Raw genomic sequence first — 54,930 nt, 5'->3', positions numbered from 1 at the left:
ACCAGGCGAATTGGCCGTGAGGGATAGGTTTCGGCCAGTACCGGCCCCGCCGTGTGCAGGGCGAGCGCGGCCGCGACCGCACAGATCAGTCTGTGAAGCATGGGATGTCTCCGTTGTCGTTGTGATTGCCAGCGGCATGCTCCGGACGGAGCCGCGCCAGGCTTACTGCGCTTCGCCTGGCCTGCCGCTCAGGGATCCACACGTGGCCTCGCCCGTAAAGTCGGCGCCAGGGGGGGCGGCGAGAGGGCGCGAAGGACGGTCTTGCTGCATGGGATAGTTTGGCGCTGTCTGGGTTAGGTGAGCGGAAATGTGAAAACGATTTCCGTTTGTGCTAACTTAGCAGGCAACAAATTTGGCGTCCAACTGTGGAACGTTTTCATTAGGGAAGACCATGACGCAAAGGATTTCCGTCAGGGATGTGGCTGAGGCGGCGGGGGTTTCCATTGGCAGCGTGTCGCGGGTGCTGAACGGCACCGGCTATGCCAGCCAGGCGCTGCGAGCCCGGGTGCATGCGGCTGTGGAGGCACTGAACTATGAACCCAGCTTTGCCGCCCGCCACCTGCGCACCGGGCGTAGCAAGACGGTCGGCTACCTGGTTTCGAACATCGGCAACCCGCTGCTGGCGGCGCATTTCAGCGAAGTCGAGAAGCATATGCAGGCCGCCGGGTACTCCATGTTGGTCGGCAATACACTGGACCAGCCACGGCGCGACCGCGAACTGGTTGCGCTGTTCGAGACCCGCCGGCTAGAGGGCATCATTGCCGCGCCGAGCCTGGAGAGCGCGGACCCCGCCGACAGCCTGTTCAGCGGCTGCAGCTTACCGGTGGTGATTCTGGATCGGGAAACGCCGCTACCAATGGACGCGGTCTATTTGGACCATCGTAGCGGTGTGAAGCAGGCAATGGCGTATCTGATTTCATTGGGTCACCGCCGTATCGCGTTGTTCGGGCCCGGCGAGCACATTCGTCCAGGGCGCGAAAAGCTGCTCGGCTACCGGGATGCCCTTGCGGAGGCAGGTTTGGTGTTCGACCCGGCACTAGTCTGTATGTCACGCTCGGCGATCGATTCGTCACGCACCCAAATGGCGACCATGCTCGCTCTTTCCGCACCCCCCACTGCAATCATCGGCCTAGGAACGCGCCTGCTCTCCGGAGCCATTTATGTTGCGCGCAAGGCGGGGCTGGATATTCCCAGAGACCTTTCGGTGATCGGCATCGGTACGCCGGAGACGCTAGAGTTGATGTATCCCCCGCTAACCACGCTACGCTTTGACATCGAGCGTGCCGCGCAGGCCGCCGCACATCTGATGCTTGACCGCTTGGCCGGGGAGGGGGGGAGGCAACCGCGTAGCGTGAATGTGCCGCTTGACCTGGTTCTGGGTGAGTCGTGCGCCCCGGCAGCGCCCAGGTAGGCCAGTGGGCTGCACATGCGCCAGTTCGACGCTCGGGGCACCTTCCTGCAGGTTCACGATGGCCTGCTCAGGGCCACGGACGTTGGCCGCCGGCTGATGCGCCGGCGTATTGGCAAGGTGTTGCTATTTCTTGGATTCGTATGCCATCCGCACCGCCAGACCTGTCAGAACGCTTCCCATCAGCCAGCGCTGCACCAATAGCCACTGCGGGCGTCCTGACAGGAAGGTAGATATCGATCCGGCCGTCACGATGATCAGTGCATTCACAGCGAGGCTGATCGAAATCTGAACGCCGCCGAGCGCCAGCGACTGGGTAAGAACGCTGCCGTGTCCTTCCGTAATAAATTGGGGAAGCAGAGACAGATACATGACGGCGATTTTTGGATTCGCCAGGTTGGTGATAAACCCCATGCTGAAGAGCTTCCTTGGGGTATCGACCGGCAGGTCGCGCACTGCAAATGCGGACCGTCCGCCCGGTTTGACCGCTTGCCAGGCAAGATATAGAAGGTACAAAGCGCCGCCAAAGCGAAGCGTATCGTAGGCGTAAGGTACCGCAAATACGAAGGCCGTAATTCCGAATGCCGCGCAGAGCATGTAGAACACAAAGCCCAGAGCAACGCCGCCCAATGAAATGAGGCCTGCGCGTCTACCTTGGCAAATTGAGCGGGAAATTAGATAAATCATGTTCGGCCCCGGCGTTAAAACCATTCCCAACGCCACAAGAGCAAACATGAGCAACTGTGCAAAATCAGGCATAACCCATCTCCAAGGATAGTAGGTAATGCCCAGGCGCGCGGCGGCTAGCAACCTCACGCTCCCCGATAGTGCCCTATCTGTATGCGCCAGTCACATGAGTGCAGAAATCATAGCACAGGAGAAAATACTTTAGGCTCGGAGGCGCCGTGGTCTTGCGCTGACAGACAACCAGCCAACCTGGGACGATCACTGGCGTCCGTCGGACTGAGATCGGCCATCGAAGAAAGAGGAAATTACCTTCTGCGGTGCCCGGATGATTCCCCATCCACAGACGTCTCTGCGCTCCACTGCGCCGCGGTGAGTCTGGAGATGAAGAAATCGGCCAACGCACTCACCTTCGCTGGCCGCGCGCGGGCAGTGGGCGTGACGAAATACAAACCACCTTCAGGCAAGCGCCAATCGGTCAAAACGGGCTCGAGCTGTTTGTCCCGGAAATACTGCGTCGCGACAAACTCAGGAAGCTCGGTGATGGCAAGTCCAGCGAGGACCGTGGGCAGCAATGCCTCCACGCTCGTTCCTCGCAACGCTCCGGCTGGTGTGACGGTGCATTCCTCGCCACTTTCATGGGTAAATCGCCAGACGTCGCGCTTACTCCTGTTGGTGTAGGTAAGGCACTGGTGGGCGCCAAGGTCTTGCGGGTGCTGAGGATGGTCATGGTGAGACAGATAGGCTGGAGATGCCACGACAAATCGCCGCACAGGTGCAATGAGACGTGCGACGAGTGACGAGTCTTCCATGATGGCGATGCGCAGGGCGGCGTCAAAGCCATCGCCAATCAGATCAGTCTGTGCGTCCGTGAGATGAAGTTCGACGGAAATATCCGGATAGGTCCGAAAGAACTCGGGCAACAGCGGAGCCACCCAGCGAGCACCAAAGGAGAGCGGCGCCGCGAGCTTTACGAGACCACGTGGCCGGCTTGACGTCTCACGTGCGAAATCCTCCGCTTCCTCAGCCTCCGCGTAGATTCTCGCCGCTCGCTCGGCAAGCGTGTGGCCATAGTCCGTGAGTGCAAGTCGTCGGGAGGTGCGGTTGAACAGTCGACCTCCCAGCCGTTCTTCAAGACGGGTAACGGCCCTGGAGACCGTGGCGACCGAGACCCCCATGGCAGTTGCCGCCGCAGCGAACGAGCCTTCTTCGGCAACTTTCGCGAACATCGCGAGCCCTTCGAAATCCGGTAGTTTTGACATCGACAATCCTGCAACGATGGTTTTCATTCATTTCTATTTCGAAAATTAGCATGACGTCATAGATTTGTCTCGTCGCACCACTCGTCGCACTTACTCGTCGCACCACGCCACCCAGGAGATAGATCATGGTACGCAGACTCGAAGGACAGTTAGCCGTCATCACCGCCGTCACGAAGACCTTGGCCCTCGCTCAGTAGCGCGGCACCACATCCCGCATCTTCCTGAAGCAGCTGCTACAGGAAATGGACATGCAAGAGACTTAAGAGATTTCCACCCCATGCGACCGCAAAGGTCCACAGTCATCGATTAAGGAGTGTGTTATGAATGACCGTACCCATGAACTGCTTGATCGCAACCTCCAGGAGGTCTTCGGCGAAGGCGACGCAGCGCGTCGTCGCGCTGCGATCGAGGCGCTCTATACCGAGGACTGCGTGCTCTACGTGCCTACGGGTGTATTCGTTGGGCACGACGCTCTCGACAAATTCGCGGGGGATCTTCGCGCGACGCACCCGCACTATGCTTACACACCGCACGGTAAGCCTCAGGCTCTCCACAACGCCGGTCGTCTGGCTTGGGGTTCTGGCCCGCGCGGCGAAGCCCCCGACTACACGGGCTGGGATGTGATCCTCGTTCGTGACGAGAAAATCGCGGCGCTCTATGTCTTCCTCGATTCCGTTCCCAACGTGCCGGCACTTCCGGAGGTAACCGTGCCATGATCGCGTTCGCGTCGCCCACAAGGGCGACGCCGGGGACACGCTCCGTCAACTTGCGGATAGGTTTTGGCCCAGCCGTGCCGCTTCTATCGCGGCGATATTGATCTTTCTCATGGTCATCATCGCGTCAAACGCGCGCCTGGCCGCAGCGGGATCGGGGTCGGATATTGCCGCGGTGAGAGCGCGCGGGGTGATCTGCCATGACAAGCCCCACCGGTCCTTGCACCAGCCGCATGCGCTTTCCTGGCCGCCGTTGCCGATGATCGCGTTCCACAAGCGGTCGGTTTCGGCCTGGTCGTCCGTCGCGATCTGAAAAGAGAATGCCTCGTTGTGCTTGAAATACGGGCCGCCGTTCAGCCCAAGGCAGGGGATGCCGGCGACGGTGAACTCAACCGTCAGGACATCGCCCTGCTTGCCGCCAGGATAGTCGCCCGGTGCGCGGTGGACAGCGCCGACAGCGCTGTCGGGGAACGTCTGCGCATAGAAGTTTGCGGCGTCAACGGCGCCACCTTCGTACCACAGACAGATCGTGTTCTTGCTGGTCATTTCGCATCTCCTGACAAGTTGGCCACCTGCATCCGCGCAGCAGTCGCAGCTACGTCGTGCGTGACTATTTTGTGGGGGTTGTGTGATCTTCGAACGCGGCGACGATGCCGTCAATCATTGCTGTGATGCGCGCGGTATGCCGAAGGTCTTGATGCGTGACGAGCCAGATTTCGTAGACCGCCCCACGTGCGGGTTCCGGCCCTATCTGCACGAGGCCGTCGTGTTCAGCCAGATGGATCGGAAGCTCACCGATGCCGAGGCCGGCCTTTACCGCGGTACGCAGCATGAGGCTGGAATTGAAGGTCGATACGATGCGCCCCGCGTGTATCGGTTCGCCAGCAAGCGTCGGTGATCGATTCCCGGTCCAGTTTCCCTGATAGGCAACGAGATCGTGGCCCGCGAAGGCGGAGCCCGCGGCGGGCTTGCCGTGCTGGTCGAGATATGCCTTCGATGCAAAGAGCGCCATGGGCCAGCGAGCCAGGCGCCGCGCGACAAGATCGGGATTATCCGGCCTGACTGAGCGGACCGCGATATCCGCTTCACGCTTTGCCAGACTTAGCATGCGCGTCGACGTGTCCAGCAGGACGCGCACTTCGGGATGCGCAGCATGCAGGCGTTCGATGGCCGGAAGCAGGAATTCGAGCGCAATCAAGTCGGTGCTGGTGACTCTTACGTCCCCCGCAAGCCGTGTATCCGTGCCTTGCGTTCGTCTGACGAGTTCGTGTGCGGCGTGTTCCATTTTTTCCGCCGATCTCAGCGCGGCCTCGCCTGCGGCGGTCAACGCGTAACCGTCAGAGGTGCGCAGGAAGAGCGTTGCACGTAGGGCGTGCTCTAGTGCCGCAATCCGTCTGCCGACCGTCGCCTGATCAAGGTTGAGCGTCCTGGCCGCGCCACGGAGCGTTTTTTCGCGCTCCACCGCGAGAAACACTCGCGCGCCATCCCAGTTCATCGTGCCGCCCTCCTGATGCAAATTTGCATCTGACAACACGAATAATGCTGCACATATTCATCAGCGTCGAGGCCTAGACTGAACGCCAGAGTTCCTCGTTCCATGATCCGCCCGGATCAATCGAGGCTCATCTATACAAGGAGTGCCATCCATGCCTGCTTCAACTTATCGTGTGCCGTCGTCCATGACGGCCATTGAGATCAAACAGCCCGGCGGTCCTGAGGTGCTGGTGCCGACTACGCGCGCGGTGCCGGTGCCGGCCACCGATCAGGTCCTGATCCGCATCCACGCGGCTGCCGTGAACGGTCCAGACGTTTTCCAGCGCAAAGGGCTCTATGATCCGCCCCCCGGCGCTTCGGACATTCCGGGGCTGGAAGTGGCAGGTCAAGTGGTTGCCGTTGGCGCCGACGTGTCCCAATTCCGGATCGGCGAACTGGTGTGTGCATTGATTCCTGGTGGTGGCTACGCAGAATATGCGGTCGCGCACGCCTGCAACACGATGCATATCCCCAAAGGGCTGACGTTGGTGGAGGCGGGGGCCATGCCCGAAACGTTGATGACGGTATGGCTGAACCTGTTCCAGCGCGGCAAGCTGGTTGCCGGCGAATCGGTGTTGATCCATGGCGGCGCGTCAGGTATCGGTACCACGGCGACCATGCTGGCGAAGGCATTCGGCGCTGCGAAAATCATCACGACGGTTGGCTCGCAGGCACATCGCGAGGCCAGCCTGGCGCTAGGCGCAGACCTCGCGATAGATTACCGCGAGGACGATTTCGTCGCCGAGGCGCAGCGGTTTACCGATGGAAGAGGCGTCGACGTGATCCTCGACATCATTGCCGGCGACTACGTGGCTAGAAACTATGACGCCGCAGCCATGGACGGACGGATCCTCCAGGTGGGCGTGATCAAGGGGCCGGCGAAGGATCTCAACGTCTTGCCGATGTTGACGAAACGTCTGACGCATATGGGTTCGACATTGCGATCGCGCACATCCGCGGACAAGGCGGCCATCATCGATGAACTCGAGCGGCAGGTCTGGCCGCACATCGAGAGCGGCAGGATCAAGCCGGTTGTCTACAAGACCTTTGCGCTTGTCGACGCTCGCGGCGCTCACGAGCTGATCGATTCCGGCACACACTTTGGAAAGATTGTCCTTACGACAGGTGCCGATCTCATTGGCTGAAGCCTGGCTTGCCGGTTTCGTGATCGACGTAGCAGCACTTCTAAAGGTCACGGACGTCTCACGATCTGCTCGGCGATCGGCCGGAGCCTGTTCGAGAACGCACGGAGGTGGGTCGCGCCACTTGCAAGCGCTAGCGCCTGTTCATCGCAAATCGTCGAAGTCTCCTGGCGCCAGCGTGAGGGCTGCTGCGCGCACGTTTTCCTCGAGGTGATCGATGGATCGAGTGCCGGGGATGGGCAGCATGACCGGCGATTTCGCGAGCAGCCATGCAATAGACAGGGCCGCATGCGTGAGGCCGTGACGCGTGGCGACCTGCTTCCCCTTGAGCGCCCGCAGGCCGCACCGACACGATGGGCGTGATGCTGCGTGCCAGATCGCGAGCTGCGCGACCGTCACGTTCGAGATGCCGATATGGCGGATCTTTCCTACGCGCTGCAAGTCAGCCAGGGCTCCGACCGACTCGGCAAATGGCACGTTCGGGTCAGGCGCATGGAGTTGATACAAATCGATGCGCTCCAGCCGCAAGCGCTGCAAACTGCCTTCGACCGCGGCCCGCAAATGGTCGGGGCGGCCATCCCGAACCCAGGAGCGGCGATCTGGCCGCACCAAGCCGCCTTTCGTGGCAATGACCAGGTCCGAAGGATAGGGATACAACGCCTGCGAGATCAAAGATCAAACTGCCGGCAGCCACCCCGAGGCGGGATGCCAGGCACCGAAGTCCGGTGATGTTCGACATCACGCCAGGCGGCTGGCCTCGATGCGCGGGAACACCCGCGCCAGCGTGACGCCACGCGCGGCCATGAACAGCAGCAGCGCCGCCCATAAGCCATCGTTGCCGAACGGGCCGGCCAGCGCAAGCGCCGCCACCATGAACGCCGCGAACGACAAGGCCATCGAGTGCATCAGGTCGCGCGTGCTGGTGGCGCCGATAAACACGCCATCAAGCAAGAAGCCCCACACGGAAACCAGCGGCAGGGCAACCGCCCACGGCAGGTAGCGTACCGCCGCGTCGTGGACTGTCCGCTGGTCGGTCAGGCGGGCGATGATCCATTCTCCGGCGCAGGCATACACCAGGGAGAAGCACAGCGCCCCCACCGCGCCCCAGATCATCGTGACCCGGACCGCGCGGCGCAAGGCGTGCCGGTCCCGGGTGCCGATGGCGGCGCCCACCAGTGCCTCGGCCGCATGCGCGAAGCCATCGAGCGCGTACGCCATGAAGGTCTGGAAGTTGAGCAGCAGGGCGTTGGCCGCCAGGATCACGTCGCCTTGCCGGGCGCCCGCATGGGCGAACCAGCCGAAGCTGGCCACCAGGCAGAGCGTGCGGATGAAGATGTCGCGGTTGAGGGCGACCAGCCGCTTCAGTTCGTGCGCGTCGGCGACCACCGCCCAGCGCAGGGGCGGCAAGCCGTGCGGGCGCAGCCGCCAGAGCAGCGCGGCGCCCAGCACGAAGCCGCACGCATCGGCGGTGGAGGTGGCGGCGCCGATCCCCGCGATGCCCCAGTCGAACACATAAACGTAGAGCAGCACCGAGGCAATGTTCACCGCATTGATGAAGAGCTGGATGAGCAGGCCCAGGCGCACGCGCTGGCAGCCCAGCAGGTAGCCGAGCACCACGTAATTGCACAACGCAAAAGGCGCCGCCCAGATCCGCGCATGGCTGTAGACCCGCGCGTGATGCTGGAGTGTGTCGCTGCCGCCGATCAGGCCCAGCGCGCCGTGGATCAAGGGCATCTGCACGGCCAGCACGCCGAGCCCGATGACGGTGGCCAGCATCAGGGCGCGTGCCAGGGTGGCGCGCAGCGCCGCGCCGTCCTGGGCGCCATACGCTTGCGCGACGAGCCCGGTGGTACCCATGCGCAGGAAGCCGAAGCCCCAGAACACAAAGCTGAAGAACAGGCCGCCGGCGGCTACGCCGCCCAGGTAGGCCGGGTCCGGCAGGTGGCCGGCAACGGCGGTATCGACCGCACCCAGGATCGGCTGGGTCAGGTTGGCCAGGATGATCGGGAACGCCAGCGCCAGCACGCGGCGGCGCCAGTGCGAAGCGGGGAGGGCCGGCGGTGCGCTGGAAGCGCTGCCGCTGGCGGGTGACGCGACTGAAGCGGATGAAGCGGCTGAGAGGGGACTATCGGCGTCTGGCACGTTGTGCAGCAAGGGCTGGGTGTTTGGGGTCGACCGACATTATGGTCGATCCACTGCCTTGCTGCCTCGCCGGTGAACAGGAACGATGCCGCTCACCCACGCCGTACGTGCCGGGGATCAGGCGTTCACGGTGCTTCCACGGCCGAAGCCTTATTGCTGGTTGGGGGCGACAATGCCGTAGCGCTCCATTTGACGGTAGACCGTGGCGCGCGCGATACCCAGGTCAACGGCAACCTGCGTAATACGCCACTTGTTACGCCGCAGGGCAGCCAGCAAGGCCTCGCGTTCGTTGCCGGGCAGCGGCGCCGCCTCCGGGCGCGTATCCGGCCGGTTTTCCTGCGTGCTATCGAGGATCTCCGGCGGAAGCGCCTCAGTGTCGATCAATCCGTGGTCGCTCATGGCCAGCGCAAAGCGCAGCACATTGCGCAGTTGCCGCACATTGCCCTGCCAGGAATAGGCCCGCAGCAGGGCCAGCGCGGCGGGCGCCAGCACGGCCTGCATATCCAGCTGCCGGCCCTCTTCCTCGGCGATGCGCGCGATCAGGTAGTCCTTGTCGCGCCGCTCGCGCAGCGCCGGCAGGTGCAAGGTGGCTCCACACAGGCGGTAGTAGAGGTCTTCGCGGAAGCACTGCTCGGCGATCAACTGGCGCAGGTCGCGGTGCGAAGCGGCGACTACGCGCAGGTCCACCGGGACGGGTTTCTCCGCGCCCAGCGGCATCACCTCGCGCTCGGACAGCACGCGCAGCAGCCGGCTCTGCAGGTGCAGCGGCATGTCGCCGATCTCGTCGAGGAAGAGGGTGCCGCCGTCCGACTGCGCGATCAGGCCACGCATGCCTTTGCTGCGTGCGCCGGTGAAGGTGCCGGCCGTGTAGCCGAACAGCTCGCTCTCGATCAGCGATTCGGGAATGGCCGCGCAGTTGACCGCGATGAAGGCTTTGCCGCGGCGCTCGCTGGCGGCGTGCAGCGCCTTGGCCAGGACTTCCTTGCCGGTGCCGGTCTCGCCGTGCACCAGGATATTGAGCGGCTTGTTGGCAAGGCGCTTGGCCTGCAGGATCAGGCGCTGCATCTGCGGGTCGCCCGCGCCGAGCGCGTCCAGCGCGGCGCTGGCTTGCGCGCTCGGCAGCGCGGGCTGGGCGCCGGGAGAGCAGGGCCGGCCCGGTGCCCCGCGCGGGGCGATCGCGGTGGCGTAGTACAGGCCGTGGTCATGGGTGCGCACGGCGGTGCGCTCGGACGACATGCCGGCGCGCGCGATGCGCCAGAGCTCGCTCATGTCCTCGCGCAAGACTTCGGTCAGCAGGTGGCCGCGCACATCCTGGGGCTTGCCGCCGCAGTGCCCTTCGGCGGCGTCGGCCAGCCGCAGCCTGCGCCGGCCGCCGCTGTTGATGCCCCGGATGACGCCGTCGGCGTCGAAGGCGACCATGATCTCGCTGTCCACGTCCACCAGCGACCAGGTCGAGCCCAGCCGCAGGATCCATTGGTCGCGGAAGTAGCGCAGGAAATTGGCATCCTCGATCATCTGCGCGTACATGGTGGTCATCTGCAGCGCCAGGTGCTGTCCCTCGCGCGGTGCCGGGGCGCTTAGCGCGGAGACGTCGAGCACGCCCAGGAAGCCGCCGGTGGGATCGAACAGCGGTGCGCTGTTGCACGTGAGCGAGATGTGGGACACGTCGAAGTGGTCGGTCTGGTGGCAGGTCACCGGCGCCTGCTCGACGATGCAGGTGCCGACCGCGCAGGTGCCGGCGCGCGGCTCGCTCCAGTCCGCGCCGAGGTAGAGCCCGGCGTGCTTGAGCTCCTGCTCCCAGTGGTCGTTGCCGATGAAGTCCACGGTCACGCCATGGGCGTCGGTGAGCAGCAGCACGCAGTCCAGGGCGGACACACGCTTGTAGAGCTGCTCCATGCCGGTACGCGCCACGCCGAGAAAGTCCTCGATCTGGTCCTTGTGTTCGCGCAGGCGCTGCGCTTCCACGATATAGGCGGGCACCGGCCGGCTCGGGTCGAGGCCATAGTCATTGAAGCAGCGCAGCCAGGAGCGCTCGATGGTGCCGTCGGCCGCGCCGGGCTGCCGCGAAAAGGCAAGCAGGCGCTCGATATGTGCCCGGTGTGCTTGTTGCAGCACGGTTGTCTCCTTGGCCGGTTCATGTGGTGGGCTGGCCGGGGCGATCGGATGCCCGGCGCAGCGCTGGCTCTACGCTAATCGATTTGGCCGCCCCCCGCAACGCGGCGGGCGGCCATCCGGCCGGCTCAGAGTTCGCGCCGTTGCAGCGCGCCGGCAATGTACCCAGCCTGGCGGATCGCCAGCGCCACGATGGTCAGGGTGGGGTTGGACGCCGAACTGGAGGCGAACTGGCTGCCGTCGGAGACGAACAGGTTGGGGATATCGTGGCTCTGGCCCCAGCGGTTGACCACGCCGTCGCTGGCTTTGGCGCTCATGCGGTTGGTGCCCATGTTGTGGCTGGCGGGATAGGGCGGCATGTCGATCACGCGCGTGGCGCCGACCGCTTCCGACATCTTGCGGAACTGGGCCAGCCCGTGGGCGCGGATGGCGGCGTCGTTGGCGTGGTCGGTCTTGCTCACGATCGGCACCGGCAGGCCGTACTGGTCCTTCTGCGTGGCATGCAGGGTAATGCTGTTGCGTTCCTGCGCCAGATCTTCGCCGCAGACCCAGACGCAGCTCATGTGGTCGTACATTTCCAGCGCCGAGCAGACGTCGCGGCCCCAGCCGCCCGGCTTCATGAACGCGGCGGTGAAGGGCAGGCCAAGCGCCAGCCCTTCCAGGTGATAGCCGCCGAAGAAGCCGCGTTGGGTGTTGAGCCGGGCTTCGTCCGAGACCACCGCCGCCAGCGCGGTGCCGCGGTACATATAAACCGGCTTGCGGTGGATCGCCACGGCCGCCGCGGTGGTGTGGTTGAGGTAGTTGCGGCCAACCTGGCCGGAGGAATTGGCGAGACCCTGCGGGAACTTGCTGCTGGCCGAATTCAGCAGCAGGCGCGGCGATTCGATCGAGTTGCCGGCCACGCAGACGATGCGCGCGCGCTGGAACTGGCGCCGGCCGCGCTCGTCCACGTAGAGCACGCCGGTGACCTTGCCGGCGGCGTCGTGCTCGATCTGCAGCACCATGGATTGCGGCCGCAATTCTGCTTTGCCGGTGGCCACGGCGCGCGGCACCTCGGTGTAGAGCGTGGACCATTTGGCGCCGATCTTGCATCCCTGCATGCAGAAGCCGATCTGCATGCAACCCGGGCGCCCATCGTAGGGCTGCGAGTTGACCGCCATGGGCCGCACGATTTCCTTGTAGCCGATCTTGCGCGCGCCCGCCGCCAGCACCTTGTAGTGGTTGTTCTCGGGCAGGGCCGGCAGGCCGGAGGCGGCGGTGGTGGTCACGCCCATCTTCTTTTCGGCGAGGTCATAGAACGGCGCGAGCTCGTCGTAGGTGATGGGCCAGTCGATCAGGTTGGCGTCCTTCACGGCGCCATAGGTGCTGCGGTTGTGGAAGTCGTGCGGCATGAAGCGCAGCGCCACCCCGGACCAGTGCACCGTGGAGCCGCCCACACCCTTGACGATCCAGGCCGGCAGGTTGGGGTAGGTCTTGGTGTGATGCCAGCCGCCGGCCGAGATGCGCTTGTCCAGCCACGAGATCTTGTTGAACATTTCCCACTCGTCATTCTCGAAATCGGCTTGCGTAAAGTGCTTGCCGGCTTCGAGGATCACGCTGCGTACGCCGCGCTGGGCCAGTTCGTTGGCGAGCGTGCCGCCGCCCGCGCCGGAACCGATGATGACGACCACGCTGTCGTCTTTGAGGTCGAACTTCGTTGCCATGCTTGTCTCCATGCGCCGCTCCGGGGGGCTTGCCGTAGCCCGGGCGGCCTCTTGTCGGGGGAATGCCGGTGCCGGCGGCTCAGAGCCAGTCGATATCGTCGAAGCCGCGGTGCAGGTAGCCGCCTTTCTCCCAGGACGAACCCTCGTAGCCCAGGAGGGGCCAGACCGCTTTGTTGTTGTAGAGGCCCGTGACCAGTTCGCCGCGCACTTTCTCGAAGAAGGGCGTGGCCTCGATGGCCTGCAGCAGTGTCACGCGATCGGTCTCCTTGGCGACTTCGCCATAAGGGCGGCCGAAGCGCTCGCGCGCCGAGGCATCCAGCGCGGCAACGCCCTGCTGCAGCAGAGTGCGCGTTGCCTTGTTGCCGGCGGCGGACTTCTCCAGCGGGACGATGGCGTCGACGTAGTAGCGGTCGGACAGTTTGTCGTGGGGAAAGATATCGCGTGACATGGCCACCAGCGTGCGCGCGGTGGCCGGGCCGAGCGCGCGCAAGGAGGCCGTCATGGCTTCGCGCGGCGGCTGGGCCAGCGCCGCCGGTACCACCGCCACGCCGATGGCGGCAAGGCCGCCGCCGCGCAGGAAGCCCCGGCGTGAAACGGTGGGCTGCTTGGGCAGGGTACGCATGGTGGTGCCGGCGCCAGGGCCGGCAGGCTGTGGGGATTTCATTGGTTTTGTCTCCAGTTTTTTGTGGGAGCGCGGTGCGGGCGTTGTCCGCCCCCCCGGCTCGGTGCATGGCATTGCTTGTCGCCGGTCGCCGCCGCCTCCCGCTGCTTTGTCGCGGCTTGTCGGGGCGGCGCCGCTCAGCACGGGCTGGGCACGGCGCGCAGCGCGCCGCAGGCCGGTGCCGGGCGCGCCCTGGGGCGGGGTTGGCCGGGTTCGGCGCGCTCGCCAAGCACGTCGATCAGCATGTGGTGCAGCCGTTCGGCCAGCACCGTGGCCATGAGCGGCGCGCCCAGTTGCTCTGCACAGGACGTGGTGCAGGCGCGCAGGCGGTCGGCATCGGCGGGATCGCCGCCGAGCGCGCCGCACAGCAGCGGCCATTCGGGCGGTGCGATCAGCGTGCCCGAGGTCAGCAGCACGCCGGTACGCCGGCGCACCTGCGCCAGGCCGACGATCTTGCGCTGGCCCACCACGACTTCCCAGGGCGAGAGCCCGCCGAAGCAGGCCCACTTCAGCGCATCCGCCGGCGGGGCCAGCCGCGCTTCCTCCGGCGGCACCGCATAGGCCGCGATGCCGAGGTCCCGCAGCAGCCCGGCGTGCAGCACGCCCAGCCAGCGGTAGCTCGACACCGTACCGGTGCCGACCAGGGCGTGGCCGGCCGGGAGCACGATCGAGGCCGACAGCATCCACGGGCCGGTCAGCACGGCGCCACCGCCCGAATCCCGCTGCGCAAACGGGGTGGTGCAGCCTGCCAGGCGCTCGCGCAGGGACGCCTGCGCGCAACCCAGCACGATGCCCGGCGCGGCGTAGGTCCACAGGCGCACGGCCGGGCGCAGCACCGGCTCCGCCAGGCGGGCCCGGTTCCAGGCTTGCTCTTCGGCGCAGTTCGCGCCGCTGGCGAGGAAGGCGGGGGCGAGCATCACAGGCCTTCCACGGTTTCCAGCCGCGTCTTGAGGTCGGTCAGGAAGCGCGCTGCCGGATAGCCGTCCACCGCGCGGTGGTCGAAGACCAGGTGCAGGCCCATCATTGGCGCCACCGCGATCCAGTCGTCCTTGACCACGGCCCGCTTGGCCACCCGCGTCACGCCGAGGATGGCGGCCTGCGGCACATTGAGGATGGGGGTGAAGCTGTCGATGCCGGTCGAGCCCAGGTTGGTCACGGTGAAGGTGCCGCGCTGGTAGGCGCCGGCCGGCAGCGTGCCGGCGCGCGCGCCGGCGGCCAGGGCGCGGCTCTCGGCAGCGATCTGCGCCACCGACCTGGTGTCCACGTCGCGCAGCACCGGCACCATCAGGCCTTCGTCAAGGCTGACCGCGAGGCCGAGGTTGATGTTCGGCATCAGCTCGATCTCCTTTTCCAGCACGCGCGCGTTCAGGCGCGGGTGCTGGCGCAGGGTCAGCGCCACGGCGCGCAGCACGAAGGCTGTGAGCGTGATCTTGCATTCGGGCCCCAGGTTCTGCTGCATGGTGTGGCGCGCCAGTTCCAGCAGGGTCACGTCCACCTCGACCGAGTGCGCCACGCGCGGCACGGCCCAGCCCGCGCTCATATTGCGCGCGATGGCGCCACGCATGCCCGTCAGCGGCACCGTGACGCGCTCGGCGGCGCTGGCCGCCGCCGTAGCCGGCGGGCCGCTCAGGACGCAAGCAAGGCTGTGACTCATGATCTCGGCTCCAGCCGGGCCAGCACGGCGCCGCGCCCGAAGGTGTCCTGCGCCGCCACTGCCAGTGCGGCGACGATGCCGTCGGCGGGCGCGACGATCTCATGCGTGGTCTTGACCAGCTCGGCCACGCCCAGCGGCTGGCCCGCGCTGACCGCGTCGCCGGGCTTGACCAGCCACTCCTGCAACAGGGCTTCGGTGCCGTCTTCCACGTCCTGCCAGACGGTGTCGGCCATCGTTACGTCGGTCATGCTGCTTCTCGGTTCAATTGATAGGAAAGAGGACGGTCCTGCACCAGGGCGCGCACCTGCGCGGCAATGGTGTCGACCTGCGGAATCACGTATTGCTCGAGCGGGCGCGAGAAGGGGATGGGCACGTCGGGCACGGCCAGGCGCCGCACCGGCGCGCGCAGCGCCACGCTATCGAGGTTCTCCGCCACGATCGCGGCGATCTCGCCGGACAGGCCGAAGCTCAGGTAATCCTCGTCCGCCACCAGCAGGCGGCCGGTCTTGGCGACCGAGCGCAGTACCGTCTCGCGGTCGAGCGGGACGATGGTGCGCAGGTCGATCACTTCCACGTCGATGCCCTCGGCCGCCAGCTGCTCGGCCGCCAGCAGCGATTTCTGCACCATCTGCGAGAGCGTGACGATGGTCGCGTCGCGGCCGCTGCGCGCCACCCGCGCCTGGCCGAAGGGAATGGCGTAGGCCTCCTCGGGGACGGCATTGGTGCTGCCCTCGAAGTAGGACATCCACGACAAGCCCATGATGCCCTTGTGGTAGCAGAACACCACCGGGTTGTCGTCGCGGATGGCCTGGATCATCAGGCCCTTGGCGTCGTAGGCGTTGGACGGCACCACCACCTTCATGCCCGGCATGTGGGCAAAGCTGGCGTACAGGCATTGCGAATGCTGGGCGGCATCGTTGTAGCCGCCGCCGATGCCGGTCATCACCACCGCCGGCAGGCCCACGCGCCCGCCGGACATATAGGTGTTCTTGGCGAGATGGTTGTAGATCTGGTCGAAGCACACCCCGAAGAAATCCACGAACATCAGTTCCGCGATCGGGCGCAGCCCTTGCGCGGCGGCGCCGATGGCCGCGCCCATGAAGGCGGTTTCCGAGATCGGCGTATCCATGATGCGATCGGGCCCGAAGCGGTCCAGCAAGCCGGTGGTGGCGCTGAAGATGCCGCCGTACTTGCCGATATCCTCGCCCATCACGAAGACGCGCGAGTCGCGCTCCAATTCCTGGCCGATGGCTTCGGCGATGGCCTGGGCCATGGTGAGCGTGCGCGTGCCCTGGGGCGCGCTTTGTGTGGTTTGCATGCGGGTCTCCTGTTTATGCTGGTGCGAGGTCTTGCTGGACGAAGACGTGTTGCAGCGCTTCTGCGGGCGCGGGGTAGGGGCTGTTGCGGCCAAATTCATAAGCGGCCTCGATGCGGGCCGAGATGGTCTGGCGCAAGGCGGCTTCGGCGGCGTCGTCGAGCAGGCCGCTGGCGCGCAGCGTGGCGCCCAGGGCGTGGATCGGATCGGCGCTGCGCAGGGTCTTGGCTTCGTCGCGCGGGCGGTAGGTTTCCGGGTCGCCCTGGAAGTGGCCGAGATAGCGGTCGGTCTTGACTTCGATCAGCGTGGGGCCTTCGCCGCGCCGCGCCCGCGCCACGGCCTCGCCGGCGGCGTGGTACACCGCGACGGCGTCGTTGTGATCCACCAGCACGCCCGGCATGCCATAGCCGGCGGCGCGCACGTCATTGGAAGGCACCGAGGTGGAGGCGGACTTCTCCACCGAGATGCCGTACTTGTTGTCCTCGCAGACGAACACCACCGGCAGCTTCCACAGCGCTGCCAGGTTGAGCGATTCATGGAACGAGCCCTGGTTGGCCGCGCCTTCGCCGAAGAAGGACACGGCTACCCAGTCCTTGCCCAGCTTGCGCGCCGCCAGCGCGGCGCCGCAGGCCTGCGGCGAACTCGCGCCGACGATGCCGCTGCAGGAGAACTTGGTTTCGGGATGGAACAGGTGCATATGGCCGCCCTTGCCGCGCCCGAGCCCGGTGGCCTTGCCGAACATCTCGGCGGTCATGGCATCGAGCGGCACGCCCTTGGCGATGGCGAAGTGGTGCGAGCGGTGCGCGCCGACCACGGTGTCCTCCGGCCGCAAGTGCGCGCATACGCCCACCGCCACCGGCTCCTGCCCGGCTGCGAGATGCATCTCGCCGGGCACGGGGCCGGCGCCGATGTCGAAGGCCAGGCCTTTCTGGATCTTCGGCGGCAGCTTGCCTTCGAGGTAGACCTTGGCCATGGTCTCTTCGTATTGCCGGATCTCGATCATCTTCTCGTACATCCACAGAAGATGGCTTGGGGTGGGTTCCATTCGGGGTCTCCTCTTGCTTTCGTTTCAGCGGCCGGCTGCGGTGCCGGACCAGCCTGAATTGCAAGAGTGGTGCCAGCGCGGGCGGGAAGCCCCGCGCCCGGCCCGCGGCTTCCCGCCAGGCCTTGCCGCAGGCCGGATACGCGTGGGGAGGGCCGGCCTGGCGCCAGGCCCGCGGCAGGCATCTGTCGCGCCGGGCGGCGAGACAGATGTCGCATCGGGCGGGACATCTGTCGCCGTCGGAGGCGGCTTTTCCGCAGGCAAGGCGCGCGAGGGGGGCGGAGTGCCGGCCAAGCCTTGCGGCAGGCAGATCAGCCGTTCTTCTTCGAAAGACCGTAGAACTCGAAATAGACGGCGTAGATCAGCATGACGTAGTTGAGCAGGTCGACCCAGGTAAGCGGATCGCCGCCAAAGCCGGGGACGATCTCCGCTTCATGCAGCACGGCGCCGGCAAACCATCGCGTATAGGCAAAAAAGGAGATCAGTCCAAGGCCCCAGCAGGATGCCGCGCGTATGGCCCGGTTCGTGCCGGCACCGAACCGGGTCGGCCAGTTGCCGGCAACGTTGGCCCAGAAGATCAGCCAGAAGGCAATCCATACGCCTAGCTGCGCGGGCCAGCTTGGAAGCATCGCGCCGATTTTTTCAACGGCGCCGGGCGGGATGAGGACCCATCTGAGCAACGCCAGATGCACGGCATAGAGCGCAGTGCCCAGCAAGAAGTTGCCGGCCAGCGCGGCGAGCGCCATATGGCTTTTCCGGGCCAGCCTGTTCCACGGCCAGTTGTGGAAGATCAGGAATGTCGTCAGCCACGCCACGATGACGGAATAGAACCAGCCGATCGCCACCGGCAACGGCAGCAGGGTCGCATGCGGCGCGGTGGTGGCCGACACGCTGGGATAGATAAGCAGGAAATAGCCCAGGCCCGTGAGGCAACAGCCGGCGGCGATTTGAGCAAGGCCGTTAGCCGCGGGGCTCAGGCCGCTGTCGGACCATGGCCATCCGGCCATGCCTGTCGCCAGTATGCCGAAGCCGTAGAAGCCGATCAGCACGATCAGGCCGGCCGCGCCGTAGCCGGCGCCGTTGATGGCGCTGAATGCCGGATCCAGTGCGCCGTAGCCATGGACCAGCGCGGCGGGCACGGCGAAGGAGAGCGCCAGCGTCACGACCGTGGCGGCGCAGCCGCGCACTGGCTGCTTCAGCGCCGAGAATCCCGCCATGCCGAAGTTGAAGCCGATGAAGACCAGCACCAGGATGCCCCAGAAGAGGTACATGCCAAATGGCTGGGGGGCGTATTTCCAGACGGCCTGGGCGGGGTCGGCGAACAGGCGCCATACGCCAAGGCTGATGCCGTGCACGATCAGGAAGACGGCCACGGAGAATGCCAATGGCCGCAGCGCTAATCCGGCAGGCGCGAGCGCTGGTGTGTCTTGAGCTTCGATATGGGGGCTGAGGGGTTCCATGACCGGCATGTCCAGTACGATGATGGCCCGGCACGCGAGGCGCGCGCTGGCCGCTGCGCGACGCTGCATCGCGCGAGGCCCGCATGCCGGTGGGATGGGAGGGTGGCCGCGTTGGTCAACGCGGCGCGTTGGAATGAGCGGCCGTCAAGCCGTCAAGCCGTTAAGTCGTCAAGCTGTCCGGCGCTCAGGCCGCCAGGCTGGCAACCGGCTGGACGATGATCTTGACGTTGCCATCCTTGTTGTTGACGAGTTCTTCGAAGCCGTGCGACACAATGTCGGCGAGGGAGATCCGCCCGGTGATGAGCGGCTGCACGTCGATGCGGCCATCGGCGATAAAGCGGATCACGTCGGCGAATTCGCCGTTATAGGCGAGCGATCCGATGATTTCCTTCTCCGTCGATACGATCTCGAAGAAATTGAACGCGCTGGGCTCTTCGAAGATGCCCACCATCACGCATTTCCCGGCCTTGCGGATCACGTCGATGGCAAGCTTCGCCGTGGCCTTGTTGCCGATGCACTCGAAGGACACATCCGCGCCATAGCCGCCGGTCAGCGCCTTGACCTCCGCGATCGCGTCGCATTCCTTGGGATCGATGACGACGTTGGCGCCAACCTCCAGCGCCTTCTTCTTGCGCGCCGACGACATTTCGAGCGCGATGATGCGGCCTGCGCCCGCCGCCTTCGCACACATGATCGTGCACAGGCCGATGGTGCCGGCGCCGACCACCACAACCGTCTGGCCGACGATGTTGCCGGCTTTCTTCACGGCATGCAGCCCTACCGCCAGCGGTTCGATCAGTGCCCCCGCCTCGGTGGGGAAGTTCTCCGGCAGCTTGTAGAGCAGCTCCGCCGGCACGTTGACGTATTCCGCGAATGCGCCGTTGTTCATCAGACCGGTGAATGCGAGACTCTCGCAGATGTTGTACAGGCCATGGGTGCAGTAATAGCATTTTCCGCAATGCTGGCAGGCATCCGCGGTGACGCGTTCGCCGACCTTGAAACCGGTCACGCCTGCGCCCAGTTCCGCGATCTCGCCACTGAACTCGTGGCCCAGAATGCACTGCCCCTTCAGTCCGGTGAGCGGGTGGGGATGGTCCACCGGGATAAAGACCGGGCCCGCGACATATTCATGCAGGTCCGACCCGCAGATGCCGCACCAATGCACGCGGATCTTTACCCATCCTTCGGCGGGCTTGTCCGGAACGCGTACCTCCTCGACGCGGACATCGTGGCGACCCCGCCATACGGCGGCCTTCATGCTGGGCTGATGCACCGAACCTTCGTTGCTCACGGTTGTGTCTCCATCGTAGTTGTGGGGAATCGACGAAGGACCATGCGGGTGCCGCGGATCAGTGTGTGGCGTGGCCTTCGTGCAGGAAGGAAATCGCATGAACCATGCCAGAGAGGACGGCGGACGAGGGCGGATGCCGAAGGTGCTGCGCGCGCTGCGGCGCAGCGTGGGCAGGGCGCAGGCGCAGGCAGGGTGAAGCGTGGGCCGCGCGGGGTTATTGCTGCGATACAGCACGACGCCGGCGAGGGCCCGGCAAGCTACGGCGCGGCCCGCGTGAGACGGCCCGGCTCGATCCGGTGAGACACCGTGCCTCAGTCCGCCTCGTCCGCCTGAGACCAGGGCACCGACGCCGGCAAGGACGCCGAACCCGGGTAGACAATGCCGTATCTGGCCATCTTGCGGTAGATGGTCGCGCGGCTCATGCCCAGTGCCTTGGCGGTTTCCTTGACGCGCCAGTGGTGGCAGGCGAGCATCTGCGCGATGTGCTCCCGTTCGAGAAGCTCGCCGGGGCGCAGGCCGGCACTATCGGATGCCTGCGCGGTGACTGGCGGGCTCGCGGGCTGCGGCGCCGCTGGTGCGGCATCGGCCGGGCAGCGCAGATAGTCGGGAAGATCTTCGGCAACAATGACGCCTTGGGCCGCGGCCAGCGCGCATGCGTACCGTAATGCCATGCGCAGTTGCCGTACGTTGCCGGGCCAGCGATAGCGGCGGATGCATGCCATTGCCTCCTCGGACAGCGCGGACCGGGTGCCGTGCGCCTGGGCTTCATCCGCCAGGAAGAAGTCGACGAGCTCGCCAAGGTCGGTGCGATCGCGCAGGGGAGGCAGCCGGAACACGGCGCCAGTCAGGCGATAGTAGAGGTCTTCCCGGAAGGTGCCTTCGGAGACCATGCGCGCAAGGTCCCTGTGGGTGGCGCAGATCAGGTTGATATCGACCCGCACCGATTGCTCGGAGCCCAGCGGCACCAGCTCGTTCTCAGCCAGCACGCGGAGTAGCCGAGTCTGCAGCGGCAAAGCCATGTCGCCGATCTCGTCCAGGAACAAAGTGCCTGCGTGCGCCTGGAGTATCTTTCCCTTGAGCCCCTTGCGCTTTGCGCCGGTGAACGCGCCTTCCGCGTAGCCGAACAGCTCGCTTTCGATCAGCGTATCCGGGATGGCCGCACAGTTGACGGCGACAAACGGCTGCGACGCGCGCAGCGAACCACGATGCACGGCGAGCGCGAACGCCTCCTTGCCTGTTCCCGTCTCGCCTTGCAGCAGCACGGGAATACGCCGGTCGATGATCTGGAGCGCGCGGGCGAGATGCGACGAGACCTGTGGGTCGCCGGTGACCAGACGATCGCTGGCGATGGCACGGGCCGCGGGCTCGGCGTGGCCGGTGGCCGGGTGTCCCGGCGACAGCGATAGCGTGCGCAAGGCTTGGCGTGGCGGGCGAAGTCTCGCGAAAAAGCGGTCCCCGCCACGGGTCAGGCGCAACGGGAACATCTCCAGGCCGCTGTTCAGGTCGATGACCTGTCCGGCATTGAGATCGAACAGATGCTGGACGTTCGCCGGAATCGCGGTGTATAGCGTGCTCAGCATGCTCCTTGTCTGCCGGTTCATCGATGCAATGTTTCCGGCATCGTCGAACGCAATCAGCAGTTCGGGGTGCAGGCTCAGGTAGTCCTGGCTGCGGTGCAGGTACAGGGTCCACAGGTGGCCGGTATCGTGGAGCAGGTAAGCGTTCTCGATCATCTCCGCCGCCTGGCATACCCAGGCGTAGATCAGTTCCTGCGAATCCCGGTTTTCACTGTTTCGCACGGCCGATACGTCCAGCACGCCGGTGAGTTCGCCGGCTGGCGAGATAATGGGTGCGGCGGTACAGGTCAGGCAGGTGAACGCTGCCCTGAAGTGATCCTCGGTGTGGACGGTGATGGGTTCCTTGTCGGCCAGCACGCAGGCCACCCCGCTGGTTCCCTCGGCGTCCTCCGTGAAATAGCGGCCGTGATACAGGCCGTGCTGCCGGTATTCCTTGCGGCGGTCTTCCTGCCCACGAAAATCGATCAGGGCGCCGTCGGCGTCGGCCACCAGCACGCAATAGCCCGCCTTGCCGACGACGCCGTGCAAGCGCTCCACCACCGGGCTCGAGAAGCGCAGCAGGGCCTCGGCGCGATTGCGCCTGTCTTTCAGCTCCGTCGCACTGATGACGCGCGGGCCGGACGTATTTCCCGGATCCAGCTGAAAGGTATTGAGCGAGCGGGTCCAGGAGCGAAACAGGCGCGCCTGCGCCGCCGCTTCATGGAATGACGCATTGTCGACCACGGATGAAACGCGTCGTGCGTGTTGCAGTGCATATGATTGCGTCATGCCAGCTTCCTCAACATGCGTCACTCCAATGGCAAGGTGCGTCAGCGTTCGATAGGTCGACGTGGCTGCGTTGTATGCCACTATCTCGCGGCACCGGTCAGCGTGCCGCGTCTTTTTAGCACATCCCGAACCGGCGCTCACATTGCAGTGCAGCACGGGAGGCGCGCCAGACGCGATTCGTACCTTGCGCAAGGCGGGACCCGAATCTCTCCCAGCGCCTTCCTTGGCGCCGACGAATCCGGCAACCAGATCCCGCTTGCGCGTTACGCCTTGCAGGGCAATGTCGTCGTTGCCGTCTCGCCCGGCCCGATGCCGCCGTGGTCCCGCGACCATCGGGCCGGGTCGGCCAGAAAGCGCTGCAGTTCGTCAATGCCGCGGCTGTCCACGTTGCCGCTGTCACGCGCGGCTTGCAGGATGTCCTGCCAGTTCGCGAGGGAATGGATCCTGGCCTGCCACGGGGCGAGGATGCGCTCGGTGGGGAACGTGCCGTAGTCGAACACCACGAAGATGTCTGTCACCACGGCGCCGGCGGCTGCCAGCGCCTCGCAAAAGATCCGCTTGGAGCGCGCGGCGGCCATCATGTCGTCCACCAGCAGCACGCGGTCGCCGGCGTTGACGGCCCCCTCGATCTGCGAGGCGGGCCCCAGCCCCTTGGCTTCCTTGCGCACATAGAGCAGCGGGAGCGCCAGGGCATCGGCCATCCAGGCGCCAAATGCGATGCCGCTCGATTCGGCGCCGACCACGGCATCGATGCCGTCGATCCGGTTGCGTTCCCGCAGCAGCGTCAAGCCGCGCTGGATCAGCGCCTTGCGCAGTGCCGGAAACGAGATCAGCCGGCGGCAGTCGATATAGACCGGGCTGGCCCAGCCGGAGGGCAGCCGGAACGGCTCGTCCGTGCGGAATTTCACGCAGCCGGCATCCAGCAGGGCCTGGCCTACCGACAAGGACAGGTCGGGTTGAGGGCGTAGTTGAGACATGCAGGGCTCCAGTGCTTCAGTGCTTTTGTGCTTCAGTGCTTCAGTGTTTGTGCTCGGCCGCGGCTCAGAGGCTCGCGATGGTGTCGTCCAGCACCTGCACGCCAAGCAGGAAATCATCGATGTCCATGGCCTCGTGCGGGTTGTGCGAGCCGTGCTCGTTGCGCACGAAGAGCATGCCGGTGGGGATGCCGGCGTTGGCGAACAGCGATGCATCGTGCCCGGCGCCGCTCGGCACCTGCTCAACCGGGAGGTCACGTTGCCGGCATGCCTGCGTGAGCCGTTCGGAGACCCTGCCGTCCATGGTGGCCGGGGCCGATTCGATGCGGCGGTCGAACTCGAACCGCACGCCGCGGTCGCGCGAGATGGCCTTGCATTCCGTGCGCAGCAGTTGATAGAAGCCTTCCAGCGTTTCCACGCTCTTGCTGCGCGCCTCGAAGCTGAAATTCACCATGCCGGGGATGCGGGAGATCGAATGCGCCTCCGGGCTGGTGCTGACCACGCCAGTGGTGACGACCAGGTCGATGCCGCGCTCCAGCAGCACGCGCCAGTGCTCGTCCAGCCGCGTGATCAGGTCGGCCACGGCAAACATGGCGTCCTTGCGCAGCCACCGTGGCACCGCGCCGGAGTGGCCTGCCTCGCCGATGCACTGGATCCGGTTGTGCCGCACATTGCCGCGGATGCCGGGCACCACCGCCACCGGCAAGCCGCGCGCGACCATCACCGGGCCTTGCTCGATATGCAGTTCCAGGTAGGCATGGACCTTGGCTTTGTCGAGCAGCGGCGCCTGCGCGCGGATCGCCTCGACATCGGCGCCGGCGGCTGTCATGCAGGCCGCCAGCGACTCGCCGGAATGACGGTGCGCCAGCGCCAGGTCGTCGGCGCTGAGCTTGCCCAGCAGCGCGCCCGAACCCATGTACGCCTTGCCGAACCAGGCACTTTCCTCGCCCCGGAAGCCCACTACCTGCAGCGGCACGCGCGAGTGCCGGCCGGTGCGCTTTTGCCGGAGCTGGCAGAGCAGGCCAGCGACGATTCCCGCCAGCCCGTCGAAGTTGCCGCCTTGCGGGACGGAGTCCAGGTGGGAGCCGACCCACGTAGCGGGCACTCCCGCGTCGGCTTGCGGCAGGCGGAAGACGAGATTGGCGGCGCGGTCGGCCTGCGCTTGCAGGCCGTGGCGCAGCGCGAAGTCCCGCAGGTAGGCCGCCGCCGCGGTCTCGCCCGCGCCGTAGCTGTCGCGGGTCACGCCAACGCCATCGGACGACAGCTCGCGTATGTCCTTGAAGAGCTGTTCGGCGACCGGCTTGAATTCCAGAATTTCCATGACACGTTTGTTGATCGTTGCAGTGACGCGCCAGCGGCATGCGCCGGCGCGAGCGGTCTTTTGCGGATGGCGCTCAGCCGGATTGCTGCGCGAAGCGCAGCCAGCGGTCGCTTAAGTGCGGGTCGAGCCGGACCTGGCCCACCAGGTCGCGCAGCGCCTCGGTGCCGGTTTCCTGGCAATAGTCCTGCAGCCCGTCGATGATCTTTTGCATGACGCCGGGGTCCCGGAAGGACGCCGTGCCGACCTGGACGGCGGCGGCGCCAGCGAGCATGAACTCGACGGCATCCTCGGCGTTCTGGATGCCGCCGCAGCCGATGATGGGGATGCGCACGGCGCGATGGCACTGGTGCACCAGCCGCAGGGCAATCGGCTTGATGGCCGGGCCGGACAGGCCGCCCATGACATTGCCCAGCTTGGGCTTGCGGGTACGCACGTCGATGGCCATGCCCAGCACCGTGTTGCCCATGACGATGGCGTCGGCGCCGGCGTCTTCCGCCGCCCGGGCCACGGCCGCGATGTGGCTGGCGTTGGGCGTGAGCTTGACCCAGACGGGGTGGCGCGTGCGCCGGCGGATGGCGCAGACTGCCTTGTAGGTGGTCTCGGGCAGCATGGCGAAGGCCATGCCGTCGGCTTCCAGGTTGGGGCACGAGATGTTGGCCTCGATGGCGGCAACCTCGGGCAAGGACATCTGCTCGCACGCCAGGGCGAACGCCTCGGCGGTATCGGCGGAGATCGACACCACCACCGGCGTGTTGTAGCGGGTGTAGGGCGGCAGCACGCATTCGCGGTAATAGTCGAGCCCCTTGCTCGGGATGCCGATGGCGTTCAGCATGCCGCCACAGGCCTCGGCTACCCGTGGCGTGGGGTTGCCGGCCCGGGAGCTGGGGGAGACGCTCTTGATCACCAGCGCGCCAAGCTGGTTGAGGTCCAGCGCTTCGCGGTACTCGATGGCGAAGCAGCCTGAGGCGGGCATGACCGGGTTGCGCAGCGTCAAGTCGCCAACCCGAACGGTGAGATCAGCCAAACTCCACCTCCCCGACCACTTCACGAATGGAAAACACCGGGCCTTCCCGGCAGACCCGCAGGAATTGCTTGTCACCATCGCAATCGAACAGCCGCACGCAGGACAGGCACACGCCCATGCCGCAGGCCATGCGCTGCTCCATGGCGACTTCGCCCACCACCTCGGGATGGCCGGCCAGCACGCGCTGCAGCAGCATCAGCAGGCGGTGCGAGCCGCAGGTGTAGACCGCATCCGGGCGCTGCTGCCCGATCAGGCCGCGCATGAGTACCTCCGTGGCCTCCACCGACGAGGAGCCATCGGCATCGAACACGCTATGCAATTGGGCGTTGGCCCCGCGCAGGAATTCGTGCTCCATCAGGTCGTCGCGGGTGCGGGCCGACATCACCGCGGTAATGGCGGCGCCAGCTTCGGCTGCCTGCTGGATCAGCGGCGCCATGGTGGCCAGGCCCACGCCGCGCGCCACCACCAGGATCCGCTTGAAATCCGGCCTGAAGGTGAAGGTGTTGCCGAGCGGGCCGACGATCTCCATGTGGCCATCCACCGGCAGGCTGGCCATGGCGCGCGTGCCCACGCCGGTCACGTTGTAGAGGAACTCGATGCGGCCCGCTTCCGGCCCCGCGCCATAGACGCTCATGGGGCGCAGCAGGAACGGCTGTTCCGTGTCGGTGGTAGGGCAGCGCAGCTGGTAGAACTGCCCGGGCTTCGTGATCCTGGCAATGGGCGCATCCGCTTCGAGGCGGATGTGCTTGTAGCGCTGGTTGACCCACGAATGTTCGACCACGCGGCAGCGATAGGACGCTACCGTGGCGGTGCTGTCCGGGCTGCACAAGGTTGCAGGCATGATGACTCCTGAGTCCTGACTAATGCGGTACGGGGCGATGCAATGCGCGCCGCTTATTCCAGCTCGACGCCCTTGAGCTCGGGGATGAGGAAGATCGTGGCGATCATGTCCAGCACGTAGATGCTGGCCAGGAGGGCAATGGCCACCTGGAAGGAATAGGCTGCGGCAAGGGCCCCGACCACGATGGGCCCGAAGCCGCCCACGCCACGCCCGATGTTGAACAGGACGTTTTGCGCGGTGGCGCGCGCCGCGGTGGGATAGGCTTCCGAGATCAGCGCGCCGTAGCCGCCGATCATGCCGTTGACGAACAGGCCCATGACCGCGCCGGCCCAGAGCATGGTGACGGGGTCGGACATCTGCGCATACGCGATCACCATCGCCACCGCGCCAGCCTGGAAGATCAGGAAGCTGGGCTTGCGCCCGATGCGGTCGGCCAGCTGGCCAAACACGTAGACGCCGACCATCATCCCCACGATGGTGACCGAGGTCCACATGGCGGACTTGGTCAGCGAGAAGCCCAGGGCTTTGGACAAATAGGTCGGCAGCCAGATCATGATGCCGTAGTAGCCAAAGTTCTGGACCGAGCACAGGATCACGATGCCGAGGCTGGTTCGCGTGGTGCGGCCATCGGCCACCAGCAGCTTGAACGCGCTCGGCTTGTTCTTGTCCTGGGCCTCGGCATGGCGCACGAACACTTCCGGCTCATGCAGCCGGTTGCGCACGAACCAGGCCACCAGCGCCGGCACCACGCCCAGCAGGAACATGCCGCGCCAGCCGATATGCGGCAGCAGCAGCGGCGTCAGCAAGGACGCCAGCAGCACGCCGCTCTGCCAGCCCAGCGCCACGTACGACGACACCCGCGCACGCTTGCTGGCGGGCCAGGCTTCCGCGGCCAGCGCCATGCCGATGCCGAACTCGCCACCCAGGCCGATGCCGGCGATGGTGCGGTAGGCCAGCAAATCCCAGAAGCCCTGTGCGAACGCACACAGGCCGGTGAAGACCGCAAACAGCACAATGGTCCAGGTGAGCATGCGCACGCGCCCGTAACGATCGCTCAGCGCGCCGAAGAGGATGCCGCCGGCAACCGCGCCGATCAGCGTCCACGTCACCAGGGCACCGGACTGTCCGGTGCTCAGGCTCAAGGCCACGCTGATGGCGGGCAGCATGAAACCGAGGATGAGCAGGTCGAACCCATCCATCGCGTAACCGATGGCCGAGCCGGCCAGCGCCTTCCAGGCGTAGGGCGAGGCCCGGTCGGTTCGTAGGGGCGGGGCGTCGGACGCGGGGACCGATGCGCGAGCGTTGGCTTCCATGGGGCGTTCCTCTGTGCCTTTGTTGAGCATGTGCGCCGGCCGGCGGGCTGTGTCGTCGACGGGTAGCGCCTTCTGGTTCACTTGTTGCGCGGGTTAGCGCTGCTGCCGGCTGGCCCGGGTTGCGGGACACCGCAGGCAAGCCAAAATCTGTCTCAATTTGTAGACTGCATGGAGAAAAAATAACCGGATGGATCGGGCTGCAGGCACTACGCTGCAAATAGCCTTTGCCATTCGGCATCTGTCTTATTTTTTAGATTACACGTGAGAAATCGTGTTTGCAAGGGGTTTTTAGGGGCCCGGCGGCACGCGGGATTGTGGCCAGTGGGCACCTCGCGCTGGTCCGCAGCAGGCGTGACGGCACATTTGTCTAATTATTGAGAAAACCGTGGGCATTCATGCCGCGGTGCAGGCATTTGATAAACTCCGCTTCCATGAAAAAACCAGCAACAGCACGCGGCGACGCCCCGGTAAAGCAGGGCCAGTCCCAGGGTGGAACCACCAAGCCGGAAGGGCAATGGCACCATGGCGACCTGCGCGCTTCGCTGATCGCGTGGGGCACCCATCTGCTCGATACCGAGGGGATCGCGGGCATGAGCATGCGCACGGCAGCCAAGCTGGCTGGGGTCTCGCCGGGCGCGCCGGCCTATCACTTCAAGGACAGGAACGGGCTGCTGGCCGCCATCGCGGCCCAGGCGTTTCGCGACCTGGTGGCGTATCGCCGGCAGAGCGTGGAGAACATCGACCCTGCCGATGCGGCAGGGCGGCTGCGGGCGATCATGCTCGCCTACGTGGCGTTCGCCCAGGCGCATCCCGCGCGGTTTCACCTGATGTTCGGGCCGGAGATCGCGGACCGGGAGCAGTATCCGGAGCTGGCGGAGGCGGGCGCTGCCTCGTTCCAGGTGCTGCGCAGCGCCATCGGGCCCGTACTGCAGGCGCCAGGCGTCGGCGAGCTCAGCGAGGAACAACTGGCATTCTCCGTGTGGGCCGCCACCCACGGCCTGGCCACGCTGACCATCGACCGCCGCCGCCTGCCTGTGGCCTCCACGCACAAGCCCACGGCCGAGCAGATGGCCGATGTTGTCGTGCAGTTCTGCCTGGCGGCGTTGCGGGGATCGGCAACGCCGGGCTAGGCCGGGGGCCTTGCCCGGTCAGTCCACCAGCACCTTGCGCTGCGTGCATCGCAGCATGCATCCGCCTCAGTCGGCGGGACGCCAGTTGCCATGGAAGCCGGCGGGCACGCGATGCGACAGGTGCACCAGCGCCACCGGCCCCTGCGCCAGCGCCTGCGCGTTGAAGATGGCCATATCGCTGCGGTTCTCCGCGGCGCGCCAGATCACGGACAGCAGCCAGCCGTCGCCCTCGTCGGCATCCGCATGGCGCGGGACAAACACGGGTTCGCCGCATTTGTCGCCGGCCGGCGGCTGGTACTGCGCGACCTGCCCGGTGGCCAAGTCGATATGCGCCAGGCCGCTGCGCAGGCTGTCGCCTTTGGTGGAGGCGGAGATATCGCCGCTGCAGTAATAGCCGTGCCGGTAGGGCAGCATGGCAAAGCGCTCGTCCAGGCGCGGAAACTCGCCCGGCGTATCGCATAGCGGCTGCTCGCGATACGCGCCGGATTTCCCCGCCAGGTCGAAGGTCCAGCGCACCAGGCTGGCCACGGGTGCGCCGTTGGAGAGCGGGCGTCCGTCCGGGCCGGGGAACAGCGGCGGCACGTCGTACTTCATCATGTCGCAGACGATGCCGCCGTGCGGCGCGTCGAAGGCGTTCATCGGATGGAAGACGTAGCACGGATCGCCGGTGAACCAGCGCACGTCCGCCGCGGTGCCGTCGCGCGGCAGGATGCCGATGTGCGTGCCTTTGTCCGGTTCCCACGCATAGGCCGGCTGGGCGTTGGTGGCGCGCTCCATCGACCCCGTCAGCGGGAAGATGGGAAACAGGATGTGGGTGCGCGTCACCATGAAGTCATGGACCATGCTCGGGAACGGCGCGACGATATGCACGGAGCGCAGCAGCTTGCCCTGGCTGTCTGCCACATGCAGCATCAGGTCCGGTGTGAACGGGCCGCGGGCCCCATAGCCGAAGAAGACCATTTCGCCGTTGACCGGGTCGATCTTGGGGTGCGCGGTCATCGGCCCGGAAAATTTCTCATCGAAGGTCTGGTAGCCGCGCGGCGCCAGCGATACCGGGTCCACTTCGAATGGCATATGCGCTTCTTCCAGCGCCAGCAGGCGTCCGCCATGCCAGACCACGTTGGTATTGGCCACGGTGGAGTTCAGCTCAAGCAGCCTGGGGTCCGTCAGGTGCCGGCTTGCCAGCGAGCCCGACAAGCCTTCGCCGTTCTCGTTTTCCATGACCCATTTCGGTGTGCGGATCCAGCGGTTGCGGTAGGACACGCGGCCCTTCTCGAAATGAAACGCGTGCAGCATGCCATCGCCCGAGAACCAATGATATTTGCCGCGCGGCGCAAACTGCGGATTCGGCCCGTTGCGGTAATAGGTGCCGCGCAGCCCGGCGGGCACTTCGCCGGTGACCGGCAGGTTGGGCGCGTCGCACTCGGCGTGCAGCGGCGCGAAGTAGCCGGACAAATAGGGCTCATTGGTGGGGAAGGCGATGGCCATGGGTGCTGTCTCCGATCTGTTGGTTTTGCGTCGCGCCTGCCAGGCGGCGCGATCGATCCTTTTTTAACTATGCAGTGATCAGTTGTGGACTCTAGCAGGCGAACCATGACGCTGCAAGGAGGTTTTACGCGAGTGGAGGGGGACGGCAGTTGGCGGCACGCGGCGGCCGCGTGGTGGGGAGCAAGGGGGCGAGACGGCCACCGCGACCCCGAGGTTTTCCGATGTCCTGTGTTTTGCGGTCTATCGCGCAAACAAGGCTTTCGGCGAGGCATACGCAAGGTACAACGCTCTATAAGCCCCAACGAGGTCATCGAGGCTGAACGAGCGGTTCAACCCGCTCGGATTTGGAAGGATCCACACAGTCGACCCACCCAACATCGCGTTCTGGCGTCCCCATAAGACCTGCCGCTGACCTGAAATGGCTGCGTATGCGGCCTTCCCCAGGAAGGCGATACAGGTGGGGCGGTGAAGTTCGATTCTCTTCAGCAACGCCGATGTCGATGCATGAAATTCATGCGGTGAAAGCTGATCGGCCCGCGCGGTAGGCCGGGCAACGGCCGTTGTCAATCCGCATCGATGGACGAGCAGGTCCCGGTCGTTTTCGGGGCGTATCAGCACTGGCGTGAAACCCGCCAGATGCAAGACTCGCCAAAAGCGGTTGCCATGGCCTTCAAAGTGGTGGCCGCTTGCCGCCGCTCTCATGCAGGGATTGATGCCACAAAAAACGACTGCCAAACCTTCCGATATCACGTCCGGTAGCGGTGGCGGTGGCGGTGGCGGTGGCGACGGCGCACCGCCTGTCGGGTCGGAGAATATGCGCGGGTCCTGAACTTCGGTCATGTCGGTTGCCGTTTCAACCGCCGAGCAGCTTACCGTTCAGGAGGATGTGCAGCGTTTTGACAAAGAGAACCCCAATCGCGAGGGTCAGCATGGCGAGCAGGATGATGGCAATCGCCTTCACGGGCCAGGCCTGGACGAACATCGCGTATTTCAGCGACGCAATCGCCAGCGCTGCCATTGGAAAGCTGATTGCCCACCAACCCGAAGCGAACGGCATTCCCCTGCGAAACACCTTGGGTGCGAGCGTGAGGAATACAAAGAGACCGAAGTAGAACAGCAACCCGGAGAAGGTGTCGACCTGCTGCGTAAAGTTCGTGTAGGCAAGAAAGCCCACTTCGAACGGCGCCATCAGGATCAGCAGGGAAGGGACCATGCTGGCGGGCAGCGGCTCGTGGTGAATCATGCGCGACATGATCATCGTAAAGAACAAGAGGGCAATCATCGTTCCCACGGCCAGCGCGAACAAGTTGACTTCATGCGCCCACGGCATTGGCATGGTCCCGCCGGCAACGGCGATATCCAATGTGGCCACACCCGGGATGAACCAGGCGGGAACCGCGTGCGCAGCGTCAATCTTTCCCCGCAGCAGCCGGCCCGCAATCGCGAAGCAGAGCGCAAGCGTGAAAATGGTACCCACCGTCCACATGACTTCGGCAAGCGTCTGGCTCAGTGGCGCAACGACCGAGGAAAGCAGCAGGATGGCGATCGTGATCGTGCCGAAGAAATTGCCGGCGACGGGATGCCGGTACTCGGCGACGACCGCCTCAGGATGTTTGACTGCCTTGACGAGATAGCCCACGCCCAGCACGACGAACACCACCAGGGCGAGGATGCCGGCTGCATCGGAGATCAGCGGACTTACCCCGAACTCGTGGCTGGCCTGGCGCCACGCAATGGACAGTCCGGCAATGCCCATGACCGACGCAAACAGGTTGACGGGCAAATTTCTGATGGAAGCGGTTGTCCGCAAGGACTGCGGATGGGGACTCGAAAGCGTTGACACAGCACATTCTCCAGATTCTTGGGGACCTGACACGTGGCGGCCCAGAGCAGCCAATCGAGCAGCCTCAAATCGTTCGCCGCCTCGTTTGTCGGGGAGGTGCGGCCGATACTATGCTCTTCCACGCATAAAGATAATCTGCCATTATTGAGAATCATCCTCCCAAAAACTGAGAACATGGCCGATCGCTTCGAATCCATGTCGATCCTGGTGGCCGTGGTCGAAGCAGGCAGTTTTTCTGCTGCGGCGCGCCAACTCAAGATGCCGCTCGCAACGGTGAGCCGCAAGGTCGCAGACCTGGAGTCGCATCTGAATACGCGACTCCTGCATCGCTCCACCCGACAGCTTTCCCTCACCGAAGCCGGGCAAGCATATGTTGCCGCATGCCGGCGCATTCTCGAGGAAGTGGGGGAGGCGGAGCGTGCAGCTTCGGGGGAGTATGCGGCGCCCAAAGGCGAGATCGTCATCACCGCACCCCTGGTCTTCGGACGCCTGCACGTTTTGCCCGTGGTCGCGGATTTCCTTAAGACTTATCCGGACATCGATGTGCGGATGGTGCTGACCGACCGCGTGGTGCCGCTTCTTGAAGAGCACGTCGATGTCGCATTGCGGGTTGCCGAACTGCCCGACAGCAGTTTCGTCGCGGCACGGATTGGCACGGTGCGCCGGGTGGTGTGCGCAAGCCCGGCCTACTTCGCCGAACACGGCATGCCGACGAACCCCATCGAGCTCACCGCGCATGCATGCATCACGTTCGAACGGATGACATCCCGGCAGGTTTGGACCTTCATGTCGGGCAAGTCGGAGATCGCGGTGCCCGTCCGTTCGCGGCTTGCCGTCAGCACTGCCGAAGCCGCGGTCGATGCGGCAGTGGCCGGCGTCGGGATCACGCGCGTGGTGTCTTATCAGATGGCGAGCGCGTTGCGCGCCGGCGCGCTCAAGATCGTGCTCGCACCGTTCGAGCCGGCGCCGTGGCCCATCAGCCTTGTTCACACCGGACAGGGCATCCTGCCGCTGAAGCTGCGCGCTTTCCTTGATTTCGCCGCGCCGCGCTTGAAGGCTCGGGTGGTGGAGGTCGAAGTCTGACGTTTGCAGGCCGAGGGTGCGAGCGTCGCTAGTGGGGAAGAGACGGCTGGGTAGCAGCGGAGAGGTCCCTTTCCAGCCAACAGGCGACCTTTCGCGGGCAACGGGGTTCGGACATTCAGACGTCCGTTGCGCCCTGTAGGCGGCCAATTAAATCGCGAGTGCAGCCTGAGTGCCTCCGGATGGATGGCTGGCAAGCAATGCAGTGCAGCGCTCCCGCAAGAAAGCATGCAACGCGTTAATCGCCGGCGACAGTTGCGCACGGTGAGCACAAATCAAGTGCAGCGGCGCGAGCTCGCAATACTCCGGGGGAAATAACTCCACCAGGCGACCTGCCTTCAGATCCTCAATGAGGTCCAGCCGCGACTTGTAGACGAGGCCTTCCCCGGCTATCGCCCAGCGACGAACTGCATCGGCATCGTCGCTGATGCGATTGCCTGTGACGGCCACGGTGCGCTCGCCGCCAGGCGGGGTAAAGTGCCAGCGTTCATGTATCTGCTCGCTCCAGACGTACCGAAGGCAGTTGTGTCGCCGCAGATCCTCAACTTTGGCCGGTGCGCCATGCCGTTCGAGGTATGACGGCGCGGCACACAATGCGCGTCGATTGTTGTCGACCAGTTTCATGGCCAGAAGAGACGAATCTGGCAGCGCTCCGTAGCGCACGACCGCATCGAGCGGCTGGCGGATGAGGTCGGCCGCACGGTCGCTTATTTTCACGTGCAGCGACAAACCAGGGTGCCGGTGCTGAAATTCATCCAGCCACGGTAACAGCAGGTTTCGACCAAAGTCAGACGGAGCGGACAGCCGCAGCGGGCCGGACAGCGCCCCCCGGCCGCCGGCCAGGGCCTGCTGGCCTTGCTCCAGCGCGCCAATCATGACCCGCGCATGCGGCAGGTATCGCTCCCCGGCGTCCGAAAGTTGCATGCTTCGCGTCGAACGGGTGAACAGGCGGGTGTCCAGCGCCTTTTCGAGTCGCTGCACTGACGCACTCGCATGTGCGGGCGCGATATTCAACTGGCGCGCCGCCTCCGAGAAGCTGCCGTAGTCCACCGTGTGTACGAAGATCTGAACGTCATCGAGTCGAATCATTTTCATTGAAATGCCGAAATTGTTTGGGTTCAGCGGGTATTTATCCGCATATCGACGAAAGATAACATGGTCTCAATCACCCTTGGAGACCACGTGTATGAAAGCAATTGGCTTCTATCAGAACCATCCCATCAGCCACCCGCAGGCGCTGCAGGATATCGAACTGCCGACGCCGGAGCTGCGCGACCACGATCTGCTGGTGGAAGTGAAAGCGGTATCGGTCAACCCGGTCGATACCAAAATCCGGCGCGGTGGAGATATTCCGGAAGGCGGTGCGCGCATCGCCGGCTGGGACGCGGCGGGAATCGTCCGCGCGACCGGTCCGCTGGCAACCCGCTTCAAGGCAGGCGACCGTGTCTGGTACGCGGGTGACATCAAGCGGCCCGGCAGCAACAGCGAACTGCACGCCGTGGACGAGCGTATCGTCGGACCTATGCCGACCTCACTGGACTTCGCCGCGGCCGCGTCGTTGCCGCTGACGACGATCACTGCGTGGGAGCTGCTGTTCGACCGTCTGCGTGTTCACGCAGCAGACCCGACCGACAACAACGTGCTGCTCGTCATTGGAGCAGCTGGCGGCGTCGGTTCGATTCTGACCCAACTGGCGCGCGAGTTGACTGGCATGACCGTCATCGGCACGGCCTCGCGGCCGGAAACCCGCGAGTGGGTGCTGGCCCATGGCGCACATTACGTCCTCGATCATCATCAGGCCTGGGCACCCCAGTTGGCCGCGCTCGGCATCGAGCACGTCACCCACGTTGCCGGGCTGAACAACAGCGCCGCCTATGTGCCGCAAATCGCCTCCGTGCTGCGCGCGGAAGGCCAGTTCGCACTCATCGACGACCCGGTGGGTCTGGACATCGGGCCGTTCAAGGGGAAGTCCATCTCGATTCACTGGGAGCTGATGTTCACCCGCGCGATGTTCACCACCGACACCCTCGCACGGCAATACGCGTTGCTGCGCCGCGCGGCGGAGCTGGTCGATCTGGGCCGCCTCAAGCACACGCTGACCCGACGCATTGACGGCATCAACGCCGCAGGTCTGATCGAGGCGCATGCGCTGGTCGAGGCAGGCAATATGATCGGCAAGGTCGTCGTCGCCAACCGCTGAACTCTTCTGACAATGAGCATCAACATGACATCGCAAATCATCAGCACGACAACGATCAGCCTGGAAGCTGCACAAGCATTGCTGGCAGAAGCGCGCCGCGCCAGCGCAGCGCGCGGATTCGCCGCGACGATCGCAATTACCGATGCAGGAGGCCACCTGCGCGCTTTCGAGCGAGCGGATGCCGCCCCGTTCCTTACCGTTGATGTCGCCATCGACAAGGCATGGACCGCCGCGTCGTTCGGCATGGCCACGCACCAATGGAATCAGTACATGGCCGAGCCCACCGTTGCCCCACTGGCGCACCATCCGCGGCTGACGCCGGTCGGCGGTGGCGTACCGATCTTCCACGAAGGGCGTCTGGTGGGTGGCATCGGTGTTTCTGGCGGAACATCGGTTCAAGACCACGAGGCCGCTGAGGAAGCGCTGCGTCACGCAGGGTTTAAGCAGTAAGCCTGGGCCGTTGAACGATCGCCTTGCCGTCAATCGACAAACGTCCACAAAGAGGTGGAACCGTTGCTCGTGGGGGACCGGCGCGGACGGCCGGATCACTCCGATAACTGCCATTGAAGCCCTGGCGGCTCGAACGGCGGCTTGGGGTCGAACTCGGCCCCATTCCTGCACATCGGAGAGTCGAGACGGCCCGGGTGACCGTAACCGTATAGTTCAAGGGATCGGTCCGACGGCTGAATGCGGCCGATGGCGTTGAGACACTCCGTAGACCCGGCTCCCGGCGAGATTTCAGGAGGGGGAGAACCCGGAACCGACGATCGTTCAATACAGGCCGATCCGAGAGGTTCACAACCGGCAGGCCCAGTCTGCTCAGTGAGTAGATTGAGTTTTCAACACGATCGGCCAGGAGCGGACCTTGACATTGACAATCCGCAAGGCGTCCGCCACTATCCGGGGATGCCCCATATACGCCTGATGAACATGATGTGCTTCGCCATGACCGCCTTCGGCGGGCCATGAAGTCGTACGCATCCAGGATTCAGCGTATGACTCGAAGCCCCGCCAACAATGACGGGGCTTTTTAGTTCTCCGTCACTGATGGCCATGAACCGATAGCCATGAACGGAGAATGGAAATGCTGGAAATTCGACGAGCCAGGCGAAGCGATGCCCAGGCGGCATTCGATATTCGCCGTCTGGCGATACATGATCAATGCGGCACCGCCTATACCCTGGAGCAGGTCCAGGCGTGGACGGACGTGCCGCTCACGGAGTGGTATAGGGACCTGGTGGAAAATCACTTTCATCTGGTCTGCATCCAGGGGGATCCCGTCGCCACAGGCATGCTCGACCTTGAAAAGAGAGAGTTGGGGGCAATCTTTGTCCACCCCGACTTCATGCAACGCGGCGTAGGCATGAAAATGGTGACCCACCTCGAATGCCTGGCGCGCCAGGCCGAGTTAACTGAGATCAATCTCGAGGCCACGTTGAACGCCGCCGCTTTTTACCGGCGATGTGGTTTCATCGGTGATAAGCCGTCTATTTACCAGTCCCCCTCGGGACTTCAGCTGGCCTGCATGCCCATGGTGAAGAAGCTTGCGTTGGCCACTTCCGCGCAACGCCTACCATGCGTCTGCGATTGACGGATGATGACAAGCATCAGGATGCTCGTACATTACTCATCGAGCTTTCAAAGTATGCAGCTCATATCCCCATCCTATTGCCAGTACCTAAGGGGCGCGAGTTCAGCCAATACGGACAGGATTTTGCACCGTCGGTGCCTATTCACTGAGTTCGCGCCAGGCTTCCAGAAGTTGCTTTGCCTGCGGAGATTCTCCAATCGCCCAGGGATCGAGAGCGAAGGCAACCAGTTGTTGTCCACCCGTTTGCCGCGCAATGGCTAGTTGCCGCTGCAGCCGCAGCAGGCCGGCGGAGACGGCTTTGAAGGTGGTGGCGTCCTGGGAAGGCAGTTCCTGGAACAGCTCCACGATGAGGTCGAACGATGTCTCGCGGGTGCGCAGCAGGGCGAGCAACGGCGCTAGCGCCTGGTAGTTGTCCAGGCCGTTGACCCCGACGCCGTCCTGGATCATTGGGCGAATCACCACCTGGTCGAGTATGACGGCCCATAGCTCCTCCAGCGTGCCGGAAGAGGGCAAGCGACTGTAGTAGGTGGAAATGGCCGGCTGCGGGGGGCGGCCTGCCGATGTGGCGGAGGCGATGGATTGCAGCCAGGGCACCAACAGGGCTTGCCGCTGCGGCGTGCCCCAGTTGTGCTGCTCCAGTTCGTAGGGAATGTACCAGCCGCTGAAATTGCTCCGCCTCGGCCATTTTGCCTGCTCGGCATAGGCCACGCTCGCGTGCGCGAGTCTGGGCGAGAAAGCGCGGCAGCGTGGTGGCGTCGGGCGCGCCCAGTGCTTGCCACCAGCGCTCATCGTAGGGCAGTCCGAGCCGGATGCCCAGGCCGAGCTGGCCGCTATCGTCGAACAGGAAGTCCAGCAGCGCCTCGGGGATTTGCCAGGGCTGCTCGCCATCCACCGCGGCCCACTGGATCACGATCTCGGCGCAGCCCAGGGCGCGCACGGCCTTCAGGCGCTGGTGCCATTCCGCCTGCCCGAGTCGGCTTCTCCAGCGCGGCAAACTTTGCCACCGCATTTCGCGAGCAGTTCAACCTCACGCCAAGGGCATTCCGGCATTCGGTGCAGGGCTACGTGCAGCCGTTGAGCGCGTAGTGCGCTGTGCCGGCCGTGCTAGCCCCGGCGCGATCACGCTCACCGCTGCTGTTCTTCGTCGAGGCGGTGCACTGATCAATGTGGCTAGCGTGATCCTGTCGACTTCCGATGAACGGCTGTCATTGGGCGTACTCAACGACCAGCAATGCCGTGGCCATGGTTTTTCCAGGATTCGAAATGGCATGCTGAACATCCGCCGGATAGCGCGCGGACTCGCCGTGCCGGACTTTCTTCTCACTGGGGCCGGATTGAACGGTGACGCAGCCGCTCATTACGGACAGATGTTCCTTCGAACCACTCTCATGCGGCTCGGATGCGAGTACGCCGCCAGGATGGATCGACAGCTCATACCATTCCACCCGGCTCGCAAGGTCCACCGGGCCGAGAATCTTCAACTCGCATTTGCCATCCGGGCTTCTGATCACCGGGATCGAGTGAGCAGGAATGACCGTTACGGTTGGTGTCGGTTTGTCGGCCTGCCCGCCGGAGAGGAACTCGGCCAGGCCAATCCCCAAGGCGTTCGCCAATCGCCACAAGACCGCTACCGTGGGATTGGCGAGATTCCGCTCAACCTGCGAAAGCATCGATTTGGATACGCCAGCACGCCGGGAAAGCTCGTCGAGAGAGAGCTTGCGTGCCTGGCGAAGCAATTGCAGCCTGGCTCCAATGACGGGGGGGCCTTCTGCGAACGCCTCCGCCGGGGGGACTTGTGCCATGAAATGAGATCCTGTAAAGTGAACAGAACGTTCGATATACAGAACACGTTCGGTTTATCGATCATCCTCAGTTTACAGGAGCACCGCTGTGCCGACAACAGACGCATTCTACGCAGCCATCCGCCAGGAGCTCGAGTCCATTGAACAAGCCGGTCTGTTCAAGACCGAGCGTGTCATCGCCTCTCCCCAGGGCAGCCTTATCAGGACTACCGATGGGAAGGAAGTCATCAACCTGTGCGCTAACAACTACCTGGGCCTCTCGTCCCATCCGGAGGTCGTGGAGGCTGCGCATCGCGCGCTCGGCGAGCGTGGTTTTGGCTTGAGCTCCGTTCGGTTCATTTGTGGTACGCAAGACCTGCACAAGGCGCTCGAGGCGCGTCTCGCGAGCTTTCTCGGCACCGAGGACACGATCCTCTACGGCTCGGCCTTCGACGCGAACGGGGGGCTGTTCGAGACGCTCCTTGGTCCGCACGACGCTGTCATCAGCGACGAACTGAACCACGCGTCCATCATCGATGGCATCCGGCTCTGTAAAGCCAAGCGTTTCCGCTACAAGAACAATGACCTTGAGGATCTTCGCGAGCAGTTGAAGGCGGCCGATGCCGCAGGCGCACGTTTCAAGCTCGTCTTTACCGATGGCGTATTCTCGATGGATGGCACGATTGCCCGGCTCGACGAGATCCGCGAGATCTGCGACGAGTTCGGGGCGCTCCTCGGGATTGACGAGTGCCATGCCACCGGCTTCCTTGGGCAGCGCGGCCGCGGCTCTCACGAACACCGTGGGATCTTCGGAAAGGTCGACATCATCACCGGAACGCTCGGCAAAGCGCTTGGCGGTGCCTCGGGTGGCTTTACGAGTGGGCGAAAAGAAGTCGTGGCGTTGCTGCGCCAGCGCTCCCGGCCTTATCTTTTCTCGAACACGGTGGCGCCGTGCATCGTGGGGGCGACACTCAAGGTGCTCGACCTGCTCGAAGCCGATACCACGTTGCGAGACAAGCTCGAGCGCAATGCGCGGTACTTCCGCGGCAAGCTCGGCACGCTGGGTTTCGACGTGAAGCTCGGCGACCACCCCATCATTCCCGTCATGGTGTATGACGCGGAAAAGGCGCAGCGACTGTCCCGGCGTCTGCTGGAGCTGGGCGTCTATGTCATCGGTTTCTTCTATCCCGTGGTCCCCAAGGGGCAGGCACGCATCCGCGTACAGATCAGCGCCTTGCACGACAGCGCCGAGCTGGACCAGGCGTTGGAGGCGTTCGAGATCGCAGGCAAGGAACTGGGGATCATTCAATGACAAAGCCAGCCAGGGTTCTGATCATTGGCGCCAACGGCCAATTGGGAACAGAGTTGGCGTCGGCGCTGGCCGATCGCTATGGCAAGCAGAATGTCGTCACGAGCGACATGGTGCCGCACGGCCGCCACCCGCATCTCACGCATGAAATGCTCGACGTAACCGATCGGGCGCAACTCCGCGATGTCATCGAGCGGCATGGGATCACCCAGATCTATCACTTGGCAGCCGCATTGTCGGCAACCGGAGAGAAGTCGCCCACATGGGCGTGGCAACTCAACATGAACGGCCTGCTGAACGTGCTGGAGGCTGCGCGTCACCAGAAGCTCGACAAAGTATTCTGGCCCAGTTCGATTGCGGCATTCGGCCCGACAACGCCGCCGGACGCCACACCCCAAAGCACCATCATGGAGCCCAAGACCGTCTACGGCATCTCCAAGCTGGCGGGCGAAGGATGGTGCCGTTGGTACTTTGAGAACCATGGCGTGGATGTCCGGAGCGTGCGGTATCCAGGATTGATTTCCTACAAGACGCCTCCAGGTGGCGGAACCACGGACTACGCAATCGATATCTTCCATTCGGCGCTCAGGGCGCAACCCTATGCCTGCTTCCTGGAGAAAGATGAAGCCCTGCCAATGATGTACATGCCGGACGCCGTTCGCGCGACCATCGAGCTGATGGAGGCGCCCGGCGCCAGCATCTCCGAGCGGGGAAGCTACAACCTTGCGGGCTTGAGCTTCACGCCTGGCGATATCGCGAGCGAGATCCGGCGGCATTGCCCGGGGTTCGATGTCAGGTACGAGCCTGATTTCCGTCAGGAAATTGCCGGTGGCTGGCCCGACTCTATCGACGACTCGGTAGCCAGGCGGGATTGGAACTGGAGACCTGAATTCGGCCTCAAGGAGATGGTGGCCGACATGCTGAAAAACCTGGCAACGCTGAACCAGGGTAGCGCCTTGGAATGCGTGAGCTGAGACCGGGTTGGCGCAGCAGGTAAAGCCAGGAACCCGGGCGCCGGCCGGCCTCGCGGCATGACAGCAGGCTGCGCGAAGGTCGTTGCACGGTAGCGCGGGAAACGTATTGACAGGGTCGAGACCCAGTGATAGAAGATCGCCTCGATTTCGGACGCTGGGATGCGTTGTCGGGGAATGAAGGCGATCAGGACGATGCGCGATGCCGCGCGGGCGATAGACAAGGCGCGCAGCGCCGGCCGCATCGATCCGAATAACGATTACCAGAGGAGACAACTCATGATCACGGCTGCAAATCCAGCAATCCGACTTTCCGGCCGCGAGGGCCGGCTTCGACATCGGAGGGTTCATGCTGGCGCACTACCGGCGCGAAGCCGGGCAACCCGTATCCGGAAGGTCATTGCGCGCCGGAACCAATTCACGGGTGAGAGCCGTGCGGGTGCTGACAAGCGTTCGCGGGTCTGAGAGGAGATCAATATGACTGACGTAAGGAAACTGCTCGACGAAGAGCGGGCCCACGAGGAGAAGGATCTCCATCGCGGGCTCAAGGACCGGCACATCCAGATGATTGCCATCGGCGGCGCCATCGGTGTCGGACTGTTTCTGGGAGCAGGGCGCGCGATCGCCATCGCCGGCCCGGGACTGATGCTGAGTTATGCCATCGGCGGCGTGGCGATCTTCTTCATCATGCGCGCGCTGGGCGAGCTGCTGCTGTACCGCCCGGTGACAGGATCCTTTGCAACCTACGCCGAGGAGTTTGTCGGCCCCTTTGCCGGCTTCGCCACCGGCTGGTCGTACTGGTTCATGTGGGTGGTCACCGGGATGGCCGAGATCACCGCGGTCGCAGTCTACGTGCACTACTGGTTCCCGGACGTGCCGCAGTGGATACCGGCGCTGGCCACCCTGGCGGTGCTGTACCTGGTGAATTGCATCGCGGTCGCGGTATTCGGCGAGCTGGAATTCTGGTTCGCGCTGATCAAGGTGGTGACCATCATCGCCATGATCGTGATCGGGCTGGCGATCATCTTCTTCGGTGTGACACCGCTCGGCCCGACGGCCAGCTTCTCGAACCTTTGGACGCATGGCGGCTTCATGCCGTTCGGGACGCTCGGCGTGGTGCTGACCTTGCAGATCGTCATGTTCGCCTACCAGGGCGTGGAACTGATCGGTGTCACCGCGGGGGAGGCGCAGAATCCCGAGAAGGTGTTGCCGCATGCGACCAACGGCGTCGTCTGGCGCATCCTGATCTTCTACGTTGGCGCGCTGATCGTCATGATGGCGCTGGTGCCCTGGAATGAACTGAAGCCCGGCGTCAGCCCCTTCGTCTACGTGTTCGAGAGGATCGGCATTCCGGGGGCGGCCGCGATCGTCAATCTGGTCGTCATCACGGCGGCAGCCTCGTCTTGCAACAGCGGCATCTTCAGCACCGGGCGCATGCTGTACACGCTGGCGCAGTTTGGCCAGGCGCCGCGCGCCTTCGGCAGGGTCAGCAGCAAGCATGTGCCGTCCACCGCCATCACGTTCTCGGCCGTGCTGATGGGCATCGGCGTGCTGCTCAACTACATCGTGCCGGAGCAGGTCTTCGTCTGGGTCACCAGCATTTCGCTGGTCGGTTCGCTGTGGACCTGGTCGATCATCATGATTGCCCACCTCGGCTATCGCAAGGCAATCGCCGCCGGCCGGGTCAAGGCGGTGGACTTTCGCATGCCTGGCGCGCCTTATGCCAACTGGCTGGTGGTCGCCTTCATGATCGCGGTTGCGGCGCTGCTGTCGCTCGATCCGGGTACCCGGGTGGCGCTCTACGTGGCACCTGTGTGGTTCGCGCTGCTCGGCATCGGCTATCGGCTCACCAAATCGCGTGCGCCGCTTGAGGGGCATGTCCGAAAGTCGGCTTGATCACTGTCCCGCGCGCTGCCGGTGCTCCTACGCGGCGGCGCGCAGCGCCGGACCCCGACCGGTCGAATCCGCAGTTGACTACGGAAGCTCGGAGCTGAGTCGGCGCGATCGAGCGTTGGCCGGCGACGAACTTCCGGGTTCGGCCAGGTACGGTCGATCGACAGAGAGGGCTAGATCGTCGACAATCAGACCGACCGCTTGGCTATCGAAGGAAGGAACGAATGGCGAATGATGAGCGCACCAAAATAATTTCCAGGAGAACGCCGGAATCAGCGGCCATGTCAGCAAACATCAAACGAGCGATGGCGATCACCGCCACTCTCAACCGGTTGACATTCAACGATGCGGATGCAGTCCGTGCCTTGTTCAGCGATCTCATCGGCAAGAAGGTGGACGACAACTTTTTATTGATACCACCGTTCTACACAACCGGCGGGGTCGATATCAGTATCGGGCGCAATGTCTTCGTCAATCAGAATTGCACTTTCTATGACCTTGGCGGACTCGACATTGCCGACGATGTGATGATTGGGCCGAACGTGAGCATCATCACATCTGGCCATCCCATTGAACCTTCCCAGCGGCATAACGGCGTAATCGCAAAGCCCATCGTGATTGAGAGAAACGTCTGGATCGCAGCCGGCGCGACCATTATCGGTGGCGTAACCGTAGGCGAGAACTCGGTTGTGGCAGCAGGATCGGTAGTCACCAAGGACGTCCCTCCGAATACTCTTGTCGGTGGAAATCCGGCGCGGGTTATTCGTTCGATTGCTGACTAAGGGAACATCTGCAAAGGGGCGGCTACTCGCCGAAGCCGGGTTATGAAGGTCCGCTCTTGAGAAAGGCGACTGCCCCTTGTGGGTCGAACTCGGCCCCATTCCTGCACATGGGAGAGTCGAGACGGCCCGGGTGACCGTAACCGTATAGTTCAAGGGATCGGTCCGACGGCTGAATGCCGCCGATGGCGTTGAGACACTCCGTAGACCCGACTCCCGGCGAGATTTCAGGAGGGGAGAACCCCGAACCGACGATCGTTCAAGACGGGCCGATCTGAGAGGTTGGCAACCGGCAGGCCCAGTCTGCTCAGTGGGTAGATTGAGTTTTCAACACGATCGGCCAGGAGCGGACCTTGACATTGACAATCCGCAAGGCGTCCGCCACTATCCGGGGATGCCCCATATACGCCTGATGAACATGATGTGCTTCGCCATGACCGCCTTCGGCGGGCCATGAAGTCGTACGCATCCAGGATTCAGCGTATGACTCGAAGCCCCGCCAACAATGACGGGGCTTTTTAGTTCTCCGTCACTGATGGCCATGAACCGATGGCCATGAACGGAGAATGGAAATGCTGGAGATTCGACGAGCCAGGCGAAGCGATGCGCAGGCGGCATTCGATATTCGCCGTCTGGCGATACTTGATCAATGCGGCACCGCCTATAGCCCGGAGCAGGTCCAGGCGTGGACAGACGTACCGCTCACGGAGTGGTATAGGGACCTGGTGGAAAATCACTTTCATCTGGTCTGCATCCAGGGGGATCCCGTCGCCACAGGCATGCTCGACCTTGAAAAGAGAGAGTTGGGGGCAATCTTTGTCCACCCCGACTTCATGCAACGCGGCGTAGGTATGAAGATGGTGACCCACCTCGAATGCCTGGCGCGCCAGGCCGAGTTAACTGAGATCAATATCGAGGCCACGTTGAACGCCGCCGCTTTTTACCGGCGATGTGGTTTCATCGGTGATAAGCCGTCTATCTACCAATCCCCCTCGGGACTTCGGCTGGCCTGCATGCCCATGGTGAAGAAGCTTGCGTTGGCCCCTTCCGAATGACTTCTTCGGGTTGGGGATTCATCCGCTCGCTCCCACCCTCGGACGAACATTCGGACGTCGGCTTTACCGTGTGGGCTCCCGGGTAGCAACCCAGCGACACCTTCCGCGATATCGACGCCGGTCTTCAGGCCGTCAAGCCGAAAACAAGGAGCGAACGTCGTCTGCGATGCGATCGAGGCTACCCGCTTCGAGTTTTAGGACAGCTGTGGTCGTGTAATCGCCATCGCCTGCGCTCATTTTCACGACCAGAGTCACCTTGCCCAATGATGTCATCGTCGCGATCAAAGACAACTCGCCGTCAATCGCCTCCCAGCTCTTCTGGCCGTGCCATCCGGTCCAGCATCTCGCCATATCATCGAATAGGGCGGTAGGCGGCCCATTATGATACGTAGACGAAAGGACTTCACCTGTGAAAGGCGTCCCCGCTAGTTTTGCTAGGAACCGAATTTCGTCCTGGTCTCGGCTTTGGACGGTGAAGCTTAATGTTGCACCGGTTTCGCAAGACTTGATTTCGACCATATCGTTTAAGTGCAGAATCAGCTCAAAGTTCCGCCAGCCTAGCATGTTGAACGACTGCTCTCGGCGAATCCGAAGGTCCCTTACGGGAGGCGTCGATGACAACCTGGCTCACGCGGGACGCCTGCCGGCCTGCGGTGGTCCATCGAAGCTTGGTCCGAATTATTGACGATCATTACACTGAGAGTTGCTCCTAGCAAAGCGATTTCCGCGCGTGGCCACGAGTTACCGATCGGCACGGCGTGTCACAATTGCGTCACCTCCAATCCCGACCGCACTCGATGTCCCGTCCCGCCCTGCAACTCGCCGCCCTGCTTCTGTCCTGGATGACTGCCGCCGCGGCGCTGGCCGACCCTCTGTACTTCCACAAGAACTTTGCGGGCCGCATCGGCGGTCGCTATGCGTTCACGATGGATCTCAAGAATGTCGACGGCAGGCTGACGGGAAGCTATCGCTACGCCGGCAAGAGCAATGATATCTACTTGAGCGGCAAGATCGACCCGTTGGGCACTTTTTCGATGGACGAGATCGGGAGCGCGGGCCAACGCACTGGCACCTTCACCGGCAAGGTGGCCAGCGACACGCTCGACGGCAGCTGGGCATCGGCCCGTGGCGACCGGCGCTTGCCCGTTGAGGCGCATCAGACCTCGGAAATCATCATCGGCTCAAAGCGCGAGATTCTTACGCAGGCGATTGGCACCTATGCGCTCGATAACGTCGGCGGCTGGGGCGGTGCCAACGGCATGTGGGATTCGTGGCGGGAAAAAGGGCAATGGAAATCGAACGTATCGGGTATTTCGATGGCGCGCCGCGAGTTCTCGGACGTGAGCCTGACACGCGAGGACCTGCACCGGCTCAACAGCATGACGGTCACAGTGGACACATCGCTCGCGACGCACCTGAGCGTCGATGGCAAGGTGCTGCTGTCCATCCCATACCGCGACGCTGGTATGCAGTACGAGATCAGCCAGCCCCACAACAGCGTAGTGGAGGATGCCCTGAAGATGTTGTCGTCCGCTACCACCGTCCATGACGAACATCTCTACTTGCTCGTTCGCGACGCGATCGATTTCGTGCCGGCGATGTCGGGCAACTATCTGCCCAACGACGGTTTGGATGTCGTGACGGTGAGCTACGCCGTCGTCGGCAAGACTTTCGGCGTCTACCTGCGGGACGGCAACTGCTGTGGCGGTACCGAATTCACCTTCCGGCGCAAGGGCCGATGACGGCGCCGCATCATGCGCCTCTAGGTAGGGCCCCGAGTGCAGCGGCGGCGTCCGTGCTCGCCTGGCGGCTGATGAGAAATGTGTAAGACCTCCCAGGCTCGATCAGAGCCATCCGGCCCCGATCGCGATGAGGGAATAGGCGAGGCTCTCGCCACCGGGGAACTCACCGCGAAGCCCGCACGGTTCGCAGCAAGCGGCTAGCCGGTAACGGCGTGAATCAGAGGCAGTTGCGAGCGGTGGGCGGCTAGGACAGGCGTGCGATCTCCTCCAGCAGTGCCGCCTCCATCGCTTCGATCGGCGCGCGTGCGCAGCCGGTATAGAACTCGACCTGGGCGCAAGCCTGGTGCAGCATCATGCGCGTGCCGTCGATGGTGCGGCAGCCAAGCGCGGCGGCATCGCGGATCAGCTTGCTCCTGACCGGGATAAAGGCAGCGTCCATGACGATCAGGTGGGCGGCGAGCTGCCCGGCGACGGGGTTGACATCGGGTGCGCGAAAGCCGGCGGCCGTCGCGTTGGCGAGCATGTCGAAGTCTGCCGCCCGGAAGTCGGACAACGCACCGCCAAAGCGCAGGCCAAGCGAGGCGGCCAGTTCCTCGCCGCGCGCCGCGGTGCGGTTGAATAGGGTCACGGCGGCGCCGGCCTCGCGCAATCCATAGGCCATGGCACGCGCCGCGCCTCCGGCGCCCAGCAGCGCGATGCGCTTGCCTGGCAGCTCGGTCACCTCCTGGAAGGCGCGTACGGCGCCGATGCAATCGGTGTTGTAGCCGGTCAGCACGCCATCGACATTGTTGATGGTATTGACCGCGCCGATGGCGCGCGCGGTCTCGTCGAGGTGGTCGAGGTGGGGGATCACGGTCTGCTTGTGCGGCATCGATACATTCATGCCGCGCACGCCCAGCGCCCGGATCGATTGCACGGCGCCGGGCACGTCCTGCACGCCGAAGCAGACGAAGGTGTAGTCGATCTCCAGCGCCCGATAGGCCGCATTGTGGATACGCACATTGAAGGTGAAAGGCTCGCCCATGATCGAGCCGCACAGCGTGGGAATGGAACGGGGCATTGCGGATGGTCCTCGCGGGGAAGATTGAACGGTTGCCTAAGCAGCGATGGCTGCCAGATCGAAGCGCGCGGCGGGTGGCCGGCCGGCCAGCGCGTCCAGCAGATTGCGCGTGGCCAGTTCCGCCATGGCGCGGCGGGTTTCATGCGTGGCTGAGCCGATGTGGGGCAGGGCCGTCACCCGCGGATGGCAGCGCAGCGGCGAATCCTGCGGCAGCGGTTCGGTGGCAAAGACGTCGAGCCCGGCCGCGCGCAGGTGGCCGCTGTCGAGTGCCGCGAGCAGCGCGTCTTCCTGCACGATCTGGCCGCGGGCGCCGTTGACAAAGATGGCACCCGGTTTCATCAGTGCGAACTCGCGCTGCCCCATCAAGCCGCGCGTGCTCTCGGTCAGCGGCAGCGTGACCGCGACGATATCGGCGCGCCGCAAGGCGTCATCGAGTTCCGTGCGGGTGGTGCGCCCCACGAGATCGGGCGGTTCGGCGGCGGTCTCGTTGACGTAAAGCACCTCCATGCCGAAGCCAAGCGCCGCGCGGCGTGCCACCGCCTGCCCGATGCGCCCGAAACCGAGGATCGCCAGCGTCTTGCCATGCACGTCCCAGCCGAACAGGCTTTCACCGATATTGGCGGCCCAGCGGCCTTCGCGCACATGGGCGGCGAGCTCGACCAGGCGGCGGCTGGCCGCCATGATGAGCGCGAAGACGGTGTCGGCGGTGGTTTCGGTGAGTACGCCGGGCGTATGGCAGAGCGTAATGCCACGCCGGCGCAGGCAGGCGAGGTCATAGTTGTCGACCCCCACCGAAATGCTTGAGATCACTTCCAGCTGGCCGGCTTCGGCCAGTTCGGCCGCGCCTAGCTTGACGCTGGAGCCGATCAGGCCGTGCGCGTTTGCCAGCGCGGCGCGAAAGGCCGGCCGTTGCGCCGGCTGGCGCGGGTCGGCGACGATCACGTCATGCTCCGATTCGATCCGGGCGAGCAGGTCGGGCGGAATGGGACGGAACACCAGTACATTCTTGCGCATCGCAAATCCTTGCTGTGACTTCACAGGTTGCTGGCCGCCAGCAGGGCATGGGTCGGCAGGCCTTCGGTATCGCCACGGACCTGCACCGCCCGCGCGCCGATCCATGCGCCGCGCCGGACGGCATCGGCCACCGGCCGGCCTTCCAGCAGCGCGCTGATGACGCCTACGGCAAAGCCGTCTCCGGCGCCGACGGTGTCGACGACACGCTCGACGCTGAACGCCGGGACATGGCCGGTGCCGGCATCGCCATCGAAGTAGGCGCCTTCCGCGCCCAGCTTCACGACTACCAGCCTGGCGCCGCGCCTTCGGTAAAAGGCGGCAATGCGTTCGGGCTCCGCATGGCCGGTCAGGAAGCGGCCTTCCTCGATGCCGGGCAGCACCCAGTCGCACTGTTGGGCCAGATCGTTCAACGTCTCGCGCATCAGCTCGGGCGTGGCCCACAACGCGGGGCGCAGATTGGGATCGAACGAGATCGTGCGGCCGGCAGCCCGCATGGTGGCGATGGCCTGGCGCGTGGCGGCCTGCGTGCCTTCGGCCAGCGCGGGAAACACGCCGGTGACGTGCAGGTGCCGTGAGCGCCGTAGCCACCGGTCGTCCAGATGCCCCGGGTTCATGCGGCTTGCGGCCGAGCCACGGCGGTGATATTCCACGGGCGGATCGCTGCCGTCGTCGACCCGTCCCTTGAACTGGAAGCCAGTGCGCTCGCCGGGCTCGCACACCACCTGGCTGCAATCCACGCCTTCGCGCCGCATTTCGCCGAGCAGGTAGCGGGCCATCGAATCATCGCCGAGGCGGCTGGCCCATCCGACCCTCAAGCCCAGGCGCGACAGGCCGATGGCCACATTGGTCTCGGCGCCGGCGGTGCGCTTGTGGAGGGTCTGCACGCCTTCGAGCGGCCCGGCTTCACCGGCCACCAGCATCAGCATTGCCTCGCCCAGCGTCACCACATCCAGATCGGGGCTCATGCGGGGATCTCCACCGAACGCAGCAGTTCGACATGGTTGCGCGTGACCTGTACCAGGTCTTCCCCTTGCAGCGGAAACTCAATGGCGCGCGCAACACCGGCTGGCAGGCGGCGCAATACGCTGCGCCATGGCGCAGCCGATTGGTCCAGCGGCACCGCGATCCACTTGGCAGGCGTGCGCAGCACGCCTTTGCAATGCACGTAGCCCACCTGGGCGGCGAAGACTTGCGCGGCGTCGAGGGGATCTTCGCCCGTCCAGTGCCAGTTGCCCATATCGAAGGTCATCGGGACCGTCTTGCCGAGTGCCGTGGCACGCGCGAAGAAGTCACGCAGCGGCGCTACGGTGCCGGCGCTGGCGGTCTGGTCGTTTTCCACGACGAGTTCGATGCCGCCGTGCCGCAGCCACGGGAGCAATCCTTCAAGTGCCGTGCCTTGGCGATAGCCACCCAGCGACATCTTGACCCGGCCGGCACCGAGCGCCAGCGCGGTCGTGAAGGCGCGGTCGAGCGCGGCGAGGTCGAGGCTGCCGGTTTCGCTCCAGAGCCCCTCCGGGCTTGACCAGACCACGGCCAGCCCGTGCTGTTCGGCGACCTCGCGCTGTTCCCTGACTTCATCCTTGTGTCCGCGCTGGAGTTCGCCGCGGTATTCCACGCCGTCGGCCCCGGCCGCCGCGGCAATCCGCGCCAGTGCCGCCTGCCCGTCGCGTTGGGCCAGGTCCGCGCCATAGGCCGTGAGCGAGATCAGCACCGGCGGCTGCAAAGAACTACCTGCTTGCCGCTGGGTCATTTCAGGGCTCCCGCGCTGAGGAATTGCTGCAGTTCCGGTGTGCGCGGCTGCGCGAACAGCGCCTTTGACGGGCCCGCCTCGTGTACCTTGCCCTGGTGCATGAAGATGGTGGTATGGGCCATGCGGCGCGCGAACTCCATCTCATGCGTCACCAGCACCATGGTCATGCCGGAAGCGGCCAGGTTTTCCATGACGCGCAGCACCTCCGCCGTCAGCTCCGGATCAAGCGCGGAGGTCACTTCGTCGAACAGCATCACCTTGGGTTCCATCGCCAGCGAACGGGCGATGGCCACGCGCTGCTGCTGGCCGCCCGAGAGCTGCTCGGGGTAGCAGTCCTTCTTGTCCTGCAGGCCGACCTGGGCCAGCACCTGGTCGACGATGCCGTCGATCTTGCCCGTGGCCATCTTCTTGACGATGGAAGGCGCCAGCGCAATGTTCTCGCCCACCGTCAGGTGCGGAAAGAGGTTGTAGCTCTGGAACACCATGCCTACGTCGCGGCGCAGGTCGAGCAGCCGCTTCCTGTCGTGATCCAGCTTGTGCCCGGCGACCGTGATATTGCCGGCGTTGATGGTTTCCAGGCCGTTCAGGCAGCGCAGCATGGTGCTCTTGCCGGAGCCGCTGCGGCCGATGATGGCGACCACCTGGCCTGGCTCGATGGCAAACGACACGCCCTTCAGGACTTCGACGGGGCCATAGGATTTGTGCACGCCTTGTGCTTCAACGATGGGCATGGAGCCTCCTTTCCATGCGCCTGGCTGCCGAAGAAAGCGGGAAGCAAAGCGCGAAGTAGATAAGTGCGACGACGACGAAGACCGCGAAGGGCTGGAAGGTCGCGTTGTTGATCAGCTGGCCGGCGCGGGTGAGTTCGATGACGCCGATGATGGAAGTGATCGAGGTGTTCTTGACCAGCTGGACCGAGAAGCCCACCGTGGGCGGCAGGGCCAGCCGCACGGCCTGCGGCAGCACGACATGGCGCAGTTGCTGCCAGCGGGTGAGGGCGAGCGCCTCGCTGGCCTCCCACTGCCCTTGCGGCACGGCCTCGATGCAGCCCCGCCAGATCTCGCCAAGATAAGCGCTGGCGTAGATCGACATCGCCAGCATGGCCGCGACCATCGGCGACAGCTTGAGCCCGAGCACGGAGAGACCGTAGTAGCTCAGGAACAGCACGATCAGCACCGGCGTGCCTTGCACGATCTGGATATAGACCGTGCTGGCGAGGCGCAGCAGGGCGCTTCTGGAGGTCCGCCCCAGCGCCACCAGGAAGCCGGCCAGCGTGCCGCCGACGAAGGCCAGCAAGGTCACCCACAGCGTCCAGCGTGCTGCCAGGAGCAGGATTTCAAGATGATTCCAGGAGAACTCGGTGATCATTTCGCGCTCCCTGCAACAGCCGGCGTCAGCGCCGCATGCGCCAGGGGCGCAACGCGGGCAGTGCGCGCGGCCTTCCTGGCGCGCGCCACCACGCGGCGGCGCCTGAACACCAGATTGCCGATCAGGGCAAACATGGCGCGCAACAGCAGTGCCAGCCCGATATAGATGAACATGACGAGGATGTAGCTCTCGAAGGTGCGGAAGGTCTGCGAATCGACCTGGCTGGCGACCGCCGTGAGCTCTTCCACCGAGATCGCCGACACCACGCTCGAAGTCAGCATCATCAGCGTGAACTGGCTGGTCAGCGCCGGATAGACTTTCTCGAAGGCCGGCACCAGGGCGACGTGGCGGATCAACTGCCAGCGCGTCATGCCCAGCGCGGCGGCGGCTTCGAGCTGCGAGCGATGAACCGCCTGCAAGCCGGCCCGGATGATCTCGGTCGAGTAGGCGCCGAGGTTGACCGTCATGGCAATCACCGCGGCGGTGATGGCATCGATCTGCAGGCCGATGGTAGGCAAGCCGAAGAAGATGATGAAGAGCTGGATCAGGAAGGGCGTGTTGCGGATCGCCTCGACGTATACCCTGGCGGCGCGCTGGAGCCAGGGGCCGCCAAACGCTGCCGCGATGGCGCCGGCGGTACCGACCAGCGTGCCAAGCAGGATCGAGCCGAAGCTGAGCGCCAGCGTCATGGCCGCGCCGTCCGCAAAGCGGTCCAGCTGCGACAGCACCGGGCTCCATTCAAATTGATAGTTCATGCGGGTCTCCTGGCGCGCAGGCTGACGCCCGCGCGCAACGTCGGGCTTGCCGGGGTCAGAACGTTTGCAGCGCGGGCAGCGCCTTGCCGGTCCACTTCTGCGCAATGGCGTCGAGTTCGCCATTGAGCTTGACGTAGGAGATGGTGGTGTTGAGCCACTGGCGCAGCTCGAAAGCGTCCTTGCGCACGGCCATCGAGTTCGGTTGCACCGAGAACGCAAACTTGGCATCGAACTTGCCGGCGCCGCGTGCCTTCATGATCTCGTTGCCGGTGGTGCTGGGCAGGGCAATGGCTTCGACCTGGTTGCTGATCAGTGCTTGCGCACAGGTGGCGTCGTCCTCGAAGCGGACGATGCTCATGCCGGGCACCACCAGGCGGGTCAGTGCCGTGTCTTGCGTGGTGCCGCGCGTCACGCCAACCTTCTTCTTTCCAAGCTCAGCCAGCTTGGCGTACTTGGCCGCGACCGGCGCGAAGATGGTCAGCTCGAACGCGCTGTAGGGCGAGCTGAACATGATGGCCCGCGCCCGCTCGGGCGTCGGCGCCAGGGTGGCGACGAGGAAATCGACCTTGCCGGCTTCCAGCGCCGGAATGCGGCTGGGAGAGGTGAGCGGCACGATATCGACCGGCACGCCGAGGTACTTGCCCAGCAGGTTGGCGACGTCGACATCGTAGCCGGCGGGCTTGCCGGTGGCGTCCGTGGTGCCGAAGGGCGGCGCGCCCGTCACCACGCCGATGGTGACCTTGCCCCTCTTGACGATCTCGGCGACGGTCTGTGCCTGGACGCCGGCCGAGGCGCTGGCCAGGACCAGCAGCGTGAGCACGGGCGCGGCAATCTGGCGCAACAAGCGTTGGATAGTCATCAATGTCTCCTGCACGTTCTGTGGAATGCGTCGCTGGCGTCGCAGCGATCGGAAAGTACGGTTCTGAAACCGGTTTCAGGATTATAGGAAACCGGTTTCAGAACTCCAGCAGTGGAAACCCTTACGGGTGAAATTGGGGGATGGGGCGGGGGGCGGGGGAGAGGGTGGGCGCTCGTTACGCCCTCGCGTCGCCAGGAACCACTGTCGGGTTCCTGTCAGCCGCGGCGCGTCGACCCGCGCTTGACCAGGGTGCCAGGCAACAAGACCTGGCGCGGCGCAAGCTGCGCGCCTTGCAGCCGCTCGATCAGGCAGTTGGTGGCGGCGCGTCCGATATCGTCGGTCGGCTGGGAAATGGTGCTCAGGCCGGGGCCGACCAGGGCAGCCCATTCCGGATCATCGAACCCGATCAGGCCGAGGTCGGTGCCGAGCTGCCACCCCAGCCTGGCGGCGGCAGCGGCCACGCGCAGCGAGATCACCGCATTGGCCGCCAGCACGGCTACCGGCGCCTTGCCGGCGTCGCGGCGCAGGGCGCGCAGCGCTTCGTCCAGGGCGTCGTCGTCACCGGGGCGGGCTTCGAACACGCTGCCGCCAAGCGAGTCGGCGTGTTCCGCGACGAAGTTCTGGAAGGCCCGGGCCCGCTCGTTGCGCGAACTGATGGCCTTGATCGGCTCGCTGATGAAGAGCAAGCGCCGGTAGCCGGCTTCGAGCAAGTGGCCGGCAGCCTCGTGGACCGCGGAAAGGTTATCCAGGGCCACCAGGTCGACTTCCGCGTCGCCGACCTTGCGGTCGACCAGCACGACCGGCTTGCCCAGTTGCGCGGCATCGGCAAGGGCGCCGGCGTCGTGGCCCAGTGTGTGCAGGATGAAGCCCTCGACCCGGTAGGCCGACAGCGAGCGAATGGCTTCACGCTCCAGTTGCTCGTCATTGCCCAGGTTGAACAGCATCACCATATAGCCAGCGTCGCGGCAGGCCTTCTCCACACCACGCAGCACGGCCACCGAGAACGAGTTGGAAACGTCCGCCACCACCAGCCCGATCAGGCGCGACTTGCCGCGCTTGAGCGCTTGCGCCATGGGACTCGGGCTATAGCCCAGCGCGCGCACGGCTGCGGCCACGCGTGCCTCCACGTCGGCGGACAACTGCTCGCCGCCCCGGTTCAGGAAGCGCGATACCGTTGCTTTCGAGACGCCCGCATGGTTGGCAACGTCCTGGATGGTGAGTTTCTCTGCGGGCTTCAGGTCGGACTTGGGTTGTGTCACAGCGCGTGGCATGGGAAGTTGGTCTCGGTGAAACCAGTTTCAGGATTATGCATCGTGCGTACC

54 protein-coding genes, 1 pseudogene and 1 riboswitch (2 of these 56 running past the window's edge) are annotated in these 54,930 nt (G+C 64.6%); of the genes and pseudogenes, 15 read left to right on the top strand and 40 right to left on the bottom strand.

Features of this window, described 5'->3' with window-relative positions; translation table 11 throughout:
- A protein-coding gene (locus AC1Q7Q_RS32410) for a Bug family tripartite tricarboxylate transporter substrate binding protein (protein WP_492373736.1) crosses the window boundary here: on the bottom strand, positions 1 to 101 show its 5' portion. Its footprint begins 907 nt before the window's first position; 101 of the gene's 1,008 nt are visible here — the first part of the coding sequence; the start codon lies at positions 99 to 101; its stop codon lies beyond the left edge, outside the window.
- A gap of 290 nt (positions 102 to 391) precedes the next feature.
- Between AC1Q7Q_RS32410 and AC1Q7Q_RS32405 the strand changes: the two genes are divergently transcribed.
- Positions 392 to 1,411 carry a LacI family DNA-binding transcriptional regulator gene (locus AC1Q7Q_RS32405; protein ID WP_492373735.1) on the top strand — a complete coding sequence of 340 codons (1,020 nt, stop codon included), beginning with the start codon at positions 392 to 394 and terminating at the stop codon, positions 1,409 to 1,411.
- A gap of 123 nt (positions 1,412 to 1,534) precedes the next feature.
- Here AC1Q7Q_RS32405 and AC1Q7Q_RS32400 read toward each other — a convergent pair whose 3' ends face one another.
- Both AC1Q7Q_RS32400 and AC1Q7Q_RS32395 read right to left on the bottom strand, forming a co-directional pair.
- Positions 1,535 to 2,167 (bottom strand): LysE family translocator, encoded by a 633-nt coding sequence (locus AC1Q7Q_RS32400; RefSeq protein ID WP_492373734.1) that lies wholly within the window; start codon positions 2,165 to 2,167, stop codon positions 1,535 to 1,537.
- A gap of 20 nt (positions 2,168 to 2,187) precedes the next feature.
- Positions 2,188 to 2,271: riboswitch (ZMP/ZTP riboswitch) on the bottom strand.
- A 129-nt stretch (positions 2,272 to 2,400) separates the two neighbouring features.
- Positions 2,401 to 3,354: a LysR family transcriptional regulator gene (locus AC1Q7Q_RS32395; protein ID WP_492373755.1), complete on the bottom strand. Its 954-nt coding sequence runs from the start codon at positions 3,352 to 3,354 to the stop codon at positions 2,401 to 2,403.
- Positions 3,355 to 3,674: 320 nt separating this feature from the next.
- Between AC1Q7Q_RS32395 and AC1Q7Q_RS32390 the strand changes: the two genes are divergently transcribed.
- Positions 3,675 to 4,070 carry a nuclear transport factor 2 family protein gene (locus AC1Q7Q_RS32390; RefSeq protein ID WP_492373733.1) on the top strand — a complete coding sequence of 132 codons (396 nt, stop codon included), beginning with the start codon at positions 3,675 to 3,677 and terminating at the stop codon, positions 4,068 to 4,070.
- A gap of 45 nt (positions 4,071 to 4,115) precedes the next feature.
- On the opposite strand, the gene AC1Q7Q_RS32385 is transcribed toward AC1Q7Q_RS32390, so the two are convergent.
- Complete coding sequence (locus AC1Q7Q_RS32385) at positions 4,116 to 4,613, bottom strand: VOC family protein (protein WP_492373732.1); 498 nt, start codon at positions 4,611 to 4,613, stop codon at positions 4,116 to 4,118.
- 64 nt (positions 4,614 to 4,677) lie between these two features.
- Positions 4,678 to 5,562, bottom strand: coding sequence for a LysR family transcriptional regulator (locus tag AC1Q7Q_RS32380; RefSeq protein WP_492373731.1), 885 nt, complete (start codon positions 5,560 to 5,562; stop codon positions 4,678 to 4,680).
- Between the two features lie 151 nt (positions 5,563 to 5,713).
- On the opposite strand from AC1Q7Q_RS32380, the gene AC1Q7Q_RS32375 reads away from it, so the two are divergent.
- Positions 5,714 to 6,745, top strand: a complete 1,032-nt coding sequence (locus tag AC1Q7Q_RS32375) for an NAD(P)H-quinone oxidoreductase (RefSeq protein WP_492373730.1) — start codon at positions 5,714 to 5,716, stop codon at positions 6,743 to 6,745.
- Positions 6,746 to 6,886: 141 nt separating this feature from the next.
- Here the strand turns inward: AC1Q7Q_RS32375 and AC1Q7Q_RS32370 are convergent, their stop codons facing one another.
- The 18 genes from AC1Q7Q_RS32370 to AC1Q7Q_RS32285 form a co-directional block, all read right to left on the bottom strand.
- A complete protein-coding gene (locus tag AC1Q7Q_RS32370) occupies positions 6,887 to 7,414 on the bottom strand; it encodes an aldo/keto reductase (RefSeq protein WP_492373729.1) in 528 nt (175 codons plus the stop codon).
- Positions 7,415 to 7,480: 66 nt separating this feature from the next.
- Complete coding sequence (locus AC1Q7Q_RS32365) at positions 7,481 to 8,884, bottom strand: MATE family efflux transporter (RefSeq protein ID WP_492373728.1); 1,404 nt, start codon at positions 8,882 to 8,884, stop codon at positions 7,481 to 7,483.
- Between the two features lie 150 nt (positions 8,885 to 9,034).
- Positions 9,035 to 10,999, bottom strand: coding sequence for a sigma-54-dependent Fis family transcriptional regulator (locus AC1Q7Q_RS32360; RefSeq protein WP_492373727.1), 1,965 nt, complete (start codon positions 10,997 to 10,999; stop codon positions 9,035 to 9,037).
- Between the two features lie 125 nt (positions 11,000 to 11,124).
- On the bottom strand, positions 11,125 to 12,699 hold the full coding sequence (locus tag AC1Q7Q_RS32355) for a GMC family oxidoreductase (protein WP_492373726.1): 1,575 nt from the start codon (positions 12,697 to 12,699) through the stop codon (positions 11,125 to 11,127).
- A 79-nt stretch (positions 12,700 to 12,778) separates the two neighbouring features.
- A complete protein-coding gene (locus AC1Q7Q_RS32350; protein ID WP_492373725.1) occupies positions 12,779 to 13,363 on the bottom strand; it encodes a gluconate 2-dehydrogenase subunit 3 family protein in 585 nt (194 codons plus the stop codon).
- Between the two features lie 134 nt (positions 13,364 to 13,497).
- A complete protein-coding gene (locus AC1Q7Q_RS32345; RefSeq protein WP_492373724.1) occupies positions 13,498 to 14,277 on the bottom strand; it encodes a lipoyl protein ligase domain-containing protein in 780 nt (259 codons plus the stop codon).
- Positions 14,277 to 15,014: a 2-oxo acid dehydrogenase subunit E2 gene (locus tag AC1Q7Q_RS32340; RefSeq protein ID WP_492373723.1), complete on the bottom strand. Its 738-nt coding sequence runs from the start codon at positions 15,012 to 15,014 to the stop codon at positions 14,277 to 14,279. The genes AC1Q7Q_RS32345 and AC1Q7Q_RS32340 overlap by 1 nt, the downstream gene beginning before the upstream one ends.
- On the bottom strand, positions 15,011 to 15,262 hold the full coding sequence (locus AC1Q7Q_RS32335) for a lipoyl domain-containing protein (RefSeq protein WP_276264419.1): 252 nt from the start codon (positions 15,260 to 15,262) through the stop codon (positions 15,011 to 15,013). The genes AC1Q7Q_RS32340 and AC1Q7Q_RS32335 overlap by 4 nt, the downstream gene beginning before the upstream one ends.
- Positions 15,259 to 16,332, bottom strand: a complete 1,074-nt coding sequence (locus AC1Q7Q_RS32330; protein WP_492373722.1) for an alpha-ketoacid dehydrogenase subunit beta — start codon at positions 16,330 to 16,332, stop codon at positions 15,259 to 15,261. Before AC1Q7Q_RS32330 ends, AC1Q7Q_RS32335 begins: the two co-directional genes overlap by 4 nt.
- Before the next feature lie 13 nt (positions 16,333 to 16,345).
- Positions 16,346 to 17,374, bottom strand: a complete 1,029-nt coding sequence (locus AC1Q7Q_RS32325; protein ID WP_492373721.1) for a thiamine pyrophosphate-dependent dehydrogenase E1 component subunit alpha — start codon at positions 17,372 to 17,374, stop codon at positions 16,346 to 16,348.
- 308 nt (positions 17,375 to 17,682) lie between these two features.
- The gene (locus tag AC1Q7Q_RS32320) at positions 17,683 to 18,831 is read right to left on the bottom strand and encodes a hypothetical protein (protein WP_492373720.1); all 1,149 of its coding nucleotides are present in this window, start codon (positions 18,829 to 18,831) and stop codon (positions 17,683 to 17,685) included.
- Positions 18,832 to 19,015: 184 nt separating this feature from the next.
- Positions 19,016 to 20,089: a 2,3-butanediol dehydrogenase gene (locus AC1Q7Q_RS32315; RefSeq protein ID WP_416050472.1), complete on the bottom strand. Its 1,074-nt coding sequence runs from the start codon at positions 20,087 to 20,089 to the stop codon at positions 19,016 to 19,018.
- Positions 20,090 to 20,433: 344 nt separating this feature from the next.
- On the bottom strand, positions 20,434 to 22,467 hold the full coding sequence (locus AC1Q7Q_RS32310) for a sigma-54-dependent Fis family transcriptional regulator (protein WP_492373719.1): 2,034 nt from the start codon (positions 22,465 to 22,467) through the stop codon (positions 20,434 to 20,436).
- Positions 22,468 to 22,730: 263 nt separating this feature from the next.
- Positions 22,731 to 23,444: an orotate phosphoribosyltransferase gene (locus AC1Q7Q_RS32305; protein WP_492373718.1), complete on the bottom strand. Its 714-nt coding sequence runs from the start codon at positions 23,442 to 23,444 to the stop codon at positions 22,731 to 22,733.
- A gap of 64 nt (positions 23,445 to 23,508) precedes the next feature.
- The gene (locus tag AC1Q7Q_RS32300) at positions 23,509 to 24,762 is read right to left on the bottom strand and encodes a hydantoinase/carbamoylase family amidase (protein ID WP_492373717.1); all 1,254 of its coding nucleotides are present in this window, start codon (positions 24,760 to 24,762) and stop codon (positions 23,509 to 23,511) included.
- A 73-nt stretch (positions 24,763 to 24,835) separates the two neighbouring features.
- Positions 24,836 to 25,786, bottom strand: coding sequence for a dihydroorotate dehydrogenase (locus tag AC1Q7Q_RS32295; protein ID WP_492373716.1), 951 nt, complete (start codon positions 25,784 to 25,786; stop codon positions 24,836 to 24,838).
- Positions 25,779 to 26,627 (bottom strand): iron-sulfur cluster-binding protein, encoded by an 849-nt coding sequence (locus AC1Q7Q_RS32290; RefSeq protein WP_492373715.1) that lies wholly within the window; start codon positions 26,625 to 26,627, stop codon positions 25,779 to 25,781. The genes AC1Q7Q_RS32295 and AC1Q7Q_RS32290 overlap by 8 nt, the downstream gene beginning before the upstream one ends.
- A gap of 53 nt (positions 26,628 to 26,680) precedes the next feature.
- A complete protein-coding gene (locus AC1Q7Q_RS32285) occupies positions 26,681 to 27,940 on the bottom strand; it encodes an MFS transporter (protein ID WP_492373714.1) in 1,260 nt (419 codons plus the stop codon).
- A gap of 431 nt (positions 27,941 to 28,371) precedes the next feature.
- Here AC1Q7Q_RS32285 and AC1Q7Q_RS32280 point away from each other — a divergent pair, with 431 nt between their 5' ends.
- Positions 28,372 to 29,070, top strand: coding sequence for a TetR/AcrR family transcriptional regulator (locus tag AC1Q7Q_RS32280; RefSeq protein WP_492373713.1), 699 nt, complete (start codon positions 28,372 to 28,374; stop codon positions 29,068 to 29,070).
- A gap of 66 nt (positions 29,071 to 29,136) precedes the next feature.
- On the opposite strand, the gene AC1Q7Q_RS32275 is transcribed toward AC1Q7Q_RS32280, so the two are convergent.
- From AC1Q7Q_RS32275 to AC1Q7Q_RS32265, 3 genes are all read right to left on the bottom strand, one after another.
- Entirely contained in the window at positions 29,137 to 30,558 is a 1,422-nt protein-coding gene (locus AC1Q7Q_RS32275) for a carotenoid oxygenase family protein (protein ID WP_492373712.1), read from the bottom strand.
- Between the two features lie 240 nt (positions 30,559 to 30,798).
- Positions 30,799 to 31,398 (bottom strand): G/U mismatch-specific DNA glycosylase, encoded by a 600-nt coding sequence (gene mug, locus AC1Q7Q_RS32270; RefSeq protein ID WP_492373711.1) that lies wholly within the window; start codon positions 31,396 to 31,398, stop codon positions 30,799 to 30,801.
- A gap of 13 nt (positions 31,399 to 31,411) precedes the next feature.
- On the bottom strand, positions 31,412 to 32,401 hold the full coding sequence (locus AC1Q7Q_RS32265; RefSeq protein ID WP_492373710.1) for an SLAC1 anion channel family protein: 990 nt from the start codon (positions 32,399 to 32,401) through the stop codon (positions 31,412 to 31,414).
- A 174-nt stretch (positions 32,402 to 32,575) separates the two neighbouring features.
- On the opposite strand from AC1Q7Q_RS32265, the gene AC1Q7Q_RS32260 reads away from it, so the two are divergent.
- Positions 32,576 to 33,484 carry a LysR family transcriptional regulator gene (locus tag AC1Q7Q_RS32260; protein WP_492373709.1) on the top strand — a complete coding sequence of 303 codons (909 nt, stop codon included), beginning with the start codon at positions 32,576 to 32,578 and terminating at the stop codon, positions 33,482 to 33,484.
- A 147-nt stretch (positions 33,485 to 33,631) separates the two neighbouring features.
- Here the strand turns inward: AC1Q7Q_RS32260 and AC1Q7Q_RS32255 are convergent, their stop codons facing one another.
- Positions 33,632 to 34,570, bottom strand: a complete 939-nt coding sequence (locus AC1Q7Q_RS32255; protein ID WP_492373754.1) for a LysR family transcriptional regulator — start codon at positions 34,568 to 34,570, stop codon at positions 33,632 to 33,634.
- A 97-nt stretch (positions 34,571 to 34,667) separates the two neighbouring features.
- On the opposite strand from AC1Q7Q_RS32255, the gene AC1Q7Q_RS32250 reads away from it, so the two are divergent.
- The 3 genes from AC1Q7Q_RS32250 (at position 34,668) to AC1Q7Q_RS32240 (ending at position 37,272) form a co-directional block, all read left to right on the top strand.
- Positions 34,668 to 35,681, top strand: a complete 1,014-nt coding sequence (locus AC1Q7Q_RS32250) for a zinc-binding alcohol dehydrogenase family protein (RefSeq protein WP_492373708.1) — start codon at positions 34,668 to 34,670, stop codon at positions 35,679 to 35,681.
- 24 nt (positions 35,682 to 35,705) lie between these two features.
- Entirely contained in the window at positions 35,706 to 36,131 is a 426-nt protein-coding gene (locus AC1Q7Q_RS32245) for a GlcG/HbpS family heme-binding protein (protein WP_492373707.1), read from the top strand.
- A gap of 628 nt (positions 36,132 to 36,759) precedes the next feature.
- A complete protein-coding gene (locus tag AC1Q7Q_RS32240; RefSeq protein WP_492373706.1) occupies positions 36,760 to 37,272 on the top strand; it encodes a GNAT family N-acetyltransferase in 513 nt (170 codons plus the stop codon).
- 138 nt (positions 37,273 to 37,410) lie between these two features.
- Here the strand turns inward: AC1Q7Q_RS32240 and AC1Q7Q_RS32235 are convergent, their stop codons facing one another.
- The 3 genes and pseudogenes from AC1Q7Q_RS32235 to AC1Q7Q_RS32225 form a co-directional block, all read right to left on the bottom strand.
- Positions 37,411 to 37,980 (bottom strand): DUF4434 domain-containing protein, encoded by a 570-nt coding sequence (locus AC1Q7Q_RS32235; protein ID WP_492373705.1) that lies wholly within the window; start codon positions 37,978 to 37,980, stop codon positions 37,411 to 37,413.
- A 106-nt stretch (positions 37,981 to 38,086) separates the two neighbouring features.
- Positions 38,087 to 38,281: pseudogene (locus AC1Q7Q_RS32230) on the bottom strand (DUF4434 domain-containing protein); the annotation flags it as partial.
- A gap of 196 nt (positions 38,282 to 38,477) precedes the next feature.
- Entirely contained in the window at positions 38,478 to 39,074 is a 597-nt protein-coding gene (locus AC1Q7Q_RS32225) for a helix-turn-helix domain-containing protein (protein ID WP_492373704.1), read from the bottom strand.
- A gap of 88 nt (positions 39,075 to 39,162) precedes the next feature.
- Here AC1Q7Q_RS32225 and kbl point away from each other — a divergent pair, with 88 nt between their 5' ends.
- The 5 genes from kbl (at position 39,163) to AC1Q7Q_RS32200 (ending at position 45,060) form a co-directional block, all read left to right on the top strand.
- Positions 39,163 to 40,365: a glycine C-acetyltransferase gene (gene kbl, locus AC1Q7Q_RS32220; protein ID WP_492373703.1), complete on the top strand. Its 1,203-nt coding sequence runs from the start codon at positions 39,163 to 39,165 to the stop codon at positions 40,363 to 40,365.
- A complete protein-coding gene (locus tag AC1Q7Q_RS32215; protein ID WP_492373702.1) occupies positions 40,362 to 41,336 on the top strand; it encodes an NAD-dependent epimerase/dehydratase family protein in 975 nt (324 codons plus the stop codon). Before kbl ends, AC1Q7Q_RS32215 begins: the two co-directional genes overlap by 4 nt.
- A gap of 474 nt (positions 41,337 to 41,810) precedes the next feature.
- On the top strand, positions 41,811 to 43,229 hold the full coding sequence (locus AC1Q7Q_RS32210) for an amino acid permease (protein ID WP_492373701.1): 1,419 nt from the start codon (positions 41,811 to 41,813) through the stop codon (positions 43,227 to 43,229).
- Positions 43,230 to 43,450: 221 nt separating this feature from the next.
- Positions 43,451 to 44,008 (top strand): sugar O-acetyltransferase, encoded by a 558-nt coding sequence (locus tag AC1Q7Q_RS32205; RefSeq protein WP_492373700.1) that lies wholly within the window; start codon positions 43,451 to 43,453, stop codon positions 44,006 to 44,008.
- Between the two features lie 563 nt (positions 44,009 to 44,571).
- A complete protein-coding gene (locus AC1Q7Q_RS32200) occupies positions 44,572 to 45,060 on the top strand; it encodes a GNAT family N-acetyltransferase (protein WP_492373699.1) in 489 nt (162 codons plus the stop codon).
- A 132-nt stretch (positions 45,061 to 45,192) separates the two neighbouring features.
- Here AC1Q7Q_RS32200 and AC1Q7Q_RS32195 read toward each other — a convergent pair whose 3' ends face one another.
- Positions 45,193 to 45,624: a DUF6228 family protein gene (locus AC1Q7Q_RS32195; protein WP_492373698.1), complete on the bottom strand. Its 432-nt coding sequence runs from the start codon at positions 45,622 to 45,624 to the stop codon at positions 45,193 to 45,195.
- Between the two features lie 233 nt (positions 45,625 to 45,857).
- On the opposite strand from AC1Q7Q_RS32195, the gene AC1Q7Q_RS32190 reads away from it, so the two are divergent.
- Complete coding sequence (locus AC1Q7Q_RS32190; protein WP_492373697.1) at positions 45,858 to 46,802, top strand: hypothetical protein; 945 nt, start codon at positions 45,858 to 45,860, stop codon at positions 46,800 to 46,802.
- 244 nt (positions 46,803 to 47,046) lie between these two features.
- On the opposite strand, the gene AC1Q7Q_RS32185 is transcribed toward AC1Q7Q_RS32190, so the two are convergent.
- The 9 genes from AC1Q7Q_RS32185 to AC1Q7Q_RS32145 form a co-directional block, all read right to left on the bottom strand.
- Positions 47,047 to 47,862, bottom strand: coding sequence for a shikimate dehydrogenase family protein (locus tag AC1Q7Q_RS32185; RefSeq protein ID WP_492373696.1), 816 nt, complete (start codon positions 47,860 to 47,862; stop codon positions 47,047 to 47,049).
- Between the two features lie 36 nt (positions 47,863 to 47,898).
- A complete protein-coding gene (locus AC1Q7Q_RS32180) occupies positions 47,899 to 48,876 on the bottom strand; it encodes a 2-hydroxyacid dehydrogenase (RefSeq protein WP_492373695.1) in 978 nt (325 codons plus the stop codon).
- Between the two features lie 20 nt (positions 48,877 to 48,896).
- Positions 48,897 to 49,841: a sugar kinase gene (locus AC1Q7Q_RS32175; RefSeq protein ID WP_492373694.1), complete on the bottom strand. Its 945-nt coding sequence runs from the start codon at positions 49,839 to 49,841 to the stop codon at positions 48,897 to 48,899.
- The gene (locus AC1Q7Q_RS32170; RefSeq protein ID WP_492373693.1) at positions 49,838 to 50,626 is read right to left on the bottom strand and encodes a sugar phosphate isomerase/epimerase family protein; all 789 of its coding nucleotides are present in this window, start codon (positions 50,624 to 50,626) and stop codon (positions 49,838 to 49,840) included. The genes AC1Q7Q_RS32175 and AC1Q7Q_RS32170 overlap by 4 nt, the downstream gene beginning before the upstream one ends.
- Positions 50,623 to 51,357, bottom strand: a complete 735-nt coding sequence (locus AC1Q7Q_RS32165; RefSeq protein WP_492373692.1) for an amino acid ABC transporter ATP-binding protein — start codon at positions 51,355 to 51,357, stop codon at positions 50,623 to 50,625. Before AC1Q7Q_RS32165 ends, AC1Q7Q_RS32170 begins: the two co-directional genes overlap by 4 nt.
- Complete coding sequence (locus AC1Q7Q_RS32160; RefSeq protein ID WP_150985829.1) at positions 51,344 to 51,994, bottom strand: amino acid ABC transporter permease; 651 nt, start codon at positions 51,992 to 51,994, stop codon at positions 51,344 to 51,346. The genes AC1Q7Q_RS32165 and AC1Q7Q_RS32160 overlap by 14 nt, the downstream gene beginning before the upstream one ends.
- Entirely contained in the window at positions 51,991 to 52,749 is a 759-nt protein-coding gene (locus tag AC1Q7Q_RS32155; protein ID WP_492373691.1) for an amino acid ABC transporter permease, read from the bottom strand. The genes AC1Q7Q_RS32160 and AC1Q7Q_RS32155 overlap by 4 nt, the downstream gene beginning before the upstream one ends.
- A gap of 55 nt (positions 52,750 to 52,804) precedes the next feature.
- The gene (locus AC1Q7Q_RS32150; protein ID WP_492373690.1) at positions 52,805 to 53,608 is read right to left on the bottom strand and encodes a transporter substrate-binding domain-containing protein; all 804 of its coding nucleotides are present in this window, start codon (positions 53,606 to 53,608) and stop codon (positions 52,805 to 52,807) included.
- Positions 53,609 to 53,823: 215 nt separating this feature from the next.
- Complete coding sequence (locus tag AC1Q7Q_RS32145; RefSeq protein WP_492374928.1) at positions 53,824 to 54,879, bottom strand: LacI family DNA-binding transcriptional regulator; 1,056 nt, start codon at positions 54,877 to 54,879, stop codon at positions 53,824 to 53,826.
- 35 nt (positions 54,880 to 54,914) lie between these two features.
- Between AC1Q7Q_RS32145 and AC1Q7Q_RS32140 the strand changes: the two genes are divergently transcribed.
- Positions 54,915 to 54,930, top strand: the 5' end (the start) of a protein-coding gene (locus tag AC1Q7Q_RS32140; protein WP_492387259.1) for a hypothetical protein. Its footprint extends 167 nt past the window's final position; the window shows 16 of its 183 coding nt (coding positions 1-16); its start codon is at positions 54,915 to 54,917; its stop codon lies beyond the right edge, outside the window.

The organism is Cupriavidus sp. GW823-FHT07A04 (genome assembly GCF_058794615.1).
This window is presented reverse-complemented; position numbering and strand designations above follow the sequence as displayed.

What these genes read in the sequence shown, in the direction of transcription:
- AC1Q7Q_RS32250 (WP_492373708.1), top strand. Translation starts at nt 34,668, where the DNA reads ATGAAAGCAATTGGCTTCTATCAGAACCATCCCATCAGCCACCCGCAG.
- AC1Q7Q_RS32350 (WP_492373725.1), bottom strand. Translation starts at nt 13,363, where the DNA reads ATGAAATCCCCACAGCCTGCCGGCCCTGGCGCCGGCACCACCATGCGT.
- AC1Q7Q_RS32285 (WP_492373714.1), bottom strand. Translation starts at nt 27,940, where the DNA reads ATGGAAGCCAACGCTCGCGCATCGGTCCCCGCGTCCGACGCCCCGCCC.
- AC1Q7Q_RS32380 (WP_492373731.1), bottom strand. Translation starts at nt 5,562, where the DNA reads ATGAACTGGGATGGCGCGCGAGTGTTTCTCGCGGTGGAGCGCGAAAAA.
- AC1Q7Q_RS32175 (WP_492373694.1), bottom strand. Translation starts at nt 49,841, where the DNA reads ATGAGCCCCGATCTGGATGTGGTGACGCTGGGCGAGGCAATGCTGATG.
- AC1Q7Q_RS32280 (WP_492373713.1), top strand. Translation starts at nt 28,372, where the DNA reads ATGAAAAAACCAGCAACAGCACGCGGCGACGCCCCGGTAAAGCAGGGC.
- AC1Q7Q_RS32275 (WP_492373712.1), bottom strand. Translation starts at nt 30,558, where the DNA reads ATGGCCATCGCCTTCCCCACCAATGAGCCCTATTTGTCCGGCTACTTC.
- AC1Q7Q_RS32375 (WP_492373730.1), top strand. Translation starts at nt 5,714, where the DNA reads ATGCCTGCTTCAACTTATCGTGTGCCGTCGTCCATGACGGCCATTGAG.
- AC1Q7Q_RS32170 (WP_492373693.1), bottom strand. Translation starts at nt 50,626, where the DNA reads ATGACCCAGCGGCAAGCAGGTAGTTCTTTGCAGCCGCCGGTGCTGATC.
- AC1Q7Q_RS32335 (WP_276264419.1), bottom strand. Translation starts at nt 15,262, where the DNA reads ATGACCGACGTAACGATGGCCGACACCGTCTGGCAGGACGTGGAAGAC.
- AC1Q7Q_RS32345 (WP_492373724.1), bottom strand. Translation starts at nt 14,277, where the DNA reads ATGCTCGCCCCCGCCTTCCTCGCCAGCGGCGCGAACTGCGCCGAAGAG.
- AC1Q7Q_RS32240 (WP_492373706.1), top strand. Translation starts at nt 36,760, where the DNA reads ATGGAAATGCTGGAAATTCGACGAGCCAGGCGAAGCGATGCCCAGGCG.
- AC1Q7Q_RS32300 (WP_492373717.1), bottom strand. Translation starts at nt 24,762, where the DNA reads ATGGAAATTCTGGAATTCAAGCCGGTCGCCGAACAGCTCTTCAAGGAC.
- mug (WP_492373711.1), bottom strand. Translation starts at nt 31,398, where the DNA reads ATGACCGAAGTTCAGGACCCGCGCATATTCTCCGACCCGACAGGCGGT.
- AC1Q7Q_RS32225 (WP_492373704.1), bottom strand. Translation starts at nt 39,074, where the DNA reads ATGGCACAAGTCCCCCCGGCGGAGGCGTTCGCAGAAGGCCCCCCCGTC.
- AC1Q7Q_RS32150 (WP_492373690.1), bottom strand. Translation starts at nt 53,608, where the DNA reads ATGACTATCCAACGCTTGTTGCGCCAGATTGCCGCGCCCGTGCTCACG.
- AC1Q7Q_RS32205 (WP_492373700.1), top strand. Translation starts at nt 43,451, where the DNA reads ATGGCGAATGATGAGCGCACCAAAATAATTTCCAGGAGAACGCCGGAA.
- AC1Q7Q_RS32390 (WP_492373733.1), top strand. Translation starts at nt 3,675, where the DNA reads ATGAATGACCGTACCCATGAACTGCTTGATCGCAACCTCCAGGAGGTC.
- AC1Q7Q_RS32255 (WP_492373754.1), bottom strand. Translation starts at nt 34,570, where the DNA reads ATGATTCGACTCGATGACGTTCAGATCTTCGTACACACGGTGGACTAC.
- AC1Q7Q_RS32355 (WP_492373726.1), bottom strand. Translation starts at nt 12,699, where the DNA reads ATGGCAACGAAGTTCGACCTCAAAGACGACAGCGTGGTCGTCATCATC.
- AC1Q7Q_RS32210 (WP_492373701.1), top strand. Translation starts at nt 41,811, where the DNA reads ATGACTGACGTAAGGAAACTGCTCGACGAAGAGCGGGCCCACGAGGAG.
- AC1Q7Q_RS32200 (WP_492373699.1), top strand. Translation starts at nt 44,572, where the DNA reads ATGGAAATGCTGGAGATTCGACGAGCCAGGCGAAGCGATGCGCAGGCG.
- AC1Q7Q_RS32195 (WP_492373698.1), bottom strand. Translation starts at nt 45,624, where the DNA reads ATGCTAGGCTGGCGGAACTTTGAGCTGATTCTGCACTTAAACGATATG.
- AC1Q7Q_RS32400 (WP_492373734.1), bottom strand. Translation starts at nt 2,167, where the DNA reads ATGCCTGATTTTGCACAGTTGCTCATGTTTGCTCTTGTGGCGTTGGGA.
- AC1Q7Q_RS32245 (WP_492373707.1), top strand. Translation starts at nt 35,706, where the DNA reads ATGACATCGCAAATCATCAGCACGACAACGATCAGCCTGGAAGCTGCA.
- AC1Q7Q_RS32190 (WP_492373697.1), top strand. Translation starts at nt 45,858, where the DNA reads ATGTCCCGTCCCGCCCTGCAACTCGCCGCCCTGCTTCTGTCCTGGATG.
- AC1Q7Q_RS32310 (WP_492373719.1), bottom strand. Translation starts at nt 22,467, where the DNA reads ATGACGCAATCATATGCACTGCAACACGCACGACGCGTTTCATCCGTG.
- AC1Q7Q_RS32165 (WP_492373692.1), bottom strand. Translation starts at nt 51,357, where the DNA reads ATGCCCATCGTTGAAGCACAAGGCGTGCACAAATCCTATGGCCCCGTC.
- AC1Q7Q_RS32260 (WP_492373709.1), top strand. Translation starts at nt 32,576, where the DNA reads ATGGCCGATCGCTTCGAATCCATGTCGATCCTGGTGGCCGTGGTCGAA.
- AC1Q7Q_RS32320 (WP_492373720.1), bottom strand. Translation starts at nt 18,831, where the DNA reads ATGGAACCCCTCAGCCCCCATATCGAAGCTCAAGACACACCAGCGCTC.
- AC1Q7Q_RS32395 (WP_492373755.1), bottom strand. Translation starts at nt 3,354, where the DNA reads ATGTCAAAACTACCGGATTTCGAAGGGCTCGCGATGTTCGCGAAAGTT.
- AC1Q7Q_RS32315 (WP_416050472.1), bottom strand. Translation starts at nt 20,089, where the DNA reads ATGAAGGCCGCCGTATGGCGGGGTCGCCACGATGTCCGCGTCGAGGAG.
- AC1Q7Q_RS32385 (WP_492373732.1), bottom strand. Translation starts at nt 4,613, where the DNA reads ATGACCAGCAAGAACACGATCTGTCTGTGGTACGAAGGTGGCGCCGTT.
- AC1Q7Q_RS32325 (WP_492373721.1), bottom strand. Translation starts at nt 17,374, where the DNA reads ATGGAACCCACCCCAAGCCATCTTCTGTGGATGTACGAGAAGATGATC.
- AC1Q7Q_RS32340 (WP_492373723.1), bottom strand. Translation starts at nt 15,014, where the DNA reads ATGAGTCACAGCCTTGCTTGCGTCCTGAGCGGCCCGCCGGCTACGGCG.
- AC1Q7Q_RS32180 (WP_492373695.1), bottom strand. Translation starts at nt 48,876, where the DNA reads ATGCGCAAGAATGTACTGGTGTTCCGTCCCATTCCGCCCGACCTGCTC.
- AC1Q7Q_RS32155 (WP_492373691.1), bottom strand. Translation starts at nt 52,749, where the DNA reads ATGAACTATCAATTTGAATGGAGCCCGGTGCTGTCGCAGCTGGACCGC.
- AC1Q7Q_RS32160 (WP_150985829.1), bottom strand. Translation starts at nt 51,994, where the DNA reads ATGATCACCGAGTTCTCCTGGAATCATCTTGAAATCCTGCTCCTGGCA.
- AC1Q7Q_RS32305 (WP_492373718.1), bottom strand. Translation starts at nt 23,444, where the DNA reads ATGTCTCAACTACGCCCTCAACCCGACCTGTCCTTGTCGGTAGGCCAG.
- AC1Q7Q_RS32185 (WP_492373696.1), bottom strand. Translation starts at nt 47,862, where the DNA reads ATGCCCCGTTCCATTCCCACGCTGTGCGGCTCGATCATGGGCGAGCCT.
- AC1Q7Q_RS32145 (WP_492374928.1), bottom strand. Translation starts at nt 54,879, where the DNA reads ATGCCACGCGCTGTGACACAACCCAAGTCCGACCTGAAGCCCGCAGAG.
- AC1Q7Q_RS32330 (WP_492373722.1), bottom strand. Translation starts at nt 16,332, where the DNA reads ATGCAAACCACACAAAGCGCGCCCCAGGGCACGCGCACGCTCACCATG.
- AC1Q7Q_RS32290 (WP_492373715.1), bottom strand. Translation starts at nt 26,627, where the DNA reads ATGCCTGCAACCTTGTGCAGCCCGGACAGCACCGCCACGGTAGCGTCC.
- AC1Q7Q_RS32405 (WP_492373735.1), top strand. Translation starts at nt 392, where the DNA reads ATGACGCAAAGGATTTCCGTCAGGGATGTGGCTGAGGCGGCGGGGGTT.
- AC1Q7Q_RS32215 (WP_492373702.1), top strand. Translation starts at nt 40,362, where the DNA reads ATGACAAAGCCAGCCAGGGTTCTGATCATTGGCGCCAACGGCCAATTG.